The sequence below is a fragment of the Flavobacterium phragmitis genome, assembly GCF_900112575.1.
Lineage (GTDB): Bacteria > Bacteroidota > Bacteroidia > Flavobacteriales > Flavobacteriaceae > Flavobacterium > Flavobacterium phragmitis.
This window is the reverse complement of sequence record NZ_FOMH01000016.1, coordinates 57672-115342: the sequence shown is the minus strand read 5'-3', so window position 1 is coordinate 115342 and position 57671 is coordinate 57672. Positions and strand designations below refer to the sequence as shown.

35 protein-coding genes (1 of these 35 only partly in view) are annotated in these 57671 nt (G+C 35.3%); 4 read left to right on the top strand and 31 right to left on the bottom strand.

Annotated features, from left to right (window positions below):
• The 6 genes from BM289_RS23160 to BM289_RS23135 form a co-directional block, all read right to left on the bottom strand.
• On the bottom strand, positions 1-445 hold the beginning of the coding sequence (locus tag BM289_RS23160; RefSeq protein WP_091498287.1) for an NAD(P)/FAD-dependent oxidoreductase. The gene continues 806 nt to the left of window position 1, outside the view; the window shows 445 of its 1251 coding nt (coding positions 1-445); its start codon is at positions 443-445; its stop codon lies beyond the left edge, outside the window.
• A gap of 19 nt (positions 446-464) precedes the next feature.
• Positions 465-2249, bottom strand: coding sequence for a DUF885 family protein (locus tag BM289_RS23155; RefSeq protein ID WP_091498280.1), 1785 nt, complete (start codon positions 2247-2249; stop codon positions 465-467).
• 38 nt (positions 2250-2287) lie between these two features.
• On the bottom strand, positions 2288-4585 hold the full coding sequence (locus BM289_RS23150; protein WP_091498277.1) for a S9 family peptidase: 2298 nt from the start codon (positions 4583-4585) through the stop codon (positions 2288-2290).
• Positions 4586-4940: 355 nt separating this feature from the next.
• On the bottom strand, positions 4941-5951 hold the full coding sequence (locus BM289_RS23145; RefSeq protein ID WP_091498274.1) for a 4-hydroxyproline epimerase: 1011 nt from the start codon (positions 5949-5951) through the stop codon (positions 4941-4943).
• Positions 5952-5953: 2 nt separating this feature from the next.
• Complete coding sequence (locus BM289_RS23140) at positions 5954-7537, bottom strand: aldehyde dehydrogenase (NADP(+)) (protein WP_091498271.1); 1584 nt, start codon at positions 7535-7537, stop codon at positions 5954-5956.
• Positions 7538-7601: 64 nt separating this feature from the next.
• Positions 7602-8516: a dihydrodipicolinate synthase family protein gene (locus BM289_RS23135; protein WP_091498269.1), complete on the bottom strand. Its 915-nt coding sequence runs from the start codon at positions 8514-8516 to the stop codon at positions 7602-7604.
• Between the two features lie 182 nt (positions 8517-8698).
• Between BM289_RS23135 and BM289_RS23130 the strand changes: the two genes are divergently transcribed.
• The 4 genes from BM289_RS23130 to BM289_RS23115 all read left to right on the top strand — a co-directional run bounded on the left by BM289_RS23130 (position 8699) and on the right by BM289_RS23115 (position 14983).
• Positions 8699-9553 carry an AraC family transcriptional regulator gene (locus tag BM289_RS23130; protein ID WP_091498266.1) on the top strand — a complete coding sequence of 285 codons (855 nt, stop codon included), beginning with the start codon at positions 8699-8701 and terminating at the stop codon, positions 9551-9553.
• Positions 9554-9717: 164 nt separating this feature from the next.
• Positions 9718-11388 carry a M1 family metallopeptidase gene (locus BM289_RS23125; RefSeq protein WP_091498262.1) on the top strand — a complete coding sequence of 557 codons (1671 nt, stop codon included), beginning with the start codon at positions 9718-9720 and terminating at the stop codon, positions 11386-11388.
• 25 nt (positions 11389-11413) lie between these two features.
• Positions 11414-13564, top strand: a complete 2151-nt coding sequence (locus tag BM289_RS23120; RefSeq protein WP_091498257.1) for a S9 family peptidase — start codon at positions 11414-11416, stop codon at positions 13562-13564.
• Between the two features lie 30 nt (positions 13565-13594).
• Entirely contained in the window at positions 13595-14983 is a 1389-nt protein-coding gene (locus BM289_RS23115; RefSeq protein ID WP_091498248.1) for an aminopeptidase P family protein, read from the top strand.
• 808 nt (positions 14984-15791) lie between these two features.
• Here the strand turns inward: BM289_RS23115 and BM289_RS23110 are convergent.
• From BM289_RS23110 to BM289_RS22990, 25 genes are all read right to left on the bottom strand, one after another.
• Positions 15792-17750, bottom strand: a complete 1959-nt coding sequence (locus tag BM289_RS23110; RefSeq protein WP_091498247.1) for a glycoside hydrolase family 97 protein — start codon at positions 17748-17750, stop codon at positions 15792-15794.
• Positions 17751-17769: 19 nt separating this feature from the next.
• The gene (locus tag BM289_RS23105) at positions 17770-19938 is read right to left on the bottom strand and encodes a family 43 glycosylhydrolase (RefSeq protein ID WP_091498246.1); all 2169 of its coding nucleotides are present in this window, start codon (positions 19936-19938) and stop codon (positions 17770-17772) included.
• Between the two features lie 36 nt (positions 19939-19974).
• The gene (locus BM289_RS23100) at positions 19975-22017 is read right to left on the bottom strand and encodes a beta-galactosidase (RefSeq protein WP_244165443.1); all 2043 of its coding nucleotides are present in this window, start codon (positions 22015-22017) and stop codon (positions 19975-19977) included.
• 65 nt (positions 22018-22082) lie between these two features.
• Complete coding sequence (locus tag BM289_RS23095) at positions 22083-24770, bottom strand: DUF5695 domain-containing protein (protein WP_091498244.1); 2688 nt, start codon at positions 24768-24770, stop codon at positions 22083-22085.
• 61 nt (positions 24771-24831) lie between these two features.
• Positions 24832-27885 (bottom strand): beta-L-arabinofuranosidase domain-containing protein, encoded by a 3054-nt coding sequence (locus BM289_RS23090; RefSeq protein ID WP_091498243.1) that lies wholly within the window; start codon positions 27883-27885, stop codon positions 24832-24834.
• A 541-nt stretch (positions 27886-28426) separates the two neighbouring features.
• Complete coding sequence (locus BM289_RS23085; RefSeq protein WP_091498242.1) at positions 28427-29299, bottom strand: ABC transporter ATP-binding protein; 873 nt, start codon at positions 29297-29299, stop codon at positions 28427-28429.
• Entirely contained in the window at positions 29299-29973 is a 675-nt protein-coding gene (gene modB / locus BM289_RS23080) for a molybdate ABC transporter permease subunit (RefSeq protein WP_091498241.1), read from the bottom strand. Before modB ends, BM289_RS23085 begins: the two co-directional genes overlap by 1 nt.
• Positions 29966-30373 (bottom strand): TOBE domain-containing protein, encoded by a 408-nt coding sequence (locus BM289_RS23075; RefSeq protein ID WP_091498240.1) that lies wholly within the window; start codon positions 30371-30373, stop codon positions 29966-29968. The genes modB and BM289_RS23075 overlap by 8 nt, the downstream gene beginning before the upstream one ends.
• Positions 30370-31140 (bottom strand): molybdate ABC transporter substrate-binding protein, encoded by a 771-nt coding sequence (gene modA / locus BM289_RS23070; RefSeq protein ID WP_091498239.1) that lies wholly within the window; start codon positions 31138-31140, stop codon positions 30370-30372. The genes BM289_RS23075 and modA overlap by 4 nt, the downstream gene beginning before the upstream one ends.
• 83 nt (positions 31141-31223) lie before the next feature.
• Positions 31224-33506: a heparinase II/III domain-containing protein gene (locus BM289_RS23065; protein ID WP_091498236.1), complete on the bottom strand. Its 2283-nt coding sequence runs from the start codon at positions 33504-33506 to the stop codon at positions 31224-31226.
• 153 nt (positions 33507-33659) lie between these two features.
• Complete coding sequence (locus tag BM289_RS23060) at positions 33660-34442, bottom strand: gluconate 5-dehydrogenase (RefSeq protein ID WP_208610276.1); 783 nt, start codon at positions 34440-34442, stop codon at positions 33660-33662.
• A complete protein-coding gene (locus BM289_RS23055; protein ID WP_091498231.1) occupies positions 34429-35802 on the bottom strand; it encodes a sugar porter family MFS transporter in 1374 nt (457 codons plus the stop codon). The genes BM289_RS23060 and BM289_RS23055 overlap by 14 nt, the downstream gene beginning before the upstream one ends.
• A 34-nt stretch (positions 35803-35836) precedes the next feature.
• Positions 35837-37078 (bottom strand): glycoside hydrolase family 88 protein, encoded by a 1242-nt coding sequence (locus tag BM289_RS23050; protein WP_091498230.1) that lies wholly within the window; start codon positions 37076-37078, stop codon positions 35837-35839.
• A 16-nt stretch (positions 37079-37094) separates the two neighbouring features.
• Positions 37095-39032, bottom strand: coding sequence for a glycoside hydrolase family 127 protein (locus tag BM289_RS23045; protein WP_091498227.1), 1938 nt, complete (start codon positions 39030-39032; stop codon positions 37095-37097).
• Positions 39033-39375: 343 nt separating this feature from the next.
• On the bottom strand, positions 39376-41331 hold the full coding sequence (locus BM289_RS23040; RefSeq protein WP_091498225.1) for a glycoside hydrolase family 97 protein: 1956 nt from the start codon (positions 41329-41331) through the stop codon (positions 39376-39378).
• A gap of 2 nt (positions 41332-41333) precedes the next feature.
• On the bottom strand, positions 41334-42938 hold the full coding sequence (locus BM289_RS23035) for a hypothetical protein (protein WP_091498223.1): 1605 nt from the start codon (positions 42936-42938) through the stop codon (positions 41334-41336).
• Positions 42939-42977: 39 nt separating this feature from the next.
• Positions 42978-44399 carry a hypothetical protein gene (locus tag BM289_RS23030; protein ID WP_091498221.1) on the bottom strand — a complete coding sequence of 474 codons (1422 nt, stop codon included), beginning with the start codon at positions 44397-44399 and terminating at the stop codon, positions 42978-42980.
• A gap of 63 nt (positions 44400-44462) precedes the next feature.
• Positions 44463-46112 carry a glycoside hydrolase family 43 protein gene (locus BM289_RS23025; protein WP_167365487.1) on the bottom strand — a complete coding sequence of 550 codons (1650 nt, stop codon included), beginning with the start codon at positions 46110-46112 and terminating at the stop codon, positions 44463-44465.
• Positions 46113-46136: 24 nt separating this feature from the next.
• The gene (locus BM289_RS23020) at positions 46137-47240 is read right to left on the bottom strand and encodes a DUF4861 family protein (RefSeq protein ID WP_244165442.1); all 1104 of its coding nucleotides are present in this window, start codon (positions 47238-47240) and stop codon (positions 46137-46139) included.
• 104 nt (positions 47241-47344) lie between these two features.
• A complete protein-coding gene (locus tag BM289_RS23015) occupies positions 47345-48790 on the bottom strand; it encodes a glycosyl hydrolase family 28 protein (RefSeq protein ID WP_143102118.1) in 1446 nt (481 codons plus the stop codon).
• Between the two features lie 23 nt (positions 48791-48813).
• Positions 48814-49938: a serine hydrolase domain-containing protein gene (locus BM289_RS23010; RefSeq protein WP_091498214.1), complete on the bottom strand. Its 1125-nt coding sequence runs from the start codon at positions 49936-49938 to the stop codon at positions 48814-48816.
• An 87-nt stretch (positions 49939-50025) separates the two neighbouring features.
• A complete protein-coding gene (locus BM289_RS23005) occupies positions 50026-51312 on the bottom strand; it encodes an alginate lyase family protein (RefSeq protein WP_091498212.1) in 1287 nt (428 codons plus the stop codon).
• A gap of 148 nt (positions 51313-51460) precedes the next feature.
• Positions 51461-52630: an IPT/TIG domain-containing protein gene (locus tag BM289_RS23000; protein WP_091498209.1), complete on the bottom strand. Its 1170-nt coding sequence runs from the start codon at positions 52628-52630 to the stop codon at positions 51461-51463.
• 25 nt (positions 52631-52655) lie between these two features.
• Complete coding sequence (locus BM289_RS22995; RefSeq protein ID WP_091498207.1) at positions 52656-54434, bottom strand: RagB/SusD family nutrient uptake outer membrane protein; 1779 nt, start codon at positions 54432-54434, stop codon at positions 52656-52658.
• A 17-nt stretch (positions 54435-54451) separates the two neighbouring features.
• The gene (locus BM289_RS22990) at positions 54452-57643 is read right to left on the bottom strand and encodes a SusC/RagA family TonB-linked outer membrane protein (RefSeq protein ID WP_244165441.1); all 3192 of its coding nucleotides are present in this window, start codon (positions 57641-57643) and stop codon (positions 54452-54454) included.
• Positions 57644-57671 lie beyond the last annotated feature (28 nt).

Sequence of the window (57671 nt, the reverse complement as noted above, 5' to 3'; positions counted from 1 at the left end):
GTTTAGCAACTGCTTCTGTCTGAAAAACTTCCAGCATTCCTTTGTGCTCGTAGGCAAACTCAAAACCTGGGATTTTTTTCCATTCTAAAAATTCATTCTGGCTCAATAAGGATATATCTCGAAGCGGAATAGCCGATTTGGCAACATTTTGCTCTGTAGCACTTTTAGCAAAATTAATTCCCCAGTCCAATAATGCTTTATTAAAAGAAGGCTTTACATAAAATGGACTTTTAGAGTTAAACATCCATTTGAATCCCTGCCAAACAATGCCCGGCGCCGCCAAGGGTATAAAATGGCTCGGACAAACATATCCTAGATTGCCATAAGAACAATTGTTTTCAAAATGGTCTTTATCGATAACGGTAACCTTACAGCCACTCTGTTGTAAATAAAATGCCGAACTTAATCCTATAATTCCACCGCCTATTACTACTACCTGTTTCATAAATGTGCTTGTATCTTAATTAAAATTTGTAAAATTTCCAGTTGGTTTTAAAATCTCTCTGCAAAGATTGATTAGTCAATAATGCTCTTAACAATTCGATTGGCATCGCATTCTCTCTCAAAATTGCATCATGATATTGCTGATAGGTCATCTTTCCGCTGGTGACCAATTCTTCTTTTAAGGCATTAAACTGCAAGCCGCCCAGCATATAAGCGATTTGATATAACGGACTATAGCCTCCTACAAATGATCGGCGAACTTCCCCTTCTGCATTGGCACGTTCATGCCCTACATGATCGACTAAAAAATCAATGCATTGTTGTGGACTCCATTTTCCTAAATGATAGTTTAACGAAAAAATAATTCGCGCACAGCGATGCATTCTCCAAAATAACATACCTATTTTGTCTTCTGGCGTTTGAGGGAATTTTAAATCCCATAACAGCATTTCCCAGTACAAAGAATTTCCTTCAACCCAAAAAGGAGTATCAAAATGACGATACGCTTTGTACCTTTCTTTCATAAATTGCTGTAAATGATGTCCCGCAATTAGTTCATGATGAATGGTCGCTCTGGAAAAATGAGGATTATTGCCACGCATACTCATCATTTTTTCGCTATAAGACATTGTGTTTGTTGGGTAAGAAATAATAAGAGATTCTCCACCCAGAAAAAATGGATTTATTTTTTGAGCTTCGGGTGACATCATATACATACGCCAGCTTTCTTCTGCAATTGGCGGTATGGTTAAAAGATTATTTTGTTTTAAAAAATCTACTGATTGATTGTATAAATCCAGCATTGCCTGAGGCTGGTCTCCCGGTGCCACATAAGAATTTTTAACTTTTTCCTGAGCGGCTTTCCAATTATCTCCAAAGCCCATTACACGAGAGGCTTTTAATAATTCGGCATCACACCATGCAAATTCTTTATTTGCAATTGCTACCAATTCTTCCGGAGAATACGGTATAAATTCCGTTTGCAGCTGCCGAATTAATTCTTCTCTGCCAATTGGATTTCCAACTATACCACTTCCATCTTCTTTTTGAGTGCTTGTATCTTTTCTTTTTGACTTTAAAAGCAAAGCATATTCTCCTAACACAACATCAACTTCGTTGTAAGTTTTAGGAACCCACCAAGAAAACAAGGGATCATAACCATTATAAAAGTTAAAATAATTCTTCAAAATTTCCTGTAATCCTTTTGCATGTAAAACAGCAAATTCTGAAGAAGCTTTATCTAAACCATCAATTTTTTCGACTTTTTTAATTTGTTCGTTGATTGTTTTACGTAAATCTTCCAGTTCTTTGGCAACTAGTTCTCCATTTACTTTGATTCCTCTTCTACGTGGTTTTTCCAGAGCATAAATTTTTTCATCAAAAGGAAAATAGACTTTTATCTTATCATATAATTTTTGCTGCTGTAGTAGTTCGTATTCTTCGCTGTTTAAATTTCTGCTAAACAAAATATAATCTACTTTGCCATTTATGTTCATGGCATCGAAATTTAATCCTTCAAGTGTTTTTTTATAATCTGAAATTAATTGTAGACGGCGGTTTCTTCGTTCGGGAGTATTGTAGTTACCTTCATTGTATTGCCCTCCAAAAGTATCGGCATTACTAGTGGTAGCATAAAACCGCATAATACTTCCTTTATCGGCTTCATAATGCACCATTGTATTATTGACTTCGCTGGTTTGCAGATACAAATCAAAATCCTGCCCAAAAAGAGATACTGGACTTACAACAATCAAAATCAATAATCTCGGTAAAAAACTGGTTTTATTTTTTATTATTTTAAGCATTTGTGGTTTTTTGGTTTAATTAAAATAAGTTCCGTTTATTATTGATTTAATTCATTATTGTTTCGGCTTGGAGGATCAACTCCTAATAAATGTTTTACAAAAAAGTCTCGTTTTCTCTGTCTTCCATAAGGCCCGCCATCACTGTGACCAACGCCTGGCAAAGGCAGAAACTCAAAAGTTTTCCCCGCTTTTATTAAGGCATCGGCAACACGATAAGTAGATTCTGGGGGTACATTTTCATCAGCTTCTCCAATTACTAATAATAAATTTCCAGTGAGTTTTCCGGCATTGGTCACATTAGATTGTTCTTTGTAATGCTCTCCAACCGGATATCCCATCCATTGTTCGTTCCACCATTGTTTGTCTACCCGATTGTCGTGACAGCCACAAGCGGCAACTCCTGCTTTGTAAAAGTCCGGATGAAACAATAAACCTCCCAGAGCATTTTGTCCTCCAGCAGAAGTTCCGTACAATCCGACTCTAGAATCATCTACATAAGGATATTTTTTTGCCAAAGCCTTAATCCATAAAATGCGATCTTCAAAACCGGCATCTTTTAAATTCTTCCAGCAGACATCATGAAAAGCTTTTGATCTGTTTGCTGTTCCCATTCCGTCAATTTGTACGACTATAAATCCTAACTGCGCCAAGCTCTGCATTTCAGTTGTATAACGGTCCATAAAATTTTTAGGAACAAAAGAATCCTGAGGCCCTGCATAAATATTTTCAATTACAGGATATTTTTTATTAGGATCAAAGTCAGCAGGACGGCATATTATACCCCAAATATCTGTCACGCCATCCCTCCCTTTTGCATGAAAAGGCTCTGGCAAAGACATTCCTGTAGCGAGATAAGCCGTAGCATCCGATTTTTCTAAATCCATTATTTTCTTTCCATCAGAAGTACGATGAAGCTTCATAATCGTAGGCACATTCGGTTCTGAATACGAATCGATGTAGTATTGCTTATTTTTTGAAAAAGAAACCAGATGATTTCCTTTTGAAGGAGTCAGATTAATTAATTTCTTACCATCAAATCCTATACGGTAATGATGAATATAATACGGATCTTCGTTGGAATTAATGCCACTTGCCGAAAACCAAATTTCTCTTTTCTTTTCGTCAATGCTGTCAACGCTTCGAACAACCCATTCTCCTTTAGTAATTTGCTTTTTTTCTTTACCTGTTATCGCATCAATTAAATACAAATGTCTCCAACCGCCTTTTTCAGAAGACATTACAATTTCATTGCTTTCTTTAAGATAATGCGTAAACAGTCGGGATTCATAAATAAAAGTATTGGTCTTTTCATCTACTACCGAACGAGTTTCGCCAGTTTGAGCATTTACTTCAATAATTCTAAATCTCTGATGTCCTCGTTCTACTTTTTCAAACGTAAAATAATTAGTATTATCTTTTCTCCAATGTAATTGAGGAGCATCAAAAAAATCTATTATCGGGGCGTTAACTTTTGTTGTTTTCTGATTTTCAATATGAAACAAATACATTTCATAAGTTGTGAAAGGATCTCCCGGTTGTTTATAAGGCTGTGAATGCAATTCGCCTCGAGTAGTATTGGCCACAGAAGTTAAAACATAATGAACAGGCAAATCGGTAAAGGGAGTAATTTGATAACCAACAATATATTTGCTGTCCGGCGACCACGCTAAAGCCCCATACGATTTTTCTTTTGTTCCATCTTTGGTGAATTGAATTTCATTTCCTCCTGCGATTGGCTTTATAAATACATTATAGTCTTTTATAAAAGCCACCCATTTTTTATTGGGAGAAATACTGTCTGTTTTAAAAGAATTCCATCTTTGCCATTGCCGATTTAGACTGGGATATTTTGTATTGTCTTTAGGCAGCGAGTTAATTTTTTGAATACTATAATCGGAAAGCTTTACCTGATAGTAGTTTTTATCATATTTTAAAGCTATAGAACTTGTTTTGGCATCATAATTCAAACTATCAATAACCAGACTTTTTTGAGGAGTCTTAATTGCTGTAACCGAACTTAGGGTATTTCTTAGTTTAGGTTCGTCAAATAAAATATTTTTAGTTCCGTTTTCGGCATCAACCAAAATATATTCGATAATACTGTCTTTTAAAACATTAGAATACCAAAATGATTTTCTGTCGCTTTGCCACTGCGCTTTTATACTGGTTTTGAAAACGGTATTTTTAACTGCTTTATCCAATAACAAAGCTTTTTTATACCGTTCCAGAATTTCGGCTTTAGAAGGCTGATAGGGTATCATTTCTTTATGCTGTGAGTAGATGTTACAGTTCAGAAATGATACAAAGAAGGCAAAAATGAGTAAATTCTTTTTCATAGTTATTCAAATACAAGGAAACTTCCCTATTAATTAATTATAGAAAAATCGTTGGGCAAAATTATTTCTTCAATTCTATCATATCAGCGTAGATATAAATCTGTCTAAATCTGCTTTTATCTGTGTAAATCTGCGTGAAAAACTGACACGCAAAATCATTTCACGCAGATTTGAAAAGGATTTCAGCAGATCAAATTAGATTTTAATCCTTCAATGAAGCTATTTTCTTCAATTAACGGATTGTAGAAATAAAAATAGTTTGCCAATAGAACTAAAAACCTCCAAAAAGCAGGTTTAAAAGTCCTATTCACGATACTGTAAAAACTAAAAAAACTGTTAATTCAGGTCGATTGAATTACAAAACCTGAAATCCGTGCGCGTAAGGATCATCTTCCTCATCAATGATTATGGTATTGTAACCATACACTTTTGCCCATCCTTGTATGCTGGGAACAATGGCTTTAATATCGTCAATTGCAGTTTCTTCTTCTATTCTGCCAACGAACTTACTTCCGATATAACTTTCGTGTATAAATTCGTCTCCTTTTTTAAGCAGTCCTTTTGCATGTAATTGCGCCATTCTTGCCGATGTTCCTGTACCGCAAGGCGAACGGTCTATTGCTTTGTCTCCATAAAAAACAGCATTTCTGCCTGATGAAGTTGGATCTAAAGGCGTTCCTGTCCATAACATATGACTTACATCTCTAATCGTATCATTTTCAGGATGTATAAATAGATTTGGGTATTTTTCATTAATTCTTGCCCGCACTACCTGACTGTATTGCACAATCTTACTGGCTGTAAAATCCTGAATTCCGGAAAAATTTTGCTGCGGATCTACAATAGCATAATAATTACCGCCATAAGCAACATCAAAAGTTAATTCACCTAATTCTGGGCATTCAACAGTTAAATTTTCAGCCGCTAAATACGATTTTACGTTGGTTAATTTAACCCATTCCACTTTTTTACCTACTTGTTTGTATTCAATTTTTACCAAACCCGCAGGCGCTTCCATATTTATTTTACCCGGAATTTTCGGACTGATTAATCCTTCTTCAATGGCAATGGTAATCGTACCAATTGTTCCATGTCCGCACATTGGAAGACAGCCTGAAGTTTCGATAAACAAAATACCAAAATCATTATCCGGATTAGTTGGCGGAAATAAAATACTGCCACTCATCATATCATGTCCGCGAGGTTCAAACATCAATCCTTTACGAATCCAATCGTATTGGCTTAAAAAATGCTGTCTTTTCTCGCTCATGTTGGCACCAATTAAATTTGGGCCACCGCCAGCAACTACTCGAACTGGATTACCGCAAGTGTGTGCATCTACACAAAAAAAAGTTTTTCTAGCCATATTTATATTGAATCTCTTGTTTGAACATTATTAACTAATCTTGCAATTCCAAGCGGATTTTCATTCTGAAGTGCCTCAGGAAGTTTGTTATTCGGCCAATTCTGATAACTAAAAGGTCTGACCCATCTTTTAATGGAACCAATTCCAACTGCTGTAAACCTGGAATCTGATGAGGAAGGATATGGCCCGCCATGCACCATCGACGGACATACCTCTACTCCTGTCGGTAATCCGTTAAAAATTATTCTTCCGACACGATTACCCAAAGCATCCACTACTTCTTCATAGTTTTCAATTTCATTTTCTTCTGCCAAAATACTACCTGTTAGCTGTCCTTCCAGTTTTTCAATGATACTAACCAATTCAATTTCGTCTTCACATTGTACTAAAATTGAAAAAGGCCCGAAAACCTCTCTATGCAAAACAGGATTCTCTAAAAAGATTTTACCTGAAACCGTCAGTATTTTTTGTGAAGCATAATTGGGATAATCTGTTTTAGCATATTCTGCCACGACTTCAATTCCGCTTTGAGAACTTAAAAGCTCATTATTGGATTGATAATTTTTATAAATCGACGGATTCAACATACAACTTGGCGAAATCTTTAAAATCTCAGCGGCAAGCTGTTTGGTAAACGTTTTTAAAGCATCACTTTTAATTCCTAACATCAAACCTGGATTTGTGCAAAACTGTCCTGCACCCAATGTTACAGAACCCGCACATGCCACTGCCCATTTTTCAGAATTTTGTTTTAAGGCTTCTGGTAAAAGCACTACCGGATTTATACTTCCCATTTCAGCAAAAACCGGAATTGGTTCTTCACGCTGTCCTGCTAAATCATATAAAGAACGACCGCCTTTTATACTTCCTGTAAATCCAACAGCCTTAACCAAAGGATGTTTTACCAATGTAACACCAACTTCAATGCCGCTGCTATTCAAATTAGAAAAAACACCTTCCGGCATATTCGTTTTTTGAGCCGCTTTAATTACCGCTGAAGCTACCATTTCTCCAGTACCAGCATGCATGGGATGGCTTTTTACGATAACTGGACATCCAGCGGCCAATGCAGATGCTGTATCGCCGCCGGCAGTAGAATACGCGAATGGGAAATTACTGGATCCAAAAACAACTACAGTACCTAAAGGACGCTTCATTTTACGAAGATCAACCTTCGGCAAGGGAACTCTGTCTGGAATAGCAGTGTCAATTGCGGCTTCAACCCACGAACCTTCTTCCACTAAATCAGCAAAAGCATTTAATTGTCCTATAGTTCTTCCTCTTTCGCCTTCAGCACGGCCTCTTGGCAAGCCCGATTCCTGACAATAAACGTCTAAGAGATTATCACCTAAAGCCAATATTTCATCCGCAATTGTTCTTAGAAATAAGGCCTTCTCTTTACCAGTAGATTTCTGAAAAGTCAAAAATGCTTTGTGAGCAAGAGTTACTGCCGATTCTATTTCTTCGTTGCTTGCTTCTATAAACTGCCAAGAATTATCTATGTTTTCCTGCGGATTAAACGTTTTGAAGGTTTTATCGCCGTTAGCTGACAACTGACTCCCTATGTAATTTTTTCCAGTAATCATGTATTCTTTATTATATGGTTAAGTAATGTTAAAATTGAAAAAAGTTGCTAAAACTTCTTTTTCCTTACAGACTTTTATAATCTGGCAACGTTGGTCTATTTTTCAATGAATCATTAATAATAGCTAAAACGCGTTCTCTTTCAGCTCCCATAAGAGGTAATCTCGGGGCACGTACGTATTCCGTTCCTAATCCTGTTCCCACTTCAGCCAACTTGATATTTTGAACCAATTGCGCGTTGATATCCAATTCCAATAAAGGCAAAAACCAACGGTAAATAGTTAAAGCTTCTTCAATTCTGCCCGCTTTAGACAATTTATAAATTGCAACAGTTTCTTCCGGAAATGCGTCAACAAGACCTCCAACCCATCCGTCAGCACCCATCAATAAACTTTCTAAACCTAAAGTATCAACTCCAGTAAGGATTTTCAATCTGCTTCCAAATCGATTAATGATTCGGGTTACATTAGAAATGTCTCTTGTAGATTCTTTAACAGCCTGAATATTATCCAGCTTTAAGAGTTCTTCAAACATGTCTAAAGTTACCTCAATCTTATAATCAACTGGATTGTTGTAAATCATAATTGGTAAAGAAGTGTTTTTTGCTACTTGTGTAAAATATTCAACAGTTTCATAATCAGTAGCTTTGTAACGCATTGGAGGAAGCATCATTAAACCTCTCGCTCCATTTGCTTCGGCTTTATTTGCTGCTTCAATAGCACCACGTGTTGTTTGTTCTGCAATATTCATTATCACAGGAACCTTTCCATCAACTATACGAACTGTTTCAAGAACAAGATCTTGTTTTTCTTCTTCCAAAAGTGTACTGGCTTCTCCTAAAGTCCCTCCAAGGATAACACCTTCTACTCCTGCATCTAATTGATAATTAAGGTTTTTCTCAAACATTTTAAAATCTAAAGTGTCTTCAGCTGTAAAATTTGTGGTAACAGCTGGCATTACCCCTTTCCATTGAATATTCATAATTTATTTGTTTTTATTTATTTCAAAGGTATCAAGGGGGTAAAAAAATTTACCTAGGATTATTATCAAAAACCTATACAATATTATCTCATTTGTAAGATTTTAACAAAAACTAGATTAATTTTAATTCATCTTTTACTAATTTTCATATCTTTCCGTAAAATATAAAAAATAACCAAGTAATGAAAGTTTTTCCTTTTAAAATCCCAAAGTCAAGCGAAGAGGCGTTTATTTATCAAGAAGACTGCGAGACTATTTTTTATGATAAATACCATCAGCATGAAGAAATCCAAATTAGTTATATAAAGAAAGGAGAAGGCAAAATTTTAGTCGGAGATATGATTACAGAATATCAAAAAGGCGACATCATCATATTAGGAAGCAATTTACCACATGTTTTTAAAAGCGACATTTCTGAAAGCAAAGGAATGTCTATCATGCTTACGGTCTTTTTTACCGAAAATGGATTCGGAAAAGATTTTTTTAATTTACCGGAATTAAATGCTGTAGAACCTTTTTTTACAGCTATTAAAAACGGAATACAAATTAGAGATGCCAAACCATCTATTATAAGGAAGTTTAAAAAGTTTAAAGAAGCCGACAAATACGATCGTTTTATCCTTTTAATGTCTATGCTAAAAGCCTTTAGCCAATCAGACAAAAAACACCTTTCTAATTATGTTTTCAATAAACCCTTTACAGATGCTGAAGGAAAAAGAATGCAGATGGTTTTTGATTTTGTCATGACGCATTATCAAAAAAATATCACTTTAGACGAAATAGCACAAATTGCCAACATGACCAAAAATGCTTTCTGCAAATATTTCAAAACCCGAACCAAAAAGACTTTCTTCCAATTTTTGATTGAAATCCGAATTGAACATGCCGCGAAACTACTTATCAAAAACAAGGAATTATCGATTATTGAAATTTCCGAATTAAGCGGTTTTAATAACATTTCAAATTTCAATAGAAAATTTAAAGAAATTAAAAAGAAAACGCCTTTTGAATTTAAAAGTTCACTTATCAAAACGTAACCTATCTTACTCCATTTTAAGTAATATTCTATTATATAAGGATAATAAAAGTCTAGCTTCAATATCCTAAATCTGCATAATTTTGAAAACCAGCACTCTTTTTCCTAACGAAAAAAGATTTTGGATAAAGCTCATTTTTTTAACCCTTTCAAACTTAAAATGCCATGATTAGGAACTATTTCACACTTGTTTTTTTGTGTTTTAATTTCATTTCTTTTGCCCAAAAAACAAAACCCTATACACTGGCAGACACCTTAAGAGGCAGTTTAACTCTCGAAAGACAGTGGTGGGACGTACAACGTTATGATATCACTGTAAAACCTGATTATGATAGTAAAATAATATTAGGAAGCAATACCATAACTTATAAAACACTTAAAGAAAAGAGCAATACCAAAATGCAGATTGATTTGCAGAATCCTTTGGTTATTGATAGTGTTATTCAATCTGGAAAGAAATTAAGTTTTGCCAAGGAAAACGGGGTCTGGTATATTAAAACGCCTAAATCTAAAATTAAATCCACCAGCAAAGTGGCTATTTTCTTTAGCGGAAAAGTGCATGAAGCCATAAGAGCTCCTTGGGATGGTGGATGGATCTGGACAAAAGATTCATTAGGCCGTCCCTGGATGACAGTTGCCTGCCAAGGACTTGGTGCGTCTGTATGGTATCCGTGCAAAGATCATCAAAGTGACGAACCGAATAATGGTGCAAGTTTAACGATGACTGTTCCTGATTCTTTAAACGCAATTGCCAACGGAAGATTAGAGTTTAAGAAAAAAAACAATGATGGAACAACCTCTTATAAATGGGCTGTCGTAAATCCGATTAGTAATTATTGCATCATTCCATACATTGGAAAATATGTCAATTTTAAAGAAACTTATAAAGGAGAAAAAGGCAATTTAGACCTGAATTATTGGGTTTTGGATTATAATCTCGAAAAAGCTCAAAAATACATGCCAAAAGAAGTGCATAATATGTTGAATGCATTTGAATACTGGATGGGACCATATCCGTTTTATGAAGATGGTTATCAGTTAATTGAAACCTCACATACCGGAATGGAACATCAAAGTGCCGTTTCTTATGGTAATCATTATAAACCTGGCTATCGTGGCAACGATGGTTCAGGAACGGGCTGGGGAATGAAATGGGATTTTATTATTATTCATGAAAGTGGACACGAATGGTTTGGAAACAACATCACTACAAATGATCTGGCCGATATGTGGGTGCATGAAGGATTTACCAACTACAGCGAAACTCTTTTTGTTGATTACATTTTTGGAAAACAAGCAGGAGATGAATACAATGCCGGAACTCGAAAAGGAATACGAAACGATCGTCCCATTATTCCCGATTATAATGTAAACGCACAAGGAAGCGGCGATATGTATCCAAAAGCAGGAAATATGCTCCACGCCATTCGTCATGGATTGGATAACGATGCCTTGTTTCGAGAAGTTATTCGCGGATTGGGAAAAGAATTTTATCATCAAACTGTAGATTCGAAACAGATTGAAAATTATATTTCGAAAAAGCTTAATTTTGATTACAGTAAAGTTTACGAGCAATATCTTACCACAATACAGATTCCAAACTTTGAATTTTATTTTAATGAAGATAAATCCAAAGTTTTCTATCGTTACAGCAATTGTGTAAGCGGTTTTAATTTACCGCTAACCTTAAAAAATGATACGGATAAAATCAAAATAATACCATCAGATCAATGGCAGAGTATTGCCTTAATAAAAGATCAAAAGTCTTTATTTGACGTAGCTTCTATTACCAAAATGTATTATATAAACCCTGTTTTGGAAACCAATATAAAATAAAAAATCAATCATTAATCAAAATACGATGAAGAAAACAATCTCTCTTTTTTTCTGTTTTATCCTATCACTTTTTTTTCTGACTGCAAATGCTCAAAAACCAAAATGGGCAAATAATAACAGCAGTTATTATACCACAGAAAAAGGAGAAATAATACAGTACGAATTACCAAATTTTACCAGAAATGTAATTGTTGATGCCAAACAGCTTACACCAAAAGGAAGCGCAAAAGCTTTAGAAGTTAAAGATTTTGAATTCAGTAAAAATGAAAAATTAGTTTTGATTTATACCAATTCAAAAAAAGTGTGGAGACTGGAAACGCGTGGCGATTACTGGCTTTTTAATAAAGAAACAAATGAATTGCGACAGATTGGAAAAAACAGACCCGCTTCGTCTTTGATGTTTGCGAAACTATCTCCAGACAACAATTCAATTGCGTATGTAAGCAAGCATAATTTATTTGTTGAAGAGCTGAATTCCGGAAAAGAAACGGCCTTAACAACTGATGGAACGGATCGATTGATTAATGGAACTTTTGACTGGGCTTATGAAGAAGAGTTCAATTGCAGAGACGGTTTCCGCTGGAGTCCTGACGGAAAAAGTATTGCTTTTTGGCAGATTGATGCTACCAAAATCAAAAACTTCTTAATGATAAATAATACCGATTCGATATACTCTTATACGATTCCGGTTGAATATCCAAAAGTAGGACAAGATCCTTCGGCATGCAAAGTTGGAGTTGTGAATATAACTTCACAACAAACAACATGGATGAAAGTTCCAGGCGATTCCAAACAACATTATATTCCGTTAATGCAATGGATTCCTGATGGTTCTTCGATATTGGTTGAACAATTAAACCGCAAACAAAATGAAGCCAAACTCTTTTTATGTGATCCTAAAAATGGCGAAGCAAGTCCGATTTATTCTGAAAAAAACACTTCATGGATCGATATATTACCAACTGAAAATGAAGGATTTAAATGGATTAACAACGGAAAAGAATTTCTGTTGTTATCGGAAAAAGATGGTTGGAAACATTTATACCGAATCAGTAAAAACGGTAAAACAGAAACTTTGGTTACCAATGGAAAATATGATGTTATCGATATTAAAGCCGTTGACGAAAAAAATGGTTTAGTGTACTTTTTAGCTTCTCCGGATAATGCAACACAGCAATATTTATACAAAACAGCGTTAAACGGAAAAGGTAAACTGATAAAAGTATCTCCTGTCAACGAAATTGGAACGCATAATTATCGTTTGTCTCCTGATGCCAAATATGCAGAACATCGCTTCTCCAATCATAAAAACCAAAAAATATCAGAATGGGTCAATCTTTCTACTCAAAAGACCATTAAAGAAACCGATCGTAATATGACTGTAAGCGGTAATGTGGAAATGATTCAGATTACAACAGCAGATAATATTACGCTTGACGGCTGGATGATCAAACCAACCCCGTTTGATCCTGCTAAAAAATATCCTGTTTTATTTTATGTTTATACAGAACCTGCAGGCGCAACAGTAAAAGATGCCGCTGGTTATGCCAGTACTTTTTTATATGATGGCGATATTGCTGCTGATGGATACATTCAGATTAGTTTAGACGGAAGAGGAACTCCTGTTCCAAAAGGTACTGAATGGCGCAAATCAATCTATCAAAACATAGGAATTCTAAACACCCGAGATCAGGCAATGGCGGCTAAAGAAATCCTAAAATGGCCTTTTGTAGACCAAGACCGAATCGCAGTCTGGGGATGGAGTGGCGGCGGTTCTACTACGCTGAATCTTTTATTTCAATATCCTGAAATTTATAAAACAGGAATTGCTATTGCTGCTGTCCCCAACCAATTGTTGTATGATAATATTTATCAGGAACGTTATATGGGATTACCTCAGGAAAACAAAGAACCTTTTATAAAAGGCTCTCCAATTACTTATGCCAATAAACTTCAAGGGAATCTATTACTGATTCACGGAACTGGCGATGATAATGTGCATTATCAGGGAGCCGAAATGCTGGTCAACGAATTAGTAAAAAATGGCAAACAATTCCAAATGATGAGTTATCCTAATCGTACGCACAGCATCAATGAAGGCGAAGGTACTACAGAACATTTATCGAAATTATTCACACAATACTTAAAAGAACACTGTCCAGGCGGAGGCAGATAATATCATTTTAAATACCAAGTTCAAAAAAATATGTTTAGCAAAGAAACTTATATAAACAGAAGACAAGTTTTAAAAAAAGCAGTGGGTTCAGGTCTGATTATTCTTCCTGGAAATGAAGAAGTTGGAATGAACTACAGAGATAATATTTATCATTTTAGACAAGACAGCAGTTTTTTATATTATGCTGGAATAGATAGGCCTTCTTTATTTTTAATAATCGATATTGATGCTGATCTGGAAATTCTATTCGGCGATAACCTGACAATCGAACAAACTGTTTGGGTTGGTCCACAAGATTCATTAAATATTGATGCAGAAAAATCAGGAATTACGACCGTACAGCCTTTCTCATTTATAGAGGCTGTCCTCAAAAATGCTGTGCAACAGCAACGTGCTATTCATTTTCTGCCTCCTTATCGTGCCGCTATTACTTTAAAATTAAGTTCATGGCTCGATATTCATCCTAATGAAATAGCTAAAAAATCATCCATTCCATTATCTAAAGCAATAATTGCACAACGTTCTTATAAAACGAATGAAGAATTAGTTGAGATTGAAAAAGCAGTAGATATAACCGCTGCCATGCATTTAAAAGCAATACAAAGCGCAAGATCTGGAATGACCGAATATGAAATTGCAGGACAAGTTGAAGGCACGGCAATCAGTCTTGGCGGTCATCTTGCTTTTCCAACAATACTAACAGTCAACGGACAATACCTACACAATCATGCCGGCAGTAATGTCTTAAAGGAGGGACAATTGGTTTTATGCGACTGTGGAGCCGAAAACAACATGCGTTATGCCGGAGATATGACCAGAACTTTTCCGGTTTCAAAAACTTTTACAACACAGCAAAAAGAAATTTACAATATTGTTTTAAAAGCTGAAGAAGCCGCTATAGCTACTCTTAAACCTGGAACTTTTTTTAAAGATTCACATCTTACGGCCTGTAAAGAGATTTTAACCGGGTTGAAATCTCTTGGTTTAGTAAAAGGCGACTTGGATGAAGCTTTAGCTGCAGGTGCTCATACCCTATTCTTTCAATGCGGTTTGGGCCATATGATGGGAATGGATGTGCATGACATGGAAAATATAGGCGAAGAATACGTTGGTTACACTGAAACTATAAAAAAGAGCACCGATTTTGGATTAAAATCACTTCGTCTGGCAAAAGAACTTGAAGAAGGATTTGTTCTAACCGTAGAACCTGGAATTTATTTCATTCCAGAATTAATAGACCAATGGCAGGCAGAAAAAAAATACAGTGAATTCATCAATTATGACAAAGTTCAGATGTACAGAAATTTTGGAGGTATTCGTATAGAAGAAGATTTTTTGATTACCAAAGATTCTTATCAGTTATTAGGAAAGCCTCTTGCTAAAACAGCTGCCGATATTGAAGCACTTCGAAACTATTAAATTTGTAAAATTGTTTTTCTTGGCCGATTACCTAAAAATCAATGAAGCCCTGCCAGTGTAGATAAAAAATTGGTGGGACTGGAAAGCTACAATAAACGATAATCTTTCTGAAGCCAATTTCTCCAATCCATCTTCTCACTTTTTGATATTTGTCAAAAGGAATTTATTCTTTCACTATTCAATTACAGAATTTCAAACAAACTAAAAAGATTATTATAAAATAATGTCATTTCATTACTCATTACAGACTACATCTTTCGTTTCGTTTAGAAGATGTAGTTTTTTTTTCCAGATATTTAATTGGAACTTTAACAAAGAGTATCTAACTTGAAAATGCTTAGAAGGAATGGGCAGAATAATTAAAAAAAGGTTTTGCTCTAAAATTCTTTGCGTCTCTGCGACTTTGCGAAATTAAAACATAAAGCTTTTGTTCAGCAACAAGAAATTTTGCACGCAAAGGCACTAAGATGCTGATACTTTGAACTTAAATCTTAAGATCAAAAAAAAATTAAAAAGATTAGATAGAATTGAAAGTATTAAGTTCTTATAGCTAAAAATTTTGCCACGAATTGCACGAATTTCCATGAATTGACTTTTTTTTAACTCAATAACTTGTGCAAATTGGTGTAATTCGTGACGGAAAAAATAAATCATTGCCACAAAGATCTGCCACAAATTAAACCAATTTACACGAATTTTTACTTTTTTAAACGCAGTGATTTGTGTTTACTCGTGAATTGCTTCGCCAGTCGCTATCGCTCTAGTCGTGGCGGAAAAAAGCTTTTTACCTTACATAAAGTTAAAGTCATTACTTTTTTGTAATAATTGCAGACCAGCCTCCTCCAGAAGCCATTTTAGCTGTTACCTTGATATTCTTATCAACCGCCATAATTTCTTTTTTATAATCTTGAGCGAATGTTTCAGCATTGATTCCATCTGAAAAAACTTCCATCGAAAAATTTCCTTCTCCCAGAAAAGAAAGATCTATTGGCAATATTCTGGCATTTGCATCCGTCATTCCTCCGATAAACCATTTATCTCCTTTTTTTCTTGCCACCACAATATAATTCCCAACAGAACCATGAAGTACAACTGTCTTATCCCAAACTGTTGGAATTTGAGTAATAAAATCAACTGTCTCTTGTTCTTTATAATACGTTGACGGAGATTCACACATCATCTGCAAAGGCGCTTCATAAACCACATACATCGCCACCTGATGTGCACGAGTTCCCATTGTCATTGGATTATTAAAACTAATAGCAAAGTTTTTAGGCTGTTTGTTAATCATCGAACCCGGGGTAAAATCCATTGGCCCCGCTGCCATTCTGATAAACGGAATTGTGACAGTATGTTCTGGTGTAATGTCTGTGCTCCATTTGTTGTTTTCATTCCCTCTTACTCCTTCGTAATTCAGTACATTTGGATACATTCGGTGTAAACCTGCGGGCTTAAATGCGCCATGAAAATCAACTAACAATTCCAGTTTGGCACATTCTCTCGCGATCTGCTCATACGAATTGACCATATATTGGTCGTTACGCTGCATATAATCAATTTTAATTCCTTTTGCTCCCCAGCTTTTATAAGTTTCTAGAATTTGCAATAAATTTTGGTCTAATGGTTTCCAAAGTACCCAAAGAATGATCCCGACTCCTTTTTCTTTTCCATATCGAATTAATTCTTTAACATCCATTGCGGGATTAAAATCAAGAATGTTGGTAGTCGATTTTGTCCAGCCTTCGTCCAGAATTACATATTCTACTTTATTTGCTGCTGCGAAATCTATAAAATATTTATATGTTTCAGTATTTAAACCCGCTTTGAAATCAACCCCGTAGATATTATTATCGTTATACCAATCCCAAGCTACTTTTCCCGGTTTAATCCAATCGGTATTTTTAAGTGCATTTGGTGCTGCAAGCTGGTAAGACAAGTTGCTTGATACCAAAACACGGTCATCATCGCTGATAATAAATACACGCCAAGGAAAAGATCTGTTTCCACTTGTTTTTGCAATATAATCAGCTTCTTTCGTAATGGTTTGTACACGATCTGACTTTCCATCCTTATCTACTGCTTCTAAAACGTACTTAGGAAATATGGCATTTAAAGTGGTGTTTCCGTTACCTTTCAAAAATAATCCCGGATAATCATGAAGCGCCGTTTCTGTAAACAAAACTTTAGCTTTCGGAGTAGTAAACAAAACAGGAAGACTACAAAAATCTTTAGAAGCAATATCCTTTAAAGATTTATCCAAATACAAACGTTCATTATGAGAATACATCGATTCTTCCTGCGGAAATAGGGAACGTGAACCTTCAGGAAATGATAATGAAACTTTCTCTGAAACTACATTTCGTTTTTCCTTAGCTTCATCTATAAACTGATAAGCTACTCCGTCATTATAAGCGCGGAAATTAAGTTTATAATTTCCCTGATAAGTAATCGAAAGTTCTGTGTACTCATCTTTTATTTCAGACTCTTTAATTGGCACTATGGCATGTATATTTTGAGATACACTTTTAATGGTTTGTTTTTTAACCTTCGGATTTAATCCAAAATTGGTTTTAGATGAAAAATCCATTCCTGCTTCTGCATTCTCAATAATCAAATTTCCATTTAATGATGCCGACCAGAAAATTTTATTTGAATTGTTCACTTTTATCTGAATACGTCCATCAGGAGATTTAACCTCATAAGTTTGAGAAGAAGCTTGGTATGCGGATAGTAACAAACCGCATAAAATCAGTAATCCATTTTTCATTCTGAGTGGTATTTTTTAACTATTTATTTGAAGGGCCTTTTGTTGCTTTAGGAGTAGTTTGTTTCATTAGATTTAGGATCTCCTCTTTAGTCAAACCATAATCATACATTTTAAAAGAGGCCATAAAACCGGAGTAATTCTCTCCAATATCTGAAGCGCCAATTATAATTTTAGCCTTTTTTATAGCCGATGACAACATCATATTCTGAGAGTTATCAAGTACTCCGTCTACATAAATTTTCTCTACCACTCCATCAAAAGTCAAAACAATATGATGCCATTTATTTTGTTCTGGAACTTTGTTGTATTTCATATCAAAATGACCGTCCAGATGCGACGCCGCACCATAATGTCCGCTATTGTAAGCCAATGCATTAAACGAATTGGCTAAATTATATTCGGAACGATCACACCATGAAGCAAGAAACTCTCCTTCTTTGGCTACTTCCGGATTTTTTACCCAAACTGCCACAGAATATGAACCATTCCAAGCCAAAGTTTTAGGAACCGGTTTATCCAATATCAAAGCGCCATTTACAAAATCAAGCGCTTTAATTTTATCCTCTTTATCCCAAGAAATCTTTACATTTCCAGTTTTTGTAAACACACCTCCTAAAGAACCTTTATTAGGCAGACTTTTAAATGAACTACCATATTTTTCATTAGCTGTATCAATATCGATCAACATTTTACGTGAACTTACAACTGCTGGTTCTATGTTTGATATTTTATTTTCTAATGGCAAAGGAAGTTCAAATAATTCGCTGTACACTTTTATGTTCCAAACTGCCGCATAAAGCCCCGTTTTTTCTGTACCTAAAACTTTTAGTTTTAAGAAACGTGCTGCAACATTTTTATCATCAATCATTGGACTTCCCGAAGTGCGATTTTTTGATTTATCGACATAGAACTGCCAATTTTTTCCATCTGTCGAATATTCTAAAGTGTATTGATAATAATAACTGGCAAACTCAAATTGGGTCATAACCCTTTTTATTGGTTTTACACTTCCTAAATCTATAATTAAATCCTGCGGAAGAGCATTACTTCCCGCTTTCCACATAGTCGCATTATTATCATCTGTGGCAAAATCAGGCTTATATTCGTAATCGTGTTCTAACGATTGTAAATGATAATAAGATGATGCGGTAGCGCGAGCATTTAAAGCTATATTTTCGGGTACATTTGATTTCACAATTTCTCTAATACCATTTGAAGTCGGAATTACTTTTTTGATGGTAGAATCATTTTCGAAAATCATTTTATCGATGCAGACTTGTCTTGCCAAACCGCCGCGTGTCATTGGATAATCATGTTTATGATAGACAATGTAATAATCTTTTCCATCTTCTAAGACCGAATGATGTCCCGGCCCATGAGTCGTTTTATCTTCGTTCGTACTCAAGATCGGATTATTAAGTCCTTCTTTAAAAGGCCCGTAAGGAGAATCTGAGTAAGAGTAACGTACATTATAAGTTTCATCATGGCAAGAAGCTCCGGAATACATTAAAATATATTTGTTCCCCTTTTTCATCATATAGGCTGCTTCGAAAGGCTCTGGTGTCTGGCTTAATGGAATGTTTTTAGAATTCATCATATTCTTCATTGTAGCAGTATTCAATTCTCCAACGGCATATCCGCCATTATAATGTACCCAGGTTCCCCAATAACTGTATATTTTACCATCGGTATCTCTAAAAAATTGTGCATCTAAAGATGGAAAACCTTCTCTTGGATATCCATTAGAAATAACAGGTTCATCATTTTCATTTAATTTCTTCCAAGGCCCAATTGGTGTATCTGAAACATAACCATAAATGTTACAGCCTATTTCACAGTTTCCGAAATACAAATAATACTTACCATCATTTCCGACCACAATATCCGGCGCCCAAAAATTAGTAATGGGTTTGGCTGTAAAAGACGGAATTTCCATAGTATAATTGTACCAGTTTTTTAAGTCCTTACTATACCAAACCGTTGGAGCTCCAGAGGCCAGCATTTCATTATCGGTCGTGGCATAGATATAATAGATGTCTCCAAATTTTTTAATGGTGGGATCGGCATAATATCCCGGCAGAATTGGATTTCCTATGGACAAATTATTGTTCTCCACTTTTTTTTGAGCAATGACTTGTAAGGTAAAAACGAGTAGTATCAGGTTACAAAAAATTCCTTTGTTTGACATTGCTAATAAAATTAAATTGAAGCGTTTTAAATGATATCAATATTTCCAAACCAATACATCGGAAGTTTTTACGGCTTGATTTCCAATGATTGTCTTGGCACTTTTTGGCAAACTGATTTGGTAGATTTTATCCGAATAATTGACTGCAATGCCAAAACCGTCACGATATTCTACCATTATTCCCTCAGGATAATCTTCTATTGTTACATTTTGCTTTTGATATAGTTTTCGCAATACTTGTTTTTCCAGTTCGCCATTTTTAGAATCCACGCCAATGTAGGTTACGGTTCCTTTACCTAAACTTCTAGAAATAACTGCTGGTTTTCCGGCATAAAACTCACTTCCATAAGTGGCCCAAACCTCCGTTTCTTTATTCGGTTTTAATAAATCGCCCCAACTTGTCCATGCAAACTCCTGATTATTGAACTTTATTAATCCCGGAGATTGTGGCATTAATAAATCATACGATTCTATTTCAGAACCTATTAAACTCCACATCGGTTCGTAAAATTTAGCTTCCCAAAGATGTCCCAAACGATTTTGTATTCCAGATCGACAGCTTAATACCAAGTTCCCGCCATTTTTGGCATACAAAGTCAATTTATCAATCATTTTTTGGTCAATCATCTGATAAGCAGGAACAATCAAAAATGGATATTTAGAGAAATCAGTCGAATCGCGCACAAAATCAACTGGTGCACCAAAAGATTTAGTGGCTTTATAATATTTCAGAAAATGTCCAATCGTATTCCATTCCTTCGTTTGTTTGTTTAAGTCGATTCCCATCACATTATCTCCATTAAACAAAATTCCAGTTTTACGTTTTAAATAGTAATCTGGCAATGCTGCTTTAGCATCATACATTTTACGTAGCGTATTTATCTCTTTAATAAACTGATTGAACTCTAAACCACCGGGAGTTGGCGTTACTCCGTCTGTGCCAACAATTCCGTAATGATATTGCTCATAACCATACAATGGCGCACGAAAACGATAAGTACACGCAAATTTACTGCCTCCTGCAAAAACATGCCACAACCACATGCGAACGCTTCCCGGCATTGGTTGCGGATTTATGCTTCCCCAGTTGACTTGTCCCGGCTGTAATTCCATACAACCGTACATTCCTTTTAAAGGACGAAAAAAGTCATTTGACATTCCGATACTCGAATAATCTCCCAAACGATACCCTTGCGAGCCAATTCCTAAACTTCCTCCGTAAACCAAATAACGGGTGTAACAATCAAAATCCAGCTCTTTACTCATTCCAACAAAACTTTCATTATAATTGGATCTGTAGTTCGAGGTGATCCATTGGTCTTTGCTTGCATATTTGCGAATCGTAATAGCCTGTGAATCCAGAAAAGTAGCGGTTTCTTCATCTGCAAATCGATAATGATCTAATTGCGAATGTAAATTCATTCCCCATTCTTTATGAAGCGGAATATTAATTTGTTCAAAATCAGTATAAGTGCCACTCCAAAAATTATTTCCCCAAGCCACATTTAAAGCATCAATCGATTGGTATTTATTCTTTAGCCAATTTCGATAACGTTGCTGCGCATCGGCTCCGTAATCCAAAAAGCGTGCAGGTTCATTGTCTACCTGCCAACCTATAATGCTTTTATTATTGCCATATCTTTTCGCTAATTCTTCAATCATTTTTAAAGAATAGCTTCTGTAATAATTACTTGAAAACGAAGCATGCTGTCTTGAACCATGATCTGTTTTGGTCCCATCTTCATAAGTTGCCAATATATCAGGATGCTTTCGAACCAGCCACACAGGCGGTGTAGCGGTCGAAGTACACATTACAATTTTCAGCTTATATTTAGCCGCAATTTCTACCGCTTTATCCAGCCATTTAAAATCATAAACTCCTTCCTGAGGTTCTAATTGCGCCCAAGCAAATTCTCCAAAATGAGTGAATTCAAATCCCATTTCTGAAATCTTTTTCAAATCCCGATCCCATTGGCTTTGATCCCAATGTTCAGGATAATAGTAAACTCCAACAGTGGTTAGATCTTTTTTTGGAAAAAATTTGTCAAATTTCTGAGCTGCTACGTTTAAACTGATCATGATTCCAAACAGTCCCAGTAAAAATCTCCTGCAAAAGTGTTTTTTTGATTTTAGATGCATTTATTTTATAATTTAATTTTAGTTACTTTATTGGTCAACAGTATTTCATAAGCTCCTCTTACTTTTGGATAAGAAAGCTTTATGTCTTTATCACTTCTTAAATAAGCGTTTGGAGTAAATTCGTTTTTACTGCTTAAAGTAATTTCCACTTCTTCTGTTTTTGTATTATAAGTAATGGTATCAAAAGTTCCTGCATCTAATGTCAACCACAATTGTTTTGGTGCAATGAAAACTTTAGATTTTGCCGCTGTAGTTAATTTTACGCTTACTAAATCGCCTTTTGTAGTAACATTACCACCAAAAGCCAACCAACCTAAGTCGGCATCTTTTGTAATGTAAGTTGCTGTGTTTACCGCATAACCATAAAAACCAGAACCATAATCTCCTGATAAATAATCAATTCTTAACTCTGTTGGATAAGAGTGAAAAGCGGCAGAACCAAATCCGTCTTCGGTAATGTTTGAAATTCCGCCTAAAAGCCCGCCGTAACCTACTTTCAATAAATACAAATCATTCGATTTTTTTCTGTATTGTCTCAAAACTGGAATTGCATTCAAGGAAGATCCATAATGATGAATCTGGCGCTCTACCCTCGATAATTTTCCTCCGTATAAAAAATCCCAATATCTGCGTGCATTACCATTATACGCCCAGTGAGGCATTGTTGGCATATAAGCTAAAATTGCATTTAAGGTTACATCGGCTTTTTCATCATAACCAAAATAATCCGACCACATATATACTTCTTCCTGACCAGTAGAATCCCAAGGCATTTCGCTTCCAAAAGGATAATCCAATGCTTTCCAGTGATTGGCTCTCTCTTTCATTTTTGCTTCTAAATCAGCAGCCATTTCGGTCATATTTTCATTTTTCAAATCTTCTAAAATAAATAAAAATACCGAACCTTCCATTTGACCAAACTGAGCATAATAAGGCGCCAATTCCGTCATTGCGACTGAAGTATGATAGGCTTGTTTTAAATACCAATCCCATGTCCTGGTATCTACCAAATCTTTATTGTATCTCGCTAATCGATACAATGTCCAATAAGCAGCCGCAACGTGAGGATAGTTATAAGATCTTCCCGGATCGTTTGCTTCTTTATGTTTCCAAGCCGCCCAAGTTTTATAATCGACATCTGAGCTGTAAGTACCTTTTGGCAGAGAATCTGGCTCGTAATAAAAAACACTTTTTTTAACTCCGTATTTATTTTTTCCTTCGCTATACTGAATATTGCCCCAAAGTGTTTTATCTACAAATTGCTCTAATTTTTTGATTTCTTCCTTATCTGGCTGAATATGCTGTTTCATAATCGCGGCTAGCCAGCCTCCTGCTCCACCTTCGTCACTTAAACCAGCCACCCAAGCCCTGCTGTCCTGAGTCAGTTGCTTTTTAGTTTCGTAATCGTAACTAATTACCGAAGGATTTCTTTTGAAAATAGGATCTGGCTGATCGAACCATTGTGCTGTCGTTAAGAAATGACCAAAATCTTTAATCACTTCATTTTCAGGTTTGATAATTTTATAATTGATGGTCTGCTTTAAACCATTTTTATAGTTGATTGTCAATACGACGCGTCCCCATTTTATGCCCTGAACGGTATATTTTTTTAGCCCTTTTGGTGTTTTTCCGTCTTCTTTAACTTGCAGTGCTCCTTTAGGCTCAATTTCAAATGAACTTACATCACTTTTATAATTCAAAAACAACTGTGATTTAATATCCTGAGGCAAAACATATCCCGGAATACTGGTTGCAACAGGAAGTTCTTCTTTTACAAGTGTGTTTTGGATGTCTTCGATTCCTTCAGAAAGTACGAGTTTTAGAGAGAAGTTTTTAGACTCTTTTGGTTTCAATACTAATGAAGTCGGTGTATTCCATTGCTGTGCATTTTTCCATTCGTTTTCTGCGTAGGCTTTACTGTAAACCATCCATTCATGAAAACCTTCAAAAACAATACTTCTTGGCGTTGGATCATCCAATAACGGACGATATGCTTCAAAAGGCATATTTTCTTTTGGAAGCACTACCAATGCTGGTCCTTCGCCACTTAATCTTTTTATTTCCAAATACCCTGCATCTCTTCCAATATAAGGATCAAAAAATACATTTTGAGCGTGGGTTTCATTCAGTGATTTTCCTTCTAAAATATTATTAAAAACCATCGGAATACCCAATGCACCAATCTCAATAGGATTATCTGATTTATTTGTAATCTCAAATCGCATTACTAATTGATTGCCATCAAGTTCGTAAAAACGTTTGATTGTTACTGGAATATTATTTGGTAAAGTATTCGCTAAATCGGCCGCCGCTAAGATTTTTGATGAAGTTTCCAAAGGAGTAACCGCTGCTCGTTTTGCTGCTGTAGAATAACTCTGCCAATCGCCATTGCCTTCTTTAATTCTTAAATTGATATCTCCAAGATGATACAATCCGTCTTTGTCTCTAATTTCAAGTCGGTCACTAGGCGTAAAATCAAAGTTTAAGTTTTTAATGGGTCTTAAACCTGCGACTGTCTGCGATGCTTTTACCAGCTTTAATTGAAAAGCAGGCGTATTTATTTTTTGATAAACTTCTGCAATACCCAAAGAAGGTGTTTTTTGTTCAATTCTACTCCAATAATCCTGAGCCTGAATACTTAGTGTACAGCCCAAAAATAATAATAAACCAAGTCTGTGTTTTTTGTTTCCCATCTTTGTTTATGCTTGTTTAGTTTGTTTTTTGTTTGGTTTGGGTCTTGTTTTTTATTTCAATCTATTTCAAAGTAACATCCAGATAAACCGAATGACGTCCGTATGTATTGTAAAATGGTTTAAATGGTATTCCGTCAACAACAAATTCTAATTTCTCTGGATCGCCTTTTATTGATTTGCTTAAATCTTTGGCATCTAAAGTTATTTTTCGCCATTCTTTAAGCGGTTCTGTTTCCTGTGCCGCCAATAAAACTGGGCCGTAAAATAAGCTGGCAATATTCTGCTGATCCATTACAGGATCTAAATGAAATTGAAACGGCATACGCAATTCAATTTTGTCTCCGTCTTTCCATTTACGATTCAACGTAAGATAACTGCCTGGAATCGCTTTTACTTTGACCTCTTTACCATTTATTTTTACAAAAAATCCTTTGGTCGCCCAATGTGGTACACGAACATTTAAATCAAATTTCCCTTCTCCTTTGATGGTTAGCTGGGTATGATCTTCATTTGGAAAAGAAGTCGTCTGTTCTATCGTGACATTTTTTTCTTTCCATTTTACCGTTGACGGTACATATAGATTAACATATAAAGCCTGATTGTCTAAGCTTTTAAAATAAATGGAGTTCTGCAATTTGGTGCTGCTTTCCAAAGCAGTTCCGTTGCAGCACGTAAAACCGTCCATTTTTGGATTACCAAATTGTTTTATTGAACCTGGTCGTAAAGGAACGTGGTAAGTATTGGCAGGTGTGTTTTCTGCTACTGAAGCCAAAATATGATTGTATAAACCACGTTCGTAATAATCCATATATTCCGCACGCTGATCGTAAAGGAATAAACCGCTGGTCAGCTTCAGCATATTATAAGTCGCACAAGTTTCGTTTTGCCCGCCAGCAGAGAATCCGTTCTCATAAATTGTTGACGGCTGACTGATAAAACATTCCGCATTGGCAGGATTACTTGCTCCGGCAACACCTCCAATACTGTACATATAATCATTTGTGGTTTTATACCAGAAATTATCAGCAATACGATAATAATCAGGTGTTTTGGAATCGTGATACATTTCAAGCGCACCCACAATCTGCGGAATATGCTGATTGGCATGCAAGCCACGGAAAGTATCTACGTTTTTGGCTAATCCGTTTGAATGTTTTGCATCGCCGTAAAATACTTTGATGTTGTCAAATAACTGCGCTACTTCCAAATATTGTTTCTCATTTGTGATTCGGTAAAGGCGAGCCATCACTTCATTCATTCCACCAAATTCTCCAGCAATATATCTGTTCCACATGCTGATTAGCGTTTCATTAGGCAATTTTTTCATTCTAGCATACACCCAATCCCCCATTCCTTTGGATATTTCGAGCGCTTTCTCATTACCGCTTACTTCGTAAACATCTAATAAACCAGCCAAAATTTTATGTAAAGTATAATAGGGCGCCCAAATTTGTGTTTTCTGTCCGCCATAATTAGCGCCTTTTTCTAGCATTATAAATTGATCTGGCGGATAAGCACTGATAAAACCTTTTCCCCAATTCCAATAATCGGTGCGAATTCCTTCTGTACTTAAATCAGAATCATAGGCTGTTTTACCTGGTCCAAAAGGAACCGCAGTTGGATCTGATACTGAAACTCCTCCAGCTGTTTGAGGTTTTCCTGATAGTTGAGCCAAATCATAAAGCGTATCGACCAGATAATTCATTTTTCTGGCGAAATCTTCGTGTAACGCATCGTCATATCCTGTACTTGCATATGCCTGCGCGATTGCTGTTAAATAATGTCCTGTTGCATGGCCTCGCAGTTTGGTATCCTGTGTATCCCAAACCCCTAATGCTTCTGCATTTTCAGGTTGTTTTTGCCCGAAAGCATTACGAAACATATACAAGAAAGAATCAGGATTTGTTGCTGCAAGTGTTTTGATGAACTTCTCTCTATTCTCAATAAATTTTGTGTCATGTCCATGAGAATCTGAGCTTAATGTTACTTCATCTAAATTAAATGCTTTCAGTTTAAGTTCTGGAGTCGGAATTTCTTTTGCCGATTGAACGGTAACAACTGCTTTAGGTTTTAATTCTGTACCTGAAACTATTCCGGTTACAGTATATTGTCCCGCTTTTAGCACAGAACTGTTATCGGTCGGTGCCGGCCAGATTACTTTAACTTCTGGGCCCTCAATTCCGTTAGCATATATCCCTTTTAAAGTTCCTGGTAATCTAGGGAGATCGCCAACTACAGTCTGTACTTTGATATCTAAAATGCCCGTTAAATATTGATTATACAATTGAGGTGTTCCCGCAGGATATTTTGGCAGATCGCCTGTTGGCTGTTCTGGCTCCTCTTCTTCTGCTTCGCTTTTTAAAGAATTATAGTAAATTTTCCCTATCTGTTTTTCTGTTAATGGAACTCTGTAGATTCTAAAATCATGTAATTTTGCTTTTAAATAAGGATATTCGGGCGAAATTGATTTCCCAATATGCAAAACATTGTTTTTAGCTGTATTAGAATCAAACAATTGATCTAGTTTTAGTTTTGCAATTTTAGTTGTTCCAGTTAAAACTCCATTAACATAAGTATTTAAAGACTTTGATGGAATATCAATTACAACTACCAAATGAACCCATTTATTAAGTTCTAAAACAGGACCATCAGTCTTATACTTTTCTCCTGCTGTAGTAATTTCTGTTTGCAAATTACCTTTTTCTTTATTCCCAGTCGGAGCAACAAAAAAATGAGTTTTGCTGTTTTTTCCGAAATCAAAAAAATGCTGATTTCGCTGATCAGAAAGTAAATAAATCCATCCTGAAATACTTAAAGATTCTTCGTTTGCAAATACACTTCCTGGAATCGTAACATAACTATTACTGCCTGCTGTTAAAGAAAGTATTTTTCCAAATTGAGCATCATTTTCAAATTTCATTTTGGAATCTAAAATATTACCATGCAGATTATTTCGAGACCAATCTTTTACATCGCCATCAAACACATAACGAGCAATCAATCCTGTTTCGCCAATACCGTCCAGAATCTGATCTCCGCCTTGTGCCCATAAAGCCGTTGCGGGTATATAGCCAAAACTTAACAATGTAAATAGTAATAGTCTAGATAATTTCATATTCAAAAAATTTAATATTTTGGTTTTAACTTTAAACTAGAAGAGTTTAAAACATATCTAATCGTGTAAAATACACATTTATCAAAAATAGCCAATAATTCCTAGCTTATTGAATGTTTTAACAATTGTAAAATTAGAGGCAATTAGCAAATTAATCCAACCATATTTTATCCTAAGCCAATACTATATTATCTTAAATTAAACATTTTAACAGTTTTACAGAATAATTCAGATAACAATCAACCAAATATAAGGAGCAGTAAACTTTATTACAATTAAGGTTAGAATAATCCAGACTGTATTAAACAATTTCCTATTTTAGTGGCACTTACTTAAACCTTACCAAGACTACAACTTCGATGAAATTTTCTAAGAGAAATTATTATTACGCCTTACTGCCACAAAAAAAAGTATAAACTCTTTATAATGAGATTTAACTTTCATTACTGTTCTTTTTCAAGATCTAAAAAATAGTATGGATTCATTTCTTTTTAAAGTAACTTCAGAAATCATCCTTAATGTAGATTTTTATTATTATTGTTTATAGTATCTGAATTATAGGATTAAATGCTTTTGAAGCCAGCAGTACTTTTTGTCCTATTTTAAAATCTTTTGCTTCCTCTTCTAATGCGGTTACTTTTATGATATTATTTCCAGAAGATACCTGTATAATATATAAAATATCGCTTTTTGCAATGCTGATTATTTCGCCGGTTAATTGGAACTTACTGCTTAATTTCTGCCCAGCAAAAACTGAATTTGGAGTTCCTTCTTTGGCAATTTTTCCTTTTTCAAGAACTATAACTTTGTCAGAGAGCTTAAAAATTTCAGCAATAACATGACTGATCATAAAAGTCGTTAACTGATATTTTTGATGAATTTTCAAAATGTAATCTTGAAGCTTAAAACGCATTTCATCGTCTAAAGCAGAAAGAGGTTCATCCAGCAAAAGAATTTCTGGTTTACGCACAATTGCCCTAGCCAAAGCAACACGCTGTTTTTGTCCTCCTGATAATTGATGTGGTTTATTATCCTGAAGAGACTGTAATTCCATGAGTTCAATTAATTCAGCAACCATTTCATCTGACTCATTTTTAGATAATGCAAACTTTAGATTTTCTTTTACTGTCAAGTTCGGAAATAAGGCGAAATCTTGAAATACAAAGCCAATAGAGCGTTTTTGAACCGGCAGATGAAACTTTTTTTGAGAATCATCCCAAATTTCATTTCCAACTTTAATGTATCCATTTTCAGCACGAGTAAGTCCAGCCAATATCCTGAGAATGGTTGTTTTTCCAGCTCCAGAATTTCCATAAATGGATACAAACTGACCTTTTTCAATAGTCAGAGAAATATCCAACGGTAATTCACCTTCTGCTGTATGCAGCATTTTATAAGCTTTAATCTGTATCATTAATAAACTGTGGTGTTTCTGGTTTTATTATTGATTAAATGTACTGCCAACAAAACAGAAAAAGAGAATAGAAATAAAATTCCAGCATATATATTGGCATTTTGATAATTCATCGATTCTACTTCCTCATAAATTGCAATAGAGACTACTTTGGTTTCTTCAGGAATACTGCCACCAACCATTAAAACCACACCAAATTCACCTATCGTATGAGCAAAAGTCATTATAATACCTGTTAGTATTGAAGTGCGGATATTGGGCAGTAAAATTTTCGTTAAGGTTGTAAGTCTTGATTTTCCAAGTGTAAAAGAAGCTTCCTGCAATGCAACAGGCAGATTTTTTAATCCTGATAAAATAGGATTTACCATAAATGGAAGACTGTATAAAACAGATGCCACAATTAATCCCTGAAATGTAAAAACCAGTCTCAAATCAAAATAATCAGATAAAAATTTACCGAAAGCATTTTCTGGACTAAAAGCGATTAAAAGATAAAATCCTAAAACTGAAGGAGGTAAAACTAAAGGTAGGCTAATTAAGGCTTCAATAGCTGCTTTGAATCGAAATCTAGTGTAAGATAACCAATAACAAAGCGGAATCGCCACAATAAACAGTATTATTGTGGTAATCAGAGCAAGTTTTGCCGTAAGCCATAAGGGTTCTAGATTAATCATGAGCAGACAAGCTTACTTCGTTTGTTTTTATTAAAGCCAATACTGTATCCTTTTCTTTTAAATCCAATTGTTCACAGGCATTTCTTGTAATAATAGATTTTATAATCTGCTGATCATACCTAAGATTAATCTGGCTGAGAATCACTCCATTTTGGATAGATTCAATAACACAATGTAATTTATTTTGAACACTGATGTTTGGCGTTAGATCTTTAGAAATCATGACTTCGGTTTCTTTAAAAATAACATTAACATCATTTTCTATTTTTAAGTAATCCGAAGTTTCAGGTGTATCGAGAACAATTGCAGTAAATATAACGTCATTAGACCTAACTTTTATAAGTGACATTCCTTCATGCGATTCAATATTTGTTATGATTCCGTTAATTATATTCATCATAAATCTGTATCATATCCGTAATATTTTAGAATCGCAGTCGCTTGTCTTGAAGATATAAAATTATAAAATTTTAGAGCAGCTGTATTTCCTTTTCCGTTTTTCAAAATTACACACCCCTGATCTAAAGCGGTGTAGCTATTCTTGGGAATACTATAATATTTTCCACCTTCTTTTTTCATATTCGGCGTAAGGACAAGTGATAAGGCGGTAATTCCAATATCTGCATTTCCAGTCGTAATAAACTGAATCGCCTGAGTAATGTTTTCACCAAAAACAAGTTTACTTTTCACCTTATCGTATATTTTATAAAATTTCAAACTTTCCACAGCTTTCTCGCCATATGGAGCAGTCGACGGATTTCCAATAGCTATTTTCCGAATATCGGTGCTTAAGAGACTGTTCATCTTACTTTTATTCGGGTCTATTTTTTTGCTCCAGATTACTAATTTTCCTGTAGCATACATTTTGATTTTAGAAGCGGTCAACTTTTTTTCTTCTAATTTCTTCGGATAATCCATATCAGCTGAAAAGAATAAATCGAAAGGGGCACTATTAGAAATCTGCTCAAATAATTTTCCAGAGGCACCATAAGTAATTTGAGAATTTATAGCAGGATTTTGAATTTTAAAAACGGTATTTATCGAATCCAGAGCAACTTTAAGATTGGCAGCCGCTACAATTGTAACTTTTTGCTGTCCATATATTGTTCCAAAACCAAATAACAAAAAAGCTGTTATCTTAAATACATATTTTTTTGTAGTTCCCATTCTTTAATAGTTCCATTATTCTTGTAAAAATAAGAGTTCTAAGAGAGAGAATAAAAATTTATTTTTTAAGTACAGCTAATAATTTAATTTTTAATACGATTGTCCAATTTAAAACTCAGATATTCACTATTTAAATCAAAGGTTGTTTTTTCTCCATTCACTAGTAAAGTATCAAGCTGTTTAGGCGTATAAAATGATACATTAATCAGAGGTTGCCCATCGATAGTGACTGACATTGTATTTCTTTCTAATTTTTGAATCACATTTAATTTTGATAAGGAACCAAAATAGGCTTTGTTGTTACGACGAAGTGCACTGCCATATATTATACAAATTTCTGCTACATTTTCTGGTTTACTGTTTTCATCATAAGTTACTGCAAACATATATGCATCAGTTTCCCAACCACCAGCCCATATCCACGAATTGGAATGCATCAAAGTACCATCGGCTAATTGATTGATAATAATATCTGTAATCTTACCATTATTATGCACACGAACTCCTATCCAATCCTTGCCTTCAATTTTCTCTATTTTGGGCATTTTATCAGTTTCTTTTTCTTTTAGAACAATCGCAGTTAATCCCTTAATTTTTCTAGCTGCTACTGGAGATTTAACAGAATAATAGGTCGTTTCTCCTTTTAAATCTTCAGAAGGAGCTTTACGTTCTTCAAAACGTGAAAAGGTTGGATAGTCATGTACAAAATTGGAAGGAGTAATATATTCAGGATATATGGGACGAATAGTTAACGCTGCTTCGTTGTGTTTTACATTAATATCTACTCCACTCTTTTTTACTTCACCTTCTAAATGCCATAGCCATTCGAAATTTCCTTCTTTGTAGGTTTTTAAATCATCGACAACATAAATGATATTATCCATCCATAAAAAATGTCTAAAATTGCGGATAAAATTATTAGAGGTAGGACCAGTTGCATTGGCTAAAACATATTTTATGGTACCAGCATCCAACAAATTAGTAAGTTTACCATCCAGCATAGAACCTTCATACTGCTGATTAGCAGGCTGACCTTCTCCATTGAACAAGACTACATTATGCGCCTGACTTTGAAAAAAATATTCGCGGTAAGCAGGATTTGGATACCAGCAATGACCACCATCTGCAATAAGATTTTCACCTTTATGGTACACTAAAAATGAATTAGCATCAGCATGCGAATGATTCCAGGTATGTCCACTTTTTACAGCTAACATTGTTGCATCTGGTTTCCAGCTGTTTCGTAAGGTAGCCCAGCCAAAATCAGCAAATAACTGCGAGTTTTTTAGGTTTGGTTCTTTAGGAGCTTTATTAGTATCCGGATAATATAAAAATCCTAAAGGTGTATTTCTATAAAGTCCTTCCCTATTGTTACCCGTTTCTGTTTGCTTTAAGTACCATAACATATTATCCTCTTTTTGACCTAAAGCATAGAGAAGCAGCATTACATTTTCTGCTGTAATTTCTGCCCTGCTATCACCAAAATTAAGGCTTTGTATTTTATTGTCTCCCTGATAGGCGCAATACATAAAAAAATCTGGCGTATTTTTTAATTCTGGTATTTCTAATGGTTTAGTATTGGTGTAGGCATTTTTCCAAGCCAGCATATATACTAAAGCTTCTGATATACCAAAATTGGCGTAATTAATACTTTCGTACATTCCTCCATTTTTATCGAAACTTTTGGGTTTATTTTGAAGTTCATCACCAGCAAAAGCAAACCATTCTGGTAACTGTTCATAAAACTTTACCGCTGCTGTAGCTGCCTGAGGTACTTCGTTTGCAATACTTAATGCTAACAATGCAGACATACTGGCACAAGATGTCCACCAATTGTGTCCCATAGAATTGAGCGAATGAATTCGGGTTGGTTCTAAAAACCAATCACCTAAACCAGGTACGACTCCATAATTGAACAAGCCCTCAGTAATTTCTTTTCTTTCTGCTTCTGAAAGTGTATTGTAAATTCCGTCAAAGGCAATAGCACTAATGCGACATTTATGAGAAAATCCTAAATCTGCACGCCAAGCGGGTTTGCGCAACATCATTTCATCGGTACTACTCCATTGTTTTCCTCTTACTGAATTCAATAATATTTCTTTTGCTTTTTCGGCATATTTTTTATCATTAGACATTAAATAAGCCAAAGCCAAATAATCGGTCTTCAACAAATCATTTTTAGAAAGTGCTTCATCTGCTTGTTTTTTAATGATTTTCCATGCTTCCTTTAATTTTGGATCACTATCCATCATTTTTTTTGCGTAGTTGACTCTTTCCGAAGTTAACAATAATGCAGGGTGCTGTATTTTTTGCGACCATAATAGATTAGAAACTATTACAAAAGCCGTTAAAAGTATTTTCTTCATTTTCCAATTTTAAGAAATTGTTTGCCCACCTATATCAGTAGCAAATTTGTAAAAATAGGCTGCTACACAAGATAACAGCCTAATAAATAACTCAGCTAACAATTAACCAAACTTTTTATCTGAGTCCCAAATAAATATTTCATGGTAAGAAATCTATTCGTTTGAAGGTTTACCAATTGTAGCCAGTATACCGCCATCTACATAAATTACTTGTCCGTTAATAAAATTGCTTGCTTCTGAGGCTAGGAATACGGCAGTACCGGCAAGATCCTCAGGCTCTCCCCAACGTCCAGCAGGTGTACGACTGATGATAAAATCATTAAATGGATGTCCATCTACACGAATTGGAGCTGTTTGTGAAGTGGCAAAATATCCAGGACCAATAGCATTAACCTGTACATTATATTTAGCCCATTCTGTTGCTAAACTACGGGTTAGCATTTTAAGTCCGCCTTTAGCTGAGGCATAAGCACTTACATTGTCTCGCCCCAATTCACTCATCATAGAGCAGATGTTAATAATCTTCCCAGAGCGGCGTTCAACCATGTTTTTAGCCACTAACTTAGACATGATAAAAGGACCGATAAGATCTACATCAACCACTTTTCTGAAATCGGCGATAGGCATATCTAGAGCTAATACTCTTAGAATAATTCCGGCATTGTTCACCAAAATATCAATTTTACCGTGATTTTTCTCAATAAGGGTCACTTGTTTCTCTGCTTCTACTTCGTCGGTGACATCAAACACATAACCTGAAGCTTTAAATCCTAAATCCTTATACTGCTCAATAGCAGCATCCAAAGGTTCTTTTAGGTTATTTGTTATAATTAATTCAGCACCTGCCTGAGCTAGGCCAACTGCCATAGCCATTCCTAAACCATGTGTGGCTCCTGTAATTAAGGCTGTTTTGCCCTGTAAACTAAATGAATTCATTCTCAACTTTTTTATTAGAATTTTGTGTAATAGACGATTCTGCAGCTAAACTTTCTGAAAGTTCTTCGAGGGTTCTACCTTTAGTTTCAGGCATTTGAAAAAACACCCATAGTAACTGCCAAACCATCATTAGACAGAAAATAGAGAACACTGTAGTTGCGCCAATTTGTTTAAACAAAAAAGGAATAAAAGATGGAATTAGTGCCGCTAATACCCAATGTACCGAAGTTCCAAAAGCTGTTCCTGCCGCACGCAATTTATTAGGGAACAATTCTGAAATAAAGACCCAAATTACCGAGCCTTGTCCTACTGCGTGAGAAGCAATGAATAAAAAGAAAAACAAAGGAACTGCCATACCTTTCCATTCAAAATAAAATGCCATAGTCACTAGAGCTAAAGAAACAATATAGCCAACAGAACCCAAATACATCAAAGTTTTACGACCATATTTGTCTATTAGTGAAATCCCTACCAGTGTAAATATTAAGTTTACCATTCCGATTCCGATACTGCTAAAGAAAGAAGCTGATTTTTCAAGACCTGCCAATTCAAAAATCCTCGGTGCATAATATAAAAATGCATTGATTCCAGAAAATTGATTGAATAAGGCAATAAAGAAGGCCAACATTAATGGTTTTCTGTATTTTTTCATAAAGATAGATTCGTCTACTTTTTCTTTTACTTTTTCATTAGACATAGCTTCTAATTCCAACTCTGCTTCGTCTGGAGTGTTTACTAGTAAAAGAATTTCTTTTGCTCTAACTGCATCTTTTTTATAATCGAAAATGTAACGAGGACTTTCTGGGATGCCCAAAACCAAAAGTGTGTAAATTAATGCTGGAGCTGCTTGTACACCTAACATCCAACGCCATGAATTTTCTCCTATATCCTGTAATAGATAATTGGAAAGAAAAGCAATCAGAATACCGAATACGATGTTAAATTGATATAGTGCCACTAACTTACCACGGTCTTTGGCCGGAGCAATTTCGGATACATAGGTTGGAGCAGCAATAGTTGAGGCGCCAATACCTAAGCCTCCCAGGAATCGGAAAATTGAAAAAATGATTGGGGAATTCGCAAAAGCAGTTCCAACCGCTGACAAAAAGAACAATACTCCTATCAAAATCAAGGTGTTTTTGCGACCTAATTTGTTGGTAGGTAATGCTCCAAAAACAGCTCCTAATACAGTTCCCCAAAGTGCAGAAGACATGACTACCAAACCATGAAACAAATCCGAAGAATTCCATAATGTCTGCAATTGTTTATCGGCTCCCGAAATGACAACGGTATCAAAGCCGAAAAGAAAACCAGCCAACGCCACAACGACCGACCAGTAAATGATTTTTTTATTTTTCATTTTAAAAAAGGCAATTAAAATTTTGGTTTTATAATTAGTTAAGTTTATAAGTAATTAATGGCTTTTGACCCTGAGCAATTTTTTTGTAACGCAATAATGCTTCTATATAATAATAATCGGCGTAGATAATGGAATAATCAATCTCAGAACCAGCGGGTTTATGTCCTGTAGAATGTAATAAAAGTGCTGAATTATGATTTTTGCTCTGATAGTTTGCGGATAACTCCTTTAACATCCCCAACGCTTTTTCATTGTACTCATTAGCCAGATTATTATCAGTTGTGTAAACAGCCAATTCTAACAATGCTGAGGCAACCACAGCTGCTGCTGATGCATCACGAGGTGACTTTGGAATTGCAGGATCATCAAAGTCCCAATATGGAATTAGATCTTTTGGTAACCGATCTAAATAAACGCGGGTTACTTTGTGTGCAAAATCAAGGAATTTTGGATCATTCGTTTCACGATATACCATCGTATAGCCGTAAATTGCCCAAGCCTGTCCGCGTGCCCACATACTGCTGTCACTATACCCCTGATGTGTAACTCCTTTTATTTTTTTTCCCGTTTCTTTATCATAAACTACTGCGTGATAGGAAGTGTAATCGGGTCTAAAATGGTTATTCATGGTTACTGCTGCATGGCTAACTGCCATATCGTATAATTGTTTAGATCCGCCATTTTTGGAAGCCCAGAATAATAATTCCAAATTAATCATATTATCCATGATGGTATTGTGTTGAGGCCATTCCATGTTTGGCACATCACGAGGCCAGGATAAAATAGTACCCACTTTTGGGTTAAATAAAGTGGCCAACGTATCAGCAGTTTTCAGTAATACTGATTTATATTCAGTATCTTTGGTTAAACGATACCCATTACCATAACTGCTAAATACCTGAAAACCTAAATCGTGATCTGTAGCTGGAGAAACCGAAAGCGGTTTTAAATACTCCGTATATTTATCTGCAACTTTTTTCCACTTACTGTCTGCAGTCGCCTCAAAAAGATACCATAACTCCCCTGGCCAAAAACCACTGGTCCAATCGGTGTAATCTACCATCCGCCATTGACTGGCATTAGGTGCGATATTTCTAGGTATTAAACCATTATCTGGAATTTGAGCTAAAGCTTTAGAGGTTTGCTTTACACAATAATTCAATTCGGCATCTACATTGAAATCATTTTCTGCCGGAGATTGAACCAATTGTTTACCACAGCCGGCAAGCAGGATAAATACTCCCAATATAACTGTTACTTGTTTGTTTAGAATCATAATCTTATTACTGTAATTATTTATTTAGTTCCCAATAAATAGTATATCGCTGTCTGTGTATATCAGAAATTGGTTTAAGTGTTTCTTCATTTCCCTTAATCTTAAACAACAAAATGTTATTTTTTACTTTGGAAATATTTTTTAGTAATTCCTTAGATGAATAGTTCAGCTTATTTGTAATCGAAGCTGGAACATGATAATCGTAGGTATAATAATCATTGTATAATTTAGGATTACTAAAGGGAGCCGGCTCTATCATATCGGCATTACCTAATTCGGCAGCCAAGACAATTGGTCCATAAGTTACTGCTACTATTTTTGGATTATCTGGAGCAGGTGTAATCTTTAACGGTAAATCAAATACCACTTCGATAGTATCCCCATTTTTCCACTTGCGATTTAACATGATATAATTACCGGGTTTTACAGTAATTTTTTGCTGTTCGCCATTAATTGAAATCTTAGCGCCGTCTGTTGCCCAATTCGGATATCTAATATTTATCGGAACAACTTCTGACCCCGCTGTATTAATGGTTAATTTGATATTATTTTGATTTGGAAAAGTTGTTTCTTGTTTAATCGTTAATCCTTTCTCTTTCCAAACCAATTGAGATGGAATAAAAAGGTTGACAAACAAATTCTTCTTATCATGATAATAAATAAATTCTCCATACTTGGCCTGATTTTCAAATCCGCTTCCTACACAGCACCAAAAGGAATCTTCTGGCGTGCTGTATACTTTATGAGCGCCTGGTTTCATAGGGAGGAAATATGCAACCATTCCTGATTGTGGATCTTGCTGTCCTAAAATGTGGTTATACAAAGCCTTTTCGTAAAAATCGACATATTTAATTTTAGGATCATACGCAAACAAGTGACGCGTCAGTTTCAGCATATTATATACATTACACGATTCGCCAGTGTATCCACTCAAATGTTCTGATTGGTGATCAGGTTCAAAAAATTTTTCTTTATCACTATTACTGCCAGTAATAAATGAATGATGGTCTACTACGGTATTCCAAAAGAACTCAGATATTTCTCGATATTTATTTGTTCCTTCTAATTCATAGGCGCGTGAAATACCAATTAATTTAGGAATATAGGTATTGGCATGCCTCTTATTTAAATTATCTTCTTTATCAATCAACGGATTTAAAGCATCGTCATGATAAAAGAACTCCGCAAGGAATTTATAATTTGGATTTGCCGTAATTTGATATAAAGCATAAAAGGAATCGTTCATACCTCCAAATTCATTGCGTAGCATCGTTTTGCGTTCTTCTTGAGAAAGAGGTTTTAATTTTTGATAAGCCCAATCTCCCATACCTTTAACAATATCAAGCGCCAGGCTATTATCACAATACAAATATTGATCTATAAGTCCCGAAAATAATTTATGTTGTGTGTACCAAGGAGCCCAGACTTTTTGTCCTTTTATAGCTCTATCAATTAAATTTTCGGGAAAAGCGCTGAGATAACCTTTTTGGTTTAGTACTTTTTGTATTTCAGCTAAACCAGATACAATACTATCAGATTTCACTTTATATTTATTGTCGCCAGTAGAAGCATACAGTAAAGCTAAACCAGAAAGAATATGTCCAGTACTGTGGCCTCGCAACTCACAATCTAAGGATTCCCATCCGCCTAATTTTTTCATGGTAAAATAACCTCCTTCATAACCACTGTATATCCCAGCATTATTACGGAAACTGTGCAACAAACGATCGGCACTAATATCCATAATCCATTTGCTTTCCCGAATCATATTATCCTTAAAAGGACTGTCTAATAATTTCACATTCTGAAGATCAAAAGCTGTTAATTGGATATTTTTAGTATCTCCAACTTTTATTTTTGATTGATGCTGTCCGGGATAATGGGACTGTGCAGATGTCGTTATAATAGTTATCAAAGAAAATACGATATACTTTGACTTGTTTAAATACTTCATTTTATTTTAAATGTTACTTTTTTATTTTCTTCAAAAGATGAAATGCTTCTTTAGACTAATTTGTAAATTATAAAAATTGATTAATGCTTAAATTAATAGCTGTGCCCGTTTATCCAAATTTGATTTATAAACACAATCCCAATATTAGTTCGTTTTAATTTTTAGGAAGATAAATTATGGTTCAAAGAGTATAAATTATAGTTTTATTAATCTACATAAGCTATAAATGAAGACATTAGTAGAAAGTTATTTATAAAAGCAAATACTAATGCCTTGAGTTTTTAAATAGAAAAAGTCGCTCCCAATTTTGGAGCGACTTTTAGTTTACCTATTAATAGCCCATTTATTTTTTAGGCAATTCACTAATTATAATCGCGACTCCTCCACTCGCTTTTAAATTAAAAGAAAGTGTTTCTCCTCCTTTTATGATTTGTTCTTTAACCGCTACTTTGGTTCGCGTTTGAATTGTATCATCATCCTGAAATGTTTTGATAGTGTATTTTTTTCCTTTAGTTAAAAAAGCGGTAGGAATTGTAATTTGACGTGATTGATTGTTTGTGATTGCGCCAACAAACCAATCATCTCCTTTTTTACGGGCTATTGTAATAAACTCTCCTACTTCACCATTAATGACCTTTGTTTCATCCCATACTGTATGAACTTTATCAAAGAATTCTATTTCTGGTTCTCCTTGGTAAAATGCAGGCTGATCATACCAATAGAAGAATTGGATTGGACTATAATACACCACGGACAAGGCCAACTGATGGGCATGAGTATTTTTAATACGATTATTGTAATAAGCAATCGTATAATCCGCTGGGCCTGCTAAGAAACGAGTAAAAGGTAAAATAGTATTGTGATTAGCATCTGGCATTTCTTCGTTACCACGAACTCCTTCTTGTGTCATTAAATTGGGATAGGTACGACTAAATCCTGTAGGACGATATTCGTCATGTATGTCTACCATCATTTCATACTCGGCACATTTTTTAATTGCTTCATGAAGCCAGGTCGACCAACGTTGATTTCCAACTTGTACAAATCCGAATTTAATACCTTTAATTCCCCATTTTTTATATAATGGTAAAATACTATCAAGCTGTTGCACTAAAGCTCTTTGATTCACATATACCCAAACTCCTATTCCTTTTGATGAAGCATAAGCTGTTAACTCTGGCATATTGAAATCTTTAGTTTCTGAAACCGTAGTAGCATCAGAACTCATTTTCATTTCCGGACCATACCAACCCGCATCTAAATGAATGTACTGCAAACCTCTCTCTACTGCAAAATCAACACATTTTTTAGCATCGGCCTGAGTTAGTTTTGCAACACGAATTACTTTGCCCGGTTTGATAAAAGCTGTATTTTTTATTTGATTTTCCGGGTTTAGATTCAGTATGATGTCATTATTTGCAATTAAATCTGCTGCTTTGTCTGCAACCATGATGACACGCCAAGGCGTTGCATAAGCCGGAATTACATCAACACTTCCATACAAAGCGGCCTGAATTGTATTGGGTTTCGTTGGATTTAAACTCAATTTCATTCGCGAATAATCCACCATCTGCGCTTCTGTAATAGCGACGTTAAGTTTGTTGGATAATTTCATGGTTAAAGGACGTTCACTTTGTCCTTTCCAGTTTTTAAGAGGCAGTAAATCATAAGGTCCTTGTGCCCAAGGTTCGTAATAAGCCAAGGTACCTTCTGGCATCGTAAACTGCGTTTGCTCTCCAACAATATGCAGAAAAAGACCGTTGGTAGGTTCAGGAAAATAATAACGAAATGCTACACCTTGATTGTACGCACGGACTACAACATTCATAAAATAACTTTTATTCTTATCGTAACCGTCTGTCAAATTTGTGGGAGTTTCTTGTCCCTTACGAAATGTAAGAGTCAATTCATTATAATGGTCTGTAATCAAAGTCTTCTCTCCATAAAGTGGTTTCCAAGTTTGATTTACGGTATTTTTAAGTACTCCCTTAAAATTAAGATTCTCTCCCCATACTTTACAAGTATCATTAGGTATGCCTAAAGCCGATTCGAAAGTTTGATTTTCAATCAATACCCCTAATTCTGATTCCAAGACTACAGGTTTTCCTTTATAAGAAAGAGAATAATACATTTGTTTCTTACTTGCTGTAAGTTCTTTTTGGTAAAAAGTAAATTCATAATTACCATCAGGCGAATTTAACTTTTGCAGTGTTTCATTTATAATGGTTTGTGCAAAGACTCCTATCTGTATAAAGAATACTAAGAGTATTAAACTATATTTTTGATGTATGTTTTTCATATTTATTCTTTTTTAATAAAAAAATGATTTTCTACTGGTGTCGCTGATTGTAAATCTGTTTGATTTCCGTATTGCCAAGCCACTACTGTAACTTTTATTGGAAACTTCGATTTAGGTGGTATTTTCGAAAAATACAAAGTGTTTTCCCTGATGAAAGCCGGTCCTTCTTTAACATAAAATCGTACCGTTGTATTTTGGTCGGAAACAGCTTTTAATGGTACTGCTTTTACTTTTGCAGTAACATCTTTCAGCGCATTAAACTGAATCGTTTGCTGTTTGCCAGATTTGTTAAAAAGTGGAAATTTTATGTTTACCTGCTGTACAGCACTTTTGTAATTCTCATCACCTTCATTATGTGCTAACAACCAAATATCACTACTTCGTTTTGTATTATTAAAACCCAGCTTATCAAAACTAATTTGAAAGGTTGAATCATTTACCTTTTTAACTGGTCCGCAAATTCTATCCAATTGGAGTTTTGTAACGGCATGCGACGAAGCAGATTTAGTATGAGTGGAATCGGAAAAAAAAGCACTTAAATTAAAAGTTATTCCATCTGCATTAGGTACAAATTTGGGCTGAAAATTAGCATGGTTCTTTACTGATTCTACAATCTTACCGTTTTGCTTAAACCCAATAAATTGTTGTTTTTTTCCTCTCGCTCTGGCATAAAATGATTCGGTGGCCATTGCCATTTTTTTATTAAAAACCCAGGAACTTGTTGCGCGATTACCATTGAATTTATCAAAAGAAGCAGGAACAGCTTGAGAAATCGAATCTTTTCGCCATTTATCCATCAGCCAGCCCGAACTTGGCTCTACTTCTTTTAATGTAGTAAAACCACTTATTTCTGACTTTGAAGGAAGTCTACGAATAGCTGCCGCTTTTATATAGTCTGCCATATATTTTACCAGCTCATCCGAATAATCAAAATGACCATGCCCAGCATCAGCAAATAGTGTAATCACACTTTTGGGATGCTTAGCTATGTATTTATATGCCGGCTGAATTCTGGCTTCCCACCATTCGTATTCTCCCATAATAAACAAAGCGGGAATACCATCTATATTTCGATTGCCCCAATCAGGATTAGGCTTACCGCTTCCTATTAAAGTACTTTGTGGTGCATCGCCATGAATGGAAACTAAAGCTAAGGTACGTTGCGGATTAAATGCGGCATAATTCCATGGAAAACTTGCCATCGCAGAATGTCCAATTGGAACAATTGGCACCTGAGCCAACTCCTTATATCCGGAAACTTCTGCTAAGGACTGAAATACATTTTCAATTATTTTATCCTCATTTTTAGTGGTATCGTATGTCCAACTTATTACGGGAGTAACCCAAATTGCAGCAAAACCCAACTCCGCTAATACTTTTCTAAAATATGAGTGTTCGAGGATCCCTTCTTCAATCATATTATGTTGCCCAAAAACAATACCTTTAACCTGCTTGCAATTTTCGGGAATCCATAAAAAAGCTTGCGGATGGTCATTTGTTTCTGCAGAAATAGTTGTGTTTACTTTTACACTCCATTGCCATATCTGACTATAACCACTTAAACTTAAAAAGCTTATAAAAAATAGTAATCTGAATTTAGTGCTCATTCTTCTTTAATTTTCAATTTTATCAGCATCACTTCACTTTTACCATTTACCTTTACCATTCATTGTCTGCGTTTCGGTATTCGTTAACTGTGGTAGGGTCGATTTAATTTCAAGATTTTTAGCATCATCATTTTTTATGATGAAACTATGCTGTAAATCATTAATTACTACAATATTTTCTGTTGGCATTGGTAAAATAGGAGAACTCATTTCTGCATGAGCCGGCATCCCAAATCCCAACATTATAGGTAAACTTGGCATTGCTGTTTGTGTATCATTTGCATACAGTTTTACCCGATGGTTTTTCCCCGCAATCGTCGCTATAGTGTGTACCAATGATTTTGGCATGTCTGGAACTAATTCTAATTCTACATCAGCACCTACCGTATTTTCTCTAAGATATAATAATGGTCCAAATTGCATGTCTGCTCTGCAATCACGCACTACTACGTTAGACCCGATCAAAAACCCTCTTTCTGTTCCAAAAGCCTGACAGCCTTGTAATAGCGTTTGATTTTTAGCATCATCTGTTCCTCCGATTTCAAAACCTGAACGGGTGTTTTTTGAGGTACAATTAAGAAGCGTAACTTTACCTACTCCGCCATACGTGCGAAAACCATCTTCACAGAGTGATTTTGTATATCCCGGACTAATCATATAACGACCATCACGATTTTGATATACGCTTTGATATTTTAATTTTTCTGCCAGACCTCCTGATTCTGCCAGCATATCATTTGTAGTACGCATTTCACCTTCAGCATAACAATCTTCTAAAACCACATTATCGGTATTATGTCCTTGTGTCTGGATGTAAAAACAGTGTCCAAACGCACGGCTAAAAACTTTGCATCTTTTAACTGTATTGTTTTTACCTGCAATCATAATTCCGCTTTGTTTCTGAAGACCAGTCAAATTTGGACCTCCTTTTCCAAACAAATCTCCATATCCATAAGTTGAACCGCTTACATACAATTTGACATCTTCCAATAAAGTATTGTCTCCAAAAATTGAAAGTATATTACCATTACTTCCTATATTTTTAGGACCGGTATTTTTAATGGTTAAACCTTTTATGGTATTACCATTTCCATCAATAAAAATACAGCGTGTATAACCGTAGGGTAAAATTTTATATAATTCGGTATTGATTTCGAAGGTAACTCCTGTAAAATCAAAGGTGTTGTTATTGCCTTTAAAGCGTAAAAACCAACGAGGAGGACGCTTTTGCTGTTCTGTTGCTTTCGGAAGTTCTGATAATAACTTAGTTATCCTGTCTTTCGTTAAATAATCAGCAAATGAATAAACTCCCGGTTTCATCTGGATATTTTGACCGTTGCCATTGGCAGACTGTTCTAAGGCTTCGAGTGTTTCAACTTGTGTTACCTTATTTTCGGCTTGTGTCGTAACAGCAGTAAATACTAATACTATTGTCGTTAAAAGTGATTTGAAATTCCTCATTGTATTTATTATATCTTTTTTGAATTTTAGCAAGTATAATAACCCGCTATATACTTTTGTTATTTATTTTGTTATTCTGAACCAGTCAAAATCGGCATAACCGCCCATACGGACATTATTTAAACTTGTAGCAAAGATTCCAATTTTAGCCGCTATCCATAAGTCTTTTTGCGCTTTTGCCGGTTTTCCAATTTCAATAAAATCAATTCCATTTTCACTGTAGCTAAATTGACAATGAGCTTCAGGTGCTGTTATTTTCATTCGCAATTGCACTTCATTCGAAAGCAACGGTTTTTCTTCAATAATTTTCTCTTGTTCACCATTTACTGCATTCTCTGCAATAACCTGCTGCACCCAATATTTATCATCGTGGAAAACAATAGCCACATAAGAGTACGATTGTCCCATGAGTAACAATCCTGCTTTTTTTCCCGCCGTATTCCATTCTGTAGTCAGCTTTACTTTGGTTGTTGCTGTAAAATTTGGCGCTGGTAATTTTTGTAAAAGTAAATTGGGCACATTCCATAAATTTGGCTCATTCTTCAAGCTCATTGCAAACAATCGCAGGTAATTGGTTCCTGGAATCTGTGCGCTCCATTTTACATAACCGTTTGCATACCATTGCCATTGCAAGCCTGGTTTACCATCATTGAACTCGTCACTTTCTGCCGGATTCCTTATAGTTGATTGTATTTTAGAAAAAGGTTTGCTATAACTTGCTACAGGTTCACCAATACCATTACCATCAAAGTCTTTCCCCATTACAGGCCAATTGTCTTTCCATTTCATAGGCTGTAAATGTAAAACTCTGCCATAAACTCCTTGATCTTGAAAATGTAAGAACCAGGAATTGTCATCAGAACTCGTAACCCAGGCTCCTTGATGTGGGCCATTTATTTTTGTGCTTCCCTGTTCCAGAACCACTTTATCTTCATAAGGACCATAAATGTTTTTGGAACGCATTGCAACCTGCCAGCCGTTTTCTACACCTCCTGCCGGTGCTAAAATATAATAGTATCCTGCTTTTTTATATAATTTAGGGCCTTCCATCGTATGGTGTTTATCGTGACCATCGAACACATTTTTACCCTCATCAATAACCTTAGTTCCTTCTGAATTCATTTTATTAATGGTCAACAGACTATTGATACCTGCGCGACTGCCCGCCCAGGCATGTATTAAATAAGCATTGTCATTTTCCCAAAATGGACAAGGGTCAATAATTCCTTTGCCTTCCATAACCAAAATAGGTTCTTCCCATTTTCCGTAAATATCTTTGGTTTTGACCATATAAACACCATAATCGGGATCTCCCCAATAAATGTAGAATTCATTTTTATGAAAACGAATTGCCGGAGCCCAAACCCCTTTACTGTGTTGTGGTACATTAAATACTTCTTCAGGCACTTGTTTTTGCAATGCAAAATTGATGATCTCCCAATTAACTAAATCAGTAGAATGTAAAATAGGCAGACCAGGCGTACAATTAAAACTACTGGCCGTCATATAATAATGGTTTCCTACCCGAATCACATCTGGATCGGAATAATCGGCATATAAAATGGGATTGGTATAGGTACCATCTCCTTTATCAGATTGCCAAACCTGAGAAACATACGGTTTTTGATTTTGTATCGCACTCTCCTTTTGAGCATCCACTTTTACAGCGAAAAGAAACATCAATAAAAAAATACTGTATTTTAAATTTTGCATTGTAATGATCTAAGGTATTTGTAGTTAATTCACAGTTACCTGCAAAGGGTTTTGAATTATTTCTGCTTGTTTATTAAGCATCTCATCCCATTGCGTAACCTCATTTACTTGTTTACTCCCTGTCCAGACAAAACCAGCATAAAAAGTGATTTTTTGTGATGGATTGGTGACAATCAACAAATTACTTTGGTCAGGCGTTGTGGCGTTATTAGTAAATGCCTGAGTAACTAATTCGGGATTCAGTACAATTCCTTCGCCTAAAAAAGTTTTATCAATAGGTTCCCAATGGCGGAACCAACCTTTTGTTTTGTTGATATTAATTTCGCCTTTTTTATCATGCAGTGTAATTCCAATTGTATAATTTGGGAACTGTTCTTTAGCTTTTAAAATAATATCAAATTTTGAAAAATTACTGCCCAAATCCAATGAGATACGTTTGGTTTCCTTAATTTTATATTGACTCCAAGGAGCGTAATCTAATTCGAAAATAGTACGTAGCGGTCCTTTTGCTATGGTTTTGTAATTAGTATAATTTTTACCTACTTGTAAACTATCGTTAACCCAAACTCCTGCTCCACCTGTACCGCGACTAGCACCTACATGGTAAGGATCATATCCTTCTCCATGATCGATGTGATAATAACCTGCTTCTTTCCCGTTTTTTGCATACCAATCGTCAATAATAGAATAATCTACTTTTTTAAGCCAAAGATCAATTCCGCTTGAAAGCGTACCTCCTTCTTTGCCTTCTTCAACTAACTGCTGTGCTACTGGTCCATAAGCTCTGAAAGCTACTCTATTATTTTCCCAGGCATAATCGTCAATACGTTCCGGGACGAAACGAGAATAGGCCACTACTTTTGATTGTGGCTCTTTTACGGTATCAATCATTATCACAAAATCTGCCACGCTTTTTGCTTGTACCTCAGCCTGAAAAAGCAATTCATCACCTTTGCCATCTTTATCATAATCAATCCACTGGGTAGTTAGAAACTTATCTGTTCCTTTTAATTTGACACGAACATTTTTTTCTGAATTGTTCTTTACTATTTTTTCAATCTGACTACGTTTTACTGTAACAATTTCTTTTCTGTCAAAATTCAAACTGTTACTAACTTTTATTTCCATTTCATCCGATTTATTTTTGGAAATACAAGCTGTAAAGAAGAGAACTGTAAAGCAACAGTTCAATATTAGTTTTAATTGATTACGTATTTTCATATTTTAAATGATTACTTTTTTAATTTAAAGGAAAGTTCTTCAACATGTTCGCCTACAAAAAAGCCAGCCATATCTGCTGTTTTATACCATTTAGGTTTCTCCTTCATATCATCATGTATCAAAACACCATTTATTTTAAGGTTTTCGAATACTATATTTTTTATTTTACGCTGTTCATTATAACCTGCAATAATTGAAGTCCCAGCATTTTTGCCTACGTAATCAATATTTCGAAAAACGACATTTTCGATACCACTACCAGGAGCTGTACAATATTTTGTATTATAAAAAACCCTAAGATTTAATAACTGTCCTTCTCTAAAATCTTCTATTCTTATAGTATCAAAAAGAACATCTTTAGCCGTATTATTATCTCCTACATTAATACTTAAACAGCCTTGATAATCTTGTTGTTTTTCTTTGTGATCCAGAATATCAATATTGCTATAAGTTAGATTTTCAAGCAGTTCTGGATTGTTACTGTTTCCATGTGTGCCAATTAAAATAGGATGGCCTACATCTGCCCAAAGCGTGCTGTTTTTCATGGTGATATTTTTACAGCCTCCTTTGAAATCTTTTCGGGTGCCATATACAGTTGTACAATCGTCCGATGAACGAATGAAAACCTTATCAAACTGGACATTATTACTAGCCATAACATTCATTCCATCGCCCCAACCAAAAAAACTGATTGTTTTTACATTTTCAATATTCACCTCATCAGATCCTCCTGTTAAACATTGTGAAGCAAAAACACCTTCTACTTTAATATTCTTAGAGTTTGCAATATGAATACCCAGCTTTATTTCCTGATCTACCATACCACGGCCACAAACAGTAACATTGGACACACCATCTAAACATATTTGTCCTTTAAAGATAGCTCCTCCAGCCAGATAGATTGTTTTATTGGACTGAACATTTAATTTTTGATTTGGAATTTCATGAACTCCCGGGCCAAAGTAAATTACATTGGAATCATTCGGTTTGGGAGGGTTTGTTTCTAGTGGATTGGCAAAAAGATGCAAATTGTGGAAAATATCATTATTGATTTCAATAGATAAATTAGCCGGATTATTCAGAACAAAATTCATCACATTTCCTTTTACTTTTGAGGGTATAGTAAGGGCTAAAGGTCTAATCCTAGATTGATTAACTTTAGCTTTTAGAGCTGTTACCTGAACCTCAACACTACCAGAAAAGTCAAAAGAAGCCAATGCAGCAGTTTGTACTGAATGTCCTATACCCACTACTTGATCTACTTTTACATTATGAACAAAAACATCCTGCCATTTTCCTCTCGACTTTCTGACTTTCACAATGAAATCTGAATTTTTGTTTACTTTATCCGGTACAGGATACACCACCAAGCTGTCTTTAGTGATAGCAAATAATTGTACTGCAACCAAAAAGAAAAAAAGTGTTAATCTTATTTTATGTCTTAAAATGTGGTTCATGTAATTATATTTGAAATTTTGGATTAATGTAATGATGCCTTTTTGTATACTTCGCGTACCATAATAGGTAAAACAGGACTACTATAAAAAGCCGAAAAACCTTCCTTATTTGCTTCAGCCACATTGACATGGGTTATAAAGAAACCGTAGGTATTTGTTTTCTTATCAATCCAAGGATAAGCACCAGCCCAACTGGGACTGCTAATTAAAATTGCATTGCCTTTTTCATCAAGCTCTTCCCGCCACTCTCCTAATCCATAAATGCTTTTATGTTTTTTAAACCTAACACGCTCTACGTATTCTTTACTATCAATTAAAGCATCTTTCACTTGATCTGCCTGCATTTCTGTTATGGATAACTTACTTAGTATTTGTCTGCCTTGAAATTTACCCTCATGCGCAATCATATCTAAAAAGTGCATATAATCTGCAAGAGTACTTTGAGCGCCTCCGCCCAACATAGGACTATGACCTCCTTCATCATTTACTGGGACAAAATGAGTATTTTTCATTCCCAGTGGAATAGCAATATTTTCTATAAAAAGACTTTCAAAATCTTTACCTGTTGCTAACTCTGCCATTCTACCCGCTACTTGCATCGCCAGTCCACCGTAACTAAATTGCTCACCCGGCTTAGCCGTCGCCGGTAAATTGACAATATGTTTAACAGATTCCTTTAAAGTTTGGTAATTATCTGTAACAGAATCTTTAGGTTGATAATCAGGGAAACTCGCTGTATGAGAAAAAAGCTGTCTTAAAGTAGCTTCGCCTTTACTATCTTTAAATTCAGGCAACCATTTATTTACTTTATCCTCCCATGAAAGATTTGTCTTTTCGACAACCGATGCAATGGTCGCTGCTGCCAACCATTTACCCGCCGAGGCGATAAAAACCTGAGTTTCTTCTGTGTAATTTCCATAGCATTTTTTAAATACAACACTGTCGTTTTTAACAATCATAATCGCGGCGCCTGAATAATAATTGCTAGCAATCCACGCTTGAATTTTTCGATCTACAAGAGAAAAATCATATCTATACGTTATTTTTCTCTCAAGGTTATTTTGAGCTATTGCATTCAAATTACTTACTGCTACAAGAAAGCTTACTACAACTACATATCTTTTTTTTAAACCTAAAAGAACTAGCATCTATATTCGATTTATACTTAATATTATTTAAAATACCCGTAAAACAAATTATGCCGCTTACGGGTATTCTTTCAGTTTCATATAATATTATCTCGAATACAGCAATGTACCAAAACCTAAATCATCATATCCTCCACTATTAGGATCATACTCGCCGCTCCCTCCTTCTGGATAAGTAAGATCTTTTGCCATTTTTACGTATCTCGCTTTAATCCCTTTTTTTACAGTATAATAGTTGTAAATTCTTTCCCAGGCAGGTCTGATTTGACCACGAGCGGCATCATCTGCTGCAGCTGTATGCGTGATATTATCACAGTTAGTGTATTTATTAAATGGAACCGCTAACCTAGCATAATTAAATTTTGCCTCATATTCTGCTCCTTTAAGGATCAAATTATCTTTGTAACCATAAACATCCAGTCCTTGAGTTTCTGCCATTTGAGCAATTGTTCCCAATAATCCCACTACCATAAGAGCATGACCTTGATCACGTCCGGCTTCCTGAATTTGTCCTAAATCGATATCGTCATTAGCACCTTTTGGATGCACATAATTAATTGCCTTGATTAACTGACCATTACCAGCACCCTTCATTAAATAATTAATGACATAGGTATATTTTGCAACATCATCATTTAATACAGCAATTGACATAATAGAAGCTAGGTTGCATAAATCCCAGTTAGCCCAATAATGTGAAGAGCAGGTATTGTAATGAGTTTGCAGGAAATCATAATTTACCGGATAAAAGACATCTAACATCCATTTTTTAAATTTTGCCAGATCAGCCGCATTCCAGCCCGAATAATCACGCATAATTTCAGCAGCATTGGCAAATTGGTATCCATAAATACCTGCTCCTAAAGCTTTATTAGAGTCACCACTGATTCTAGTACAAGTAGCAGCCCAGGCATTTAATATTTGAATGGATTTATTGGCATAAGCTACATCTCCTGTTATTTTCCAACGAATAGCTGTAAGATAAGCAGCATGTGCATCATTCATAGCTGTAGAATAATTGTCTGATAATGGTTCTTCTTTAGAACCACCCCCTCTAATTAAGGTAGCAACCGGGCCTTTCATTACATAAGTCGCAGAAGAATGACTGTTACTAATCATTTTGTTATAACCAGCCAGCCAAGGATCTACATTATTAGCGACATTGGTTTTCATACGATCGAAATCTTCCTTCGAATGCAATAATCCCGGGTGCACAAACTTCATGTTAGCAGGAACGGTAATATCTTCCGAAGCATTTGATTTATCATCGTTTTTGTCTTGAGGTAAGCCATAATCATAGGAACATGCAACAAAGGCAATAGAACCAAGTAAAGCCCAAACAAATTTGGTTTTTGTTAATTTTATGTTTTTCATATACTTATTTTTTAATAGGTATTAATTCTGCCAGAGTTACTTAGATTCACTTAGTATAAAACTCGACAGTAATACGAAATAATTGATTTAATTATGGTAAACCAGCCAAGTGACGAAAAAATGCTACTTGGCTCGGTTAACTCAAATTTTATAAACCTAAAAAAGCTTTTAGTTCTGCTTGATTCTTAAATGTGCGAATCCAATCAACTTCATAACCTGTTTCAGTACCTACGATATCAGCTATTTTGAACTGTCTAGTTGTTAGTTCTGTTAAAGTTGTATAATCTGCAGACAAGTCATAATAAATTACATTTTGAGCCATTAAATCTGTTTTATATTTATTATTTCCCAGATTAGCACTACCTGTTGGGAGAGGATCAATAATGATATTACCAGTTCCTGGTTTAGCCGCTCCTGTACCTGTAAAAGCAATTTTCATAGCCAATATTGGATATTCCGGAGCTTGTATATATTTAGCTTTGGCAGCTCCTCCTGGAGAAGGAAATACTCCATTCATGATAGTATACAAATCAGCACGACGTTTACTCGCGGATGTCCCTAACTGAGTTGGATCAAAAGTTACCTTTAATTTACCATCTTCTATTTTATAAGATGCGTTTTGGGCTGGTAGCCATTGCGGATCCGCTGGATCATCAAACTCAAAAATATATTTCCCTTTAGGAGGTGCAATTACAGTTAACGAAGGCCCAGTGATAATTTGGTTTTCCAGCCAAACCCTTACTTTACCAGTAGCAGCACCTTTAGGAACTATAACATTAATTTGGGTATCTGACACTGAAACTGGTTTAGCAGAAAAAGCATCTACAGTTAAATCACTTGAAAATTTAACTGTTACTTTTGAAGGATCAGTTCCAAATCCTTTACCCGTAATGACAACTAAATCCCCTACGTTTACAGAAGTTGGAGCAATATTGCTTATTGTTCCTCCTGTTACATATTGAAAATCAGATGTAATAGCAGAATTTGTCCAGACTTTGACAGTAATTGGGCCTGTTCCTGCATCCTGTGGCACACGTACCTGAACAGAAGTATCTGTATAACTGATAATTTCAGTAGCGGCTATACCGTTAAAATAAATTTTTGCTGCTTTAACGTATTGACCAAAGTTGGCCCCGCTTAAAGTAACAATATTTCCAGAAGTTCCTGTAGTAGGAGAAACCGAACTTATTGTTACCGCAGGATAAGTTACCAATGGATCACCTACAAATTCTCTTTCCTGATCACTGCAAGAAGTAATAAATAGTATACTTACGAATGCTGTGACTGCTTTTATATTGTTTTTTATAATTTGCTTCATTTTGAATACATTTAGAAGTTCCTAATTAATAACCTGGATTCTGTACCAATTTCCCATTTAATTGTATTTGCGTCAATGGGATAGGAAATAAATAGTGTTTACGCTGAAAATTTCTATTGGATGCTGGATCTAACAGCAAGGCTCTAAGATTTCCTTTTCCAGTATCTACACTAATTTCGCCATAAGGATATGAAGCTGGCTTGTAGATATTTGCATTACCCTCATAGTCAGTTCCCTGAATAACAGAACCTACAATTGGCTGATTTAATTCTTGTTCTGCAATACCCCAACGTTTTAAGTCGTCATAACGAGAATTTTCTCCAAATAATTCGATGGCTCTTTCTCGTCTTATTTCTTCCTGCATATTTAAACCATTTGCTGTAACGAAAGCATTAGTTAAAGCAGGCAATCCAGCTCTTTGACGAATTAAATTGATTGATTCGTTTAATTCTGCATCACTAATAGCACCGTTTAATTCGAATAAAGCTTCGGCATAAATAAGATATACTTCAGCCAATCGAATTTGAGCAAAATCCTGAGACTCTGTATTTGCTGCTCTGTAAGTACCGTATTTATAAGAACGGAATTTTCTGTTAGCGTAACCCGATCCACTATCTCCACCTGGCCCAAATAATTTAATGGCTCCCTGCACTGGTGGTGCATCTGTAGCCGCATCTACAAAATAAGAAGTCAGTCTGTAATCTCTGTTCTTGTATTCATCTTGTACATGCTGATAGCCTTGAAACAAAGGCGACTTGTTTACAGGGAGACCATCAGAACATAAAAACATATCCATAAATTTGCGTGAAGGTGCTAATCTTGAAGAAACCGTATGGCTCAAATTTATACCGCCCTGTAACAAACCAAAATCGTACTTATTATATAAAATATATTCTTTGTTTGTTCCTTTATCTAGACCTGCAGGATTTGAACCAGCATCTTCTAAATTGAATAAATAACACATACTAAAATTGTTTAGCGGTGTATTGTAATTCCAAAGCTGGTAACCTCCACTAGTCATTACTTCTTTTGTTAATGCAATTGCCTCCTGTAAATAAGCATTTACATTAGAAGAAGATTCTGCCGTACCAGCTCCAGTAGAAGTTCCATCACCATCTGTAGTGTTACCAACGTATTTTTCCCAAGTTGCTTCGTATAATAAAACACGCGCCTTAAAAGCTTTTGCTGCCCAATTGCTTAAATGTCCTTTATCTGCACTAGATATATTTTGTTCGGTAGGTAAATTTGGAATCGCTTCATCTAAATCCCTAATGATTTGCTTCATTACTTCGTAACGGCTGTTGCGTTTTCCATACAATACAGCATCATTAATATCAACTACTGTAGTTACGATAGGTACTCCTCCAAAACGTTTTAGTAAGAAAAAGTGATGCCAGGCTCTAAAGAATTTTGCCGCCGCCACATATTGCGCAATTGCCGTTTTATCACCTGTATACTGCTCAGCAGCTTTTAATAATATGTTGTTGGCTCTAATATATTTATATGGATTTGTCCAGTAGATATCTGAATTGGTTGCAATTATATTACCGCGACCTTCCTCTTGTGCTAATGAAGTAAGATCTGTACCAAAGTCCATAAAAGAAAATACACTGCTGCTATTTATAGCTTTCCAACTGATCATTTTATTGTAAAAATCATTGGATGCGGCTTTAAAATCTGCTGTTGATCTAAAATAAGAAGCTTCAGTTTGTGCATCCAAAGGATCTAATTCTAGGTAATCATTTTGACAACTCGAAAACAATAATACTGAAGACAGCATTAAGGTTAATACTTTATTTTTCATATTCGTCATTTTAATAATTAAAAGGAAACATTAAGTCCTATAGCCAATGTTCTGGTAAAAGGATAAATCGTATTTGAACTATCTCCATACTCCGGATCATAACCATCTTTTACTTTAGAAAATTCAAATAAATCATTTCCTGAAAAATAAATTCTGAATTTATCAATTGGGAAATTTCCAATTTTCAAGTCGTCCAAAGTATAACCAACGATCAACGATTTCAACCTAATGTATTGGTTGTTTTGTAAAGCGAAATCATTGCTTGCCCAGTTCCAAGCAGCTCTAGTTGTATTGGCAGTCATTCTAGGATATTCAGCATCCGTATTCGTTTCTGTCCAAGTCTTACCTATAAAAGCTGTAGTCTGGCTACCGTATAATGTGTTAAATGGATATGAAAAGAAACCGGTTCTAAGAACGTTTTGCTGTAGCATTCCTTGAAAGAAAATAGAGGTATCAAATTTGCCATAGGTTCCATTTAAATTAAGTCCATAAACATAATGCGCCTGTGTATCTCCCATAAATTTCACATCCTTAACATCGATTTGCCCATCTTTATTTAAGTCTACTCTTTGAGTATCTCCAGGACGCAATGCATTAACTCCTGTTGGTAATGCTCCATTATTATTATTTGCTGCGTAATAAGCATCTACTTCTGCCTGATCTCTAAATAAATTTGTTGTTTCGTATAAGAAAATTGGGTTTAACGGATAACCTAAAACGCCATTGGTATTAACACCGTTTGTAATAGCTGTCGCATTTTCTTTCTTCAGTAAAATGTTCTGACTATCTCCCATATTGGCGGCAATACTATATTTGAATTTACCAATCTGTCCTCTATACCCCAGAGTAGCTTCCCATCCTTTTGTTTCCAACTCACCTGCATTAGTTTTCGGAGCAGTACCTCCTAGAACATCTGGATAAATAACATTGGTCAACATTCCGTTATTCCTTTTTTTGTATCCATCAAATGAACCGAAGAGTTTTTTATTAAAGAAGCTAAAATCAACTCCAAATGTATTCATAGCCACACGTTCCCATGAAATATCATTAGAAGTAATACCTGCTACAGAACTAGCTGTTTGTAAGGCTGCCGTAGAACCAAAAAGAGCACTTCCGTTGTTGATATTTGATACATAACTATAATTACTAATTCCTGATTGAGATCCCATTTCGCCGTAAGAGTATCTTAATTTTAGATAGCTTAAAGGCTTAAGATTTTTCATAAACCCTTCTTCTGTTACTACCCAGCCTGCTTGAACTCCACCGAAATTGTTCCATTTATTTCCATCTCCAAACTTAGAAGAACCGTCACGTCTCCAGCTTCCTTCAAGCAAGTATTTATTTTTATATCCATAATTAACTCTTGCTAAATAAGAATATAAACCATTATGACCACGACCACCCGTAGCTTCTACCTTTTCTTCGATAGAACCCATATTAAGATCGTAGACTCCATTATCAACAAATCCCTTTCTGTAACCATACAATCTAGTGTCTTCGGTTTTCTCGGCAGTTATTCCTAATAATCCTGAAAAACTATGATCTCCTATTTGTTTTTCATAATTTAAAAAACCACCATAATTTTGATAAGTTATTTGTTTATCTTCTTGTCTGATTGAAGAAGCCGAATTAACCGATTCTGGTGCTAAATCTCCATACCAGCTGTATTGCGGTACTGTGATTTCATATCTTAAGTTTGTATAAAAGTCTTTACTGTATGCTACCTTAGTCTGAAACGATAAACCTTTATACAATTTAAAAGTAGCCGATAAATTCATCATAATCTGATCTCTAATAGTTTGATCTCTACCTCCATCAACTGTAGCGGCTACACTGTTACGATTACCCGCAATATTAAAGTTCGCATACCATTGCCCATACGGATTTCTCGATGGGAAAAAAGGTGGATCTTGTGCTAATGAACCGTCTAATCCGGTAGAAGGAGAAGATAAACTATATTTTAAATACGACATATTTGTCTCTAAATTCAGCCAGTTATTAACCTTATAATCGTAATTTAATCGAACATTATACTGTTTTTTGCCATCATAAGCCGTTTGCAAAGCTCCCATATCTTCTGAATATCCATAAGACACTCGATAATTGGTGTTTTCGGTTCCTCCTGAAATACTTCCGTTATTGAATGTAGAAACAGAGCTTCCAAACATTTCATCATAACGAGGTGCATTTGCTATATAAATATCTCCCCAATATAGTGTTGAATATATTCCTGCGTAGCCTGACTGCATCAATTGTAAATTTTCTTTAGACTGCCATCCCCAATAATTGGCTTGCGCTCCATCTTCCTTTGCTGCATCCAGCCAAATGGTTGCATACTGCTGCATCGTTGGTGATTGTGGTCGAATACCTAAAGTGTTTACTCTGGTAGTCGTAGACAAATCAATTTTCATTTTACCAGACTTTCCTTTTTTGGTAGTAACCATAATTACCCCATTAGAAGATCGAGAACCGTATAAGGCCGCAGAAGCATCCTTTAATACTGTTACCGACTGGATATCGTCCGGGTTCATATTATAAAAAGCCTCATTGTTTATAGCCGGAGTTCCATCGATTACAATTAATGGAGAACCGCCGTTGATTGAAGTCGCTCCACGAATCTGCATATTAATAGCTTCTCTACCCGGTCTTGAAGAACTTCTGGTAATCACTAATCCCGGAGTTTCTCCCTGCAAAGCTAAAACTGGGTTGGTTACAGCTCTATCCTGAAAGGTTTTTGCTGTAACAGTTTCTATGGAACCTGTAGAAGTTACTTTCTTCTGGGTACCGTAGGCCACTACAATTACCTCGTCCAATTTCTTTTGGTCAGCTACTAATGCTACATTAATTACAGATTTACCAGCAACTGAAATTTCCTGTTCCTGATATCCAATAAAGCTAAAAACTAAGATGGCATCAGAAGAAGGTACACTAATCGTAAAATTTCCATCAAAGTCTGTGGTTGTGCCTTGATTGGTTCCTTTAATCATAATGTTAGCACCTGGACAACCTAAATTATCTTCGGCAGTTACTACTTTTCCTTTAATTATTATCTGCTGTGTTGCACTATTCAATTCAACCGTTTCCATCATTCCAATCTTTCTCTTTTCTAAAGCGAATGCATGAGAAGAAATGCAAACTAACATCGAACAAAGCAGTGCAGGCTTTAATCGATTAATTGAATTTGTTTTATTTAAAACAAGTTTATTCATTTTGATTTTTTTTGGTCGTTGATAATTA

What these genes read in the sequence shown, in the direction of transcription:
- BM289_RS23055 (WP_091498231.1), bottom strand. Translation starts at nt 35,802, where the DNA reads ATGAAAAATAAAAAAATCATTTACTGGTCGGTCGTTGTGGCGTTGGCT.
- BM289_RS23115 (WP_091498248.1), top strand. Translation starts at nt 13,595, where the DNA reads ATGTTTAGCAAAGAAACTTATATAAACAGAAGACAAGTTTTAAAAAAA.
- BM289_RS23145 (WP_091498274.1), bottom strand. Translation starts at nt 5,951, where the DNA reads ATGGCTAGAAAAACTTTTTTTTGTGTAGATGCACACACTTGCGGTAAT.
- BM289_RS23075 (WP_091498240.1), bottom strand. Translation starts at nt 30,373, where the DNA reads ATGATGAATATAATTAACGGAATCATAACAAATATTGAATCGCATGAA.
- BM289_RS23105 (WP_091498246.1), bottom strand. Translation starts at nt 19,938, where the DNA reads ATGTCAAACAAAGGAATTTTTTGTAACCTGATACTACTCGTTTTTACC.
- modB (WP_091498241.1), bottom strand. Translation starts at nt 29,973, where the DNA reads ATGATTAATCTAGAACCCTTATGGCTTACGGCAAAACTTGCTCTGATT.
- BM289_RS23010 (WP_091498214.1), bottom strand. Translation starts at nt 49,938, where the DNA reads ATGCTAGTTCTTTTAGGTTTAAAAAAAAGATATGTAGTTGTAGTAAGC.
- BM289_RS23020 (WP_244165442.1), bottom strand. Translation starts at nt 47,240, where the DNA reads ATGGAAATAAAAGTTAGTAACAGTTTGAATTTTGACAGAAAAGAAATT.
- BM289_RS22995 (WP_091498207.1), bottom strand. Translation starts at nt 54,434, where the DNA reads ATGAAAAATAAAGTATTAACCTTAATGCTGTCTTCAGTATTATTGTTT.
- BM289_RS23135 (WP_091498269.1), bottom strand. Translation starts at nt 8,516, where the DNA reads ATGAATATTCAATGGAAAGGGGTAATGCCAGCTGTTACCACAAATTTT.
- BM289_RS23095 (WP_091498244.1), bottom strand. Translation starts at nt 24,770, where the DNA reads ATGGGAAACAAAAAACACAGACTTGGTTTATTATTATTTTTGGGCTGT.
- BM289_RS23100 (WP_244165443.1), bottom strand. Translation starts at nt 22,017, where the DNA reads ATGATCAGTTTAAACGTAGCAGCTCAGAAATTTGACAAATTTTTTCCA.
- BM289_RS23120 (WP_091498257.1), top strand. Translation starts at nt 11,414, where the DNA reads ATGAAGAAAACAATCTCTCTTTTTTTCTGTTTTATCCTATCACTTTTT.
- BM289_RS23110 (WP_091498247.1), bottom strand. Translation starts at nt 17,750, where the DNA reads ATGAAAAATGGATTACTGATTTTATGCGGTTTGTTACTATCCGCATAC.
- BM289_RS23035 (WP_091498223.1), bottom strand. Translation starts at nt 42,938, where the DNA reads ATGAGCACTAAATTCAGATTACTATTTTTTATAAGCTTTTTAAGTTTA.
- BM289_RS23130 (WP_091498266.1), top strand. Translation starts at nt 8,699, where the DNA reads ATGAAAGTTTTTCCTTTTAAAATCCCAAAGTCAAGCGAAGAGGCGTTT.
- BM289_RS23155 (WP_091498280.1), bottom strand. Translation starts at nt 2,249, where the DNA reads ATGCTTAAAATAATAAAAAATAAAACCAGTTTTTTACCGAGATTATTG.
- BM289_RS23125 (WP_091498262.1), top strand. Translation starts at nt 9,718, where the DNA reads ATGATTAGGAACTATTTCACACTTGTTTTTTTGTGTTTTAATTTCATT.
- BM289_RS23060 (WP_208610276.1), bottom strand. Translation starts at nt 34,442, where the DNA reads ATGAATTCATTTAGTTTACAGGGCAAAACAGCCTTAATTACAGGAGCC.
- BM289_RS23030 (WP_091498221.1), bottom strand. Translation starts at nt 44,399, where the DNA reads ATGAGGAATTTCAAATCACTTTTAACGACAATAGTATTAGTATTTACT.
- BM289_RS23090 (WP_091498243.1), bottom strand. Translation starts at nt 27,885, where the DNA reads ATGAAATTATCTAGACTATTACTATTTACATTGTTAAGTTTTGGCTAT.
- BM289_RS23045 (WP_091498227.1), bottom strand. Translation starts at nt 39,032, where the DNA reads ATGAAGTATTTAAACAAGTCAAAGTATATCGTATTTTCTTTGATAACT.
- BM289_RS23025 (WP_167365487.1), bottom strand. Translation starts at nt 46,112, where the DNA reads ATGCAAAATTTAAAATACAGTATTTTTTTATTGATGTTTCTTTTCGCT.
- BM289_RS23015 (WP_143102118.1), bottom strand. Translation starts at nt 48,790, where the DNA reads ATGAACCACATTTTAAGACATAAAATAAGATTAACACTTTTTTTCTTT.
- BM289_RS23050 (WP_091498230.1), bottom strand. Translation starts at nt 37,078, where the DNA reads ATGATTCTAAACAAACAAGTAACAGTTATATTGGGAGTATTTATCCTG.
- BM289_RS23040 (WP_091498225.1), bottom strand. Translation starts at nt 41,331, where the DNA reads ATGAAAAACATACATCAAAAATATAGTTTAATACTCTTAGTATTCTTT.
- BM289_RS23000 (WP_091498209.1), bottom strand. Translation starts at nt 52,630, where the DNA reads ATGAAGCAAATTATAAAAAACAATATAAAAGCAGTCACAGCATTCGTA.
- BM289_RS23085 (WP_091498242.1), bottom strand. Translation starts at nt 29,299, where the DNA reads ATGATACAGATTAAAGCTTATAAAATGCTGCATACAGCAGAAGGTGAA.
- BM289_RS23005 (WP_091498212.1), bottom strand. Translation starts at nt 51,312, where the DNA reads ATGAAAAACATAAAATTAACAAAAACCAAATTTGTTTGGGCTTTACTT.
- modA (WP_091498239.1), bottom strand. Translation starts at nt 31,140, where the DNA reads ATGGGAACTACAAAAAAATATGTATTTAAGATAACAGCTTTTTTGTTA.
- BM289_RS23150 (WP_091498277.1), bottom strand. Translation starts at nt 4,585, where the DNA reads ATGAAAAAGAATTTACTCATTTTTGCCTTCTTTGTATCATTTCTGAAC.
- BM289_RS23065 (WP_091498236.1), bottom strand. Translation starts at nt 33,506, where the DNA reads ATGAAGAAAATACTTTTAACGGCTTTTGTAATAGTTTCTAATCTATTA.
- BM289_RS23140 (WP_091498271.1), bottom strand. Translation starts at nt 7,537, where the DNA reads ATGATTACTGGAAAAAATTACATAGGGAGTCAGTTGTCAGCTAACGGC.
- BM289_RS22990 (WP_244165441.1), bottom strand. Translation starts at nt 57,643, where the DNA reads ATGAATAAACTTGTTTTAAATAAAACAAATTCAATTAATCGATTAAAG.